Raw genomic sequence first — 57,671 nt, forward strand, 5'->3', positions numbered from 1 at the left:
TGGCGATAGACATTATACCAGAAAAGGGAGGTCAATGCTCTTTTTATTGAAGATTTCCCTAAAAATCAAGGTTTCTATAGAATTTAGATACAAAAAAACAGGTAGTATTTGACACTACCCAGCATGCGGAGGAGATAAAGGAATGATTTGTGAGAATGTACTTGAGGCTACCGGCAACACGCCTCTGATCCGGCTGAACCACATGACCGGACCGGAGGATGCCCAGATACTCGTGAAATTTGAGGCTATGAACGCGGGAGGATCCATCAAGACAAGGACCGCCCTTAACATGATAGAGGCGGCGGAGAAGAAGGGGATGATTCGGCCGGGGAAGACTACCATCGTGGAACCCACCAGCGGCAACCAGGGCATCGGTCTCGCCCTCATCGGTGCGGTCAAGGGGTACAGGACTGTCATCATCATGCCCGACTCGGTGAGCGAGGAGCGGCGAAAGCTGGTAAGGCACTACGGTGCGGAGGTGAAGCTGATCCACGATGCGGGAAATATCGGGAAATGTATCGACGAGTGTCTGGAGACCGCCATGAGGATGGCGGCGGAGGACCCGGACGTGTATGTGCCCCAGCAGTTTGAAAACGAGGCCAACAGCCAGGCCCAGAAGGAGAAGACAGGCCGTGAGATCCTGGAGCAGGCGGACGTACCCATCGACGGGTTCTGCTCCGGCATCGGCACGGGAGGCACTATCACAGGCGTGGGGGAGGCCCTGAAGGAGGCCAATCCGGACGTGGAGATTTGGGCGGCAGAGCCGGAGCATGCCGCCATCCTCTCGGGAAAAGAGGTGGGAACTCATATCCAGATGGGGATCGGGGGCGGCGTCATCCCGGCCATCCTGAACCAGGAGATATACAGCCATATTGAAATAGTGACAGACGAGGAGGCGCTGGAGACAGCCAGGGAGCTGGCCTCAAAGGAGGGCCTTATGTGCGGTATTTCCAGCGGCACCAATGTGGCTGTGGCGAAGCGCATGGCCAGAAAGCTGGGAAAGGGAAAGACCGTGGTGACGATCCTGGCGGACACGGCCGAGAGGTATTTCTCCACGCCTCTTTTTGAGGGGCAGTAGAGATGCTGCGGACACTGCTTTCGTATTTCAGGCCCCACATAGGCATCTTCCTGCTGGATATGTCCTGCGCCGTCCTGGTGGCGGCGGTGGACCTTGCCTTTCCCCTGGTGTCCAGGCATGCCATGTACGAGATGCTGCCGGATAAGCTGTACGGCACCTTTTTTACAGTCATGGCCATCGTGGCGGTCAGCTATGTGCTGCGGTCAGTCTGCAACTACATCATGACCTACTGGGGGCACACTTTCGGCGTCCGGGTGGAGGCGGACATCCGGAGGGACCTGTTCCGCCATCTCCAGGACCTGGATTTTGAATTTTATGACACCAACCGGACGGGAAAGCTGATGAACCGGCTGACGGGAGACCTCTTTGAGATCACGGAGCTGGCTCACCACGGGCCGGAGGACCTGCTGATATCGGTCCTCACCATTGCGGGAGCCCTGGGAGTCATGTTCTCCATCGAGTGGCGGCTGGCCCTTGTGGTGGCGGTGATCATCCCGGTCTTTCTTGTGGTGGTCATGCTCTGCAGGCGGAGCATGTCGGATGCCTCCCTGCAGGTGAAGCAGAAGATGGCCTCCATCAATGCGGACATCGAGTCCTGCATCTCAGGCATCCGCACCTCAAAGGCCTTTGCCAACGAGGAGGTGGACCAGGCCCGGTTCGACCACTCCAACGATATGTTTAAATCTTCCAAGAGCGGCTACTATAAGGCGATGGGGAGGTTTAACGCCTCCCTGGAGTTTTTCATGTGCATCATGCCCGTGGCGGTGATCACCTTCGGAGGATGGCTCATCATGCAGGGGCGTATGAACTACGTGGACCTCATTACCTTTAATCTGTATATCAGTACCTTCATCACTCCTGTCCGAAAGCTCTCCAACTTTGCCGAGATATTCACCAACGGAACGGCGGGGCTTAGGCGCTTCCGGGAGCTGATGGCCATTGAGCCCGCGGTGAAGGAAAGGGAGGGGGCTGCGGATCTCTCTGTGCGGGAGGGGCGGATCGATATGGACCATGTCAGCTTTTCCTACAACGATAACGGGGAAGTCCTGACTGACGTGGACCTTCACATAGAGCCCGGCCAGACAGTGGCCGTTGTGGGCCATTCCGGCGGGGGGAAGACGACTCTCTGCCAGCTTATCCCCCGGTTTTATGATGTGACAGGCGGCTCCATCCGGATCGACGGGACGGACATCCGGGATGTGAGAAAGAGGTCCCTTAGGGACAATATCGGCATGGTGCAGCAGGACGTGTTCATGTTTGCGGACACGGTGTACGAGAATATCCGCTACGGAAAACCGGATGCCTCCTACGAGGAGGTGGTCCGGGCCGCAAAGAAGGCGGAGATTTTTGATGATATCATGGAGATGCCGAAGGGCTTTGACACCTACATCGGAGAGCGGGGCACCATGCTCTCGGGCGGACAGAAGCAGAGGATCGCCATCGCCCGCATTTTCCTGAAGGACCCGAAGATCCTGATACTGGACGAGGCTACCTCCGCCCTGGACACGGTGACGGAGAGCTATATACAGAAGAGTTTTGATGGGCTCAGGGCTGGCAGGACGACTCTTATCATCGCCCACAGGCTCGCCACTGTGCGGGACGCAGACCGCATCATCCTGATCGATGAAGGAAGGATCCAGGAGAGCGGCACCCACGGGGAGCTCATAAAAAAAGACGGGCAGTACGCCCGTCTGTATCACACGCAGGAACTGAAATAAAGGCCCTGCGGTTTACAGGAGATTTTGCATGATGAGTGCGTAAATCTCCTGATTTTTTTTGCTCCAGTTGTTGGAGATGGTCTCCGCCTCGGCCTCCGAGGGGACGGTGAGGGTCAGGTCGATGAGAGGCTGGTTGTTTTCGATGACCTGGCAGCGGACCGTGAACTCCATGCCTGAGGCCGGGAAATAGTCGGATTTCACGGACACCTCATTTTTCAGCTCGTAGTGCTTTTCCTTCAGGAATCCGTCGATGTCCTTCTGGATGGCGTCGGAAATCTTGTTCCGGAAGAAGTGGATCGTCTCCTCGCCCTCCTCTGTCAGGTGGTAAAAGGTCCTGCTGTGGGTCGCCTCCTCCCGGATGAAGCCGGACTCGGCCAGCTCGGAAAGAGCCTGCTGGAGCTTGAAGTAGGTAGTGTAGCCCTTGTCCAGGATAAAGCCGGAGATCTGGGCATTTGTCAGCGGGAAATCCACCTTGTCCAGCATGTACAGTATGATCAGCTTGTAGAGTGTAAATGGTTCAGACATGTATATAACTCCTTCCCTGCCAGATTTCCTGGCGTTTCAGATAGGCGTGGAACTGGTTCAGCACATACCGCTTGCTCCCGGTCCACAGGGGAGCGATAAGAAGCTCCTTCGGCCCGTCACCTGTGAGCCTGTGGATGACGATATCGGGGCGCAGCAGGCTCACACAGTTTCCGAGCACCCGGAAATAATCCTCCATCCGGGGGATGTAAAAGGGGTGCGCCGCATAGTAGTCAGCCAGGTCTGTCCCTTTTAAAATATGCAAAAGCTGCAGCTTTATGCCCTGGATGTCCATCCGGTCCAGCCGGGAGATGGTCCGGTACATATCCTCCTCCGTCTCTCCCGGGAGAAAGAGGATCACATGGACGATCACGTCCAGACCCATGGCCCGCAGATTCCGGACGGCCTGCCCGAACACGGGGAATGGGTATCCCCTGCGGATGAGAGCAGCGGTCCTCTCGTGGACCGTCTGAAGACCCAGCTCCACCCAGACCGGTCTGATACGGTTTACCTCCCCGAGGAGCTCCAGGACTTCCGGGCCCAGGCAGTCGGGCCTGGTGGCGATGGAGAGGGCCCGGATATCCGGGTGTGAGGCTGCCTCCAGGAAGAGCCGGCGCAGCCTGGGCAGGGGACCGTAGGTGTTTGTGTAGGCCTGGAAGTAGGCGATGTAGCCGTTTCCCTTAAATTTTGCGGCGGACTGCCGCTTTCCGGCCTCGATCTGCTCTGTGATGGACAGGCGCCTGTCCGAGGCGAAATCCCCGGAGCCGCCCTGGCTGCAGAAGATGCAGCCCCGCTCCCCCAGAGTGCCGTCCCGGTTGGGACAGGTGAGGCCTGCGTCCAGGGAAATCCTGTAGAGCTTTTCGCCGAAGGTGTGCCGGAGGTGGTAGTCCAGGCTGTGGTAGGGCCGTCCGTTCCAGTATACGGGCTTTTCTGCCGGAGACTCTGTCAGGCCTTCCACTAGATCAGTTCCTTTACAGCCCTGCTCACCACGTCCGCCACGCGGGGATCAAAGGCCTCGGGGAGGATGTTCTCCTCGTTCAGCTCCTCCTCAGGCACCAGGCCTGCGATGGCGTGGGCGGCGGCAAGCTTCATCTCCTCCGTGATCTGTGTGGCCCGCCCCTCCAGGGCCCCCCTGAAGATGCCGGGGAAGGCGACCACGTTGTTGACCTGGTTGGGAAAGTCGGAGCGGCCTGTGCCCACGACCCTTGCGCCGGCCTCCCTTGCAAGGTCCGGCATGATCTCCGGGACCGGGTTTGCCATGGCAAAGAGGATGGAATCCCTGTTCATGGAGGACACCATCTCCTTTGTCACAATGCCGGGTGCGGACACGCCCACAAAGATGTCAGCTCCTTTCAGAGCGTCTGCCAGCGTGCCGGTCTTCTTCTCCAGGTTGGTGACCTTTGCCATCTCCCGCTGCATCCAGTTGAGATTTTCCGAGTGTTCCCCGATGATGCCGTTAATATCGCACATGGTCACATGGGGGAACCCGTAGGTGAGGAGCAGCTTTGTGATGGCCACGCCGGCGCTTCCGGCCCCGTTCACGACCACCTGCACGTCCTCCTTTTTCTTTCCCGTCACCTTCATGGCGTTGATGATGCCCGCCAGCACCACGATGGCCGTGCCGTGCTGGTCATCGTGGAACACCGGGATGTCCAGGAGCTCCTTTAGGCGGGACTCAATCTCAAAGCAGCGGGGGGCGCTGATGTCCTCTAGGTTGATGCCGCCGAAGGCGGGGGCGATGTTGACCACGGTCCGGATGATCTCCTCCGTGTCCTGGGTGTCCAGACAGATGGGCACCGCGTTGACGCCTCCGAACTCCTTGAAGAGGACCGCTTTCCCCTCCATGACGGGCATGGCGGCCAGGGCGCCGATGTTACCAAGGCCAAGGACCGCGCTGCCGTCGGACACCACGGCCACAGTGTTGGCCTTCATGGTGTAGGCGTAGGCGGCCTCCTTGTCTTTCGCGATCACCTTGCATGGCTCCGCCACGCCGGGGGTGTAGGCGATAGACAGATCCTCCCGGGAGCTTACGTGTGACTTGGCTGTCGTCTCCAGCTTTCCGTTCCATTTTCTGTGCATTTCAAGGGCTTTTTCCTGTAATGTCATATGATCTCCACCTTCTTCTGTTCGTCTTTTATACCGCTTATAATCATAACATCCATTCAATTGCGGTGCAATAAAAATCATTTCGTGAAATTGGGGGTTTAAAAATCAGGAAAGGTATTGTATAATAAGCCTATATTTCCGTTCGGTCATGTCAGACTAACAATCCCGAAAACATAAAGATAAGCAGACAGTGAAAGAAAGGATTAGTTTATATGCGAGAAAAATATGAGTCTCTTTCCCTTGCCACGCTGAAGGACCTTGCCAAGGCAAGAGGATTGAAGGGTGTCTCCGGTCTCAAAAAGGCGGAGCTTATTGAGCGTATGCTTGAGGAAGATGAAAAGGATAAGCAGAAAGAGGAAAAGGCGGAGAAGGCGGCGGAAAAGCCTGCGGAGAGCAGGAGCGCCTCCCGGGGGGACAGGCATGAGAGGTCTGACCAGCACCGGCAGGAGAATCACCGCAAAGCTGTGAACAATAACAATATAAATACAAACCATTCCAATATGAGCCAGGTGAAGCTGACGGAGGATAATGTAAAAGAGCTGTCGGCCAACACAGGGGACAGGGAGCTCCATGACATAGACCGCCTGGACAGTGGCATTACGGCCCACGGTATCCTGGAGGTCATGCCTGACGGATACGGATTTATCCGGTGCGAGAATTATCTGCCCGGAGACAACGACGTGTACGTCTCACCCTCCCAGATCCGGAGGTTTAATCTGAAGACAGGAGATATCCTGGAGGGCAACACAAGGATAAAAACCCAGCAGGAGAAGTTCAGCGCCCTTTTGTACCTGTCGAAGATCAATGATATCCATCCCGCCGTGGCTGCAAGAAGACCCAATTTCGAGGACCTGACTCCAATTTTCCCCAATGAGAGGCTGTCGCTGGAGAGCGGCAGGAGCAGCACGGCCATGCGCATCATGGACCTGCTCTCGCCCATCGGAAAAGGACAGAGGGGCATGATCGTGTCTCCGCCCAAGGCAGGAAAGACCACGCTCCTTAAGGAGGTGGCTCTCTCAGTGAAGAGGAACAATCCGGAGATCCATCTCCTCATCCTCCTCATCGACGAGCGCCCCGAGGAGGTGACGGACATCAAGGAGACCATTGAGGGAAAAAATGTAGAGGTCATCTACTCCACCTTTGACGAGCTGCCGGACCATCACAAGCGGGTGTCCGAGATGGTCATAGAGAGGGCCAAGAGGCTTGTGGAGCACGGCAAGGATGTGATGATCCTTCTGGACAGCATCACCAGGCTGGCCAGAGCCTACAACCTCATCGTTCCGCCGTCAGGACGCACTCTCTCCGGCGGTCTGGACCCGGCGGCCCTCCACATGCCCAAGCGGTTCTTCGGCGCGGCCAGGAATATACGGGAGGGCGGCAGCCTGACCATTCTGGCCACAGCCCTGGTGGACACGGGGAGCAAGATGGACGACGTCATCTATGAGGAGTTCAAGGGGACAGGAAATATGGAGCTTGTGCTGGACAGAAAGCTTTCCGAGAGGAGAATGTTCCCGGCCATCGATATTCCCCAGTCTGGTACAAGGCGGGAGGATCTTCTCCTTTCCAGGGAAGAGCAGGAGGCCGTCAATTCCATGCGCCGGGCGCTCAACGGCATGAGAGCCGAGGAGGCTGTGGACAACATCCTCAATATGTTCGCCCGTACCAGGTCCAACAGGGAGCTTGTGCAGGTTGTAAAAAAGACAAAATTAATCTAGACAAGAGTGGAGTTTTGTGATACAATTACAGAGCTGTTTAGAAAACGAATAAGATTATCGCGCTCTGGCGCGAGAGAATAAAGAAGAGGTGAAAGGCAATGAAAGAAGGAATACATCCAGCTTACTATCAGGCAACTGTAACATGCAACTGTGGAAACACATTTGTGACTGGTTCTACAAAAGAAGATATCCACGTAGAAATCTGCTCCAAGTGCCATCCGTTCTACACAGGACAGCAGAAAGCCGCTCAGGCTCGCGGACGTGTAGATAAGTTCAACAAGAAATACGGCCTGGACAAATAAGATGACAGTGAATGGGTTGAGATTTTACGATCTCAACCCTTTTTCATAGCGGGAATTAAGGAGGACATCGATGAAATCTTCGAATATAGGCGGTCAGGCAGTCCTGGAAGGGATCATGATGAAGCACAAAGAGGAGTATGCTGTGGCGGTGAGAAGGCCGGACGGCCAGATAGAGGTGAGCCGGGACCGCTACACGGGGATTGCCGGGAGAGTGGGCGCTCTGTCAAGGATCCCCTTAGTCAGGGGCATCTTCAACTTTATCGATTCCCTCGTGCTCGGCATGAAGACCCTTACCTGGTCGGCCAGCTTTTACGAGGACGAGGAGGAGAAAAAGGAGCTGTCAAGGGAGGAGGAAGAGGACAGGGAGAGGAAGGAGAAGTGGCTGATGCGGGGCGTGATGGCCTTTTCCGTCGTGCTGGCAGTGGGCATCTTCATGATACTGCCCTACTTCCTGTCCGGGCTTCTGGAGCCTCTGGTCGCCTCCTATCACGTGCGGACCGTGATCGAGGGCTTTGTGCGCATTGGCATCTTTATCGTGTATATCCTGCTCATCTCGAGGACGGAGGATATCCAGCGCACCTTCATGTATCACGGGGCGGAGCACAAGTGTATCAACTGCATTGAGCACGGCCTTCCCCTGACTGTGGAGAACGTGCGGGCCAGCTCCAGACAGCACAAGCGGTGCGGCACCAGCTTTCTCTTCTTTGTCCTGCTGATCAGCATCGTGCTGCTGCTCCTCGTCCAGGTGGAGTCCCCGGTTATGCGGGTAGTGGTGCGTATCGCCCTTCTGCCGGTCATCGCGGGGATATCCTACGAGGTGCTCAAAGCTGCGGGAAATTCAGACAATCCGGTCATCAATCTGCTCAGTATGCCGGGACTTGGCATACAGAGGCTGACAACGAAGGAGCCGGATGACAGCATGATCGAGGTGGCCATCCAGGCAGTGGAGGCTGTCTTTGACTGGAGGAAATATGAGAGAGAAAACTTTGGCACAGAGAGGGCAGCTTAGTGCCCTGGTAAGAGAGGCGGCGGAAAGACTGTCCCGGTGCGGGATAGAGGAGGCGGCCCTGGACGCCAGACTCCTCCTGGAATATGCCGCCGGGATCACGGCTCAGGACTATATGCTGGACCCCTTCCGGGAGCTTACGGAGGAGAAGGTCCTGGCTTACAGGGAGGCTGTGGAGAAACGGGCCGCCAGGATCCCCCTTCAGCACATCACGGGAGTGCAGGAGTTTATGGGATACCCTTTTAAGGTCAATGAGCATGTGCTGATCCCCAGACAGGATACAGAGACAGTGGTGGAGTGCGCTCTGGAGAAGCTGGAGCGGGGAATGGAGGTGCTGGACCTCTGCACCGGCTCCGGGTGCATCGCCGCCAGTCTCTATTTAATAGGAAGGAAACAGGGGAAGATCTCTCCGGAGAGCCGCTTCGACGCGGCGGACATATCGGAGGAGGCCCTTGAGACGGCGAGGGAGAACTGTCAGGCTCTGGGGGCGCAGGTCCGCCTGATACACAGCGACCTTTTTGAGAGCGCCGGAGGGCCCTACGACATGATCGTGTCCAACCCGCCCTATATCCGGAGGGACGTCATAGAGGAACTGCAGGAGGAAGTGCGGTTCCACGACCCCTACATCGCCCTGGACGGCCACGAGGACGGCCTTTACTTTTACCGCAGGATCGCTGCCGGGGCGGGAAGCCATCTGAAAAGGGGCGGATGGCTCATCCTGGAGACCGGTCATGACCAGAGGGAAGACGTTTCCCGTCTCCTTGAGGCGGCCGGCTTTGCCTGTGTCCAGGGGAAAAAGGACCTTGCCGGACTTGACCGTGTTGTCATGGGCATGTACAATAAATAGAGTGTAAATGAATGCAGGAGGAAAGAACATGTTTGATAAATTGGACGATCTGCTCGTGCGCTATGAGGAAATCATGAACGAGCTCTCGGAGCCGGGCGTGGCGGACAACCAGGACCGCTTCCGGAAGCTGATGAAGGAGCAGAATGACCTGGCCCCCATCGTGGAGGCATATAAAGAGTACAAGGCAAACAACCAGGCCATCGAGGACAGTCTGGTGATGCTGGAGGAGGAGACGGACGAGGAGATGAAGGAGCTGGCCAAGGAGGAGCTGAATGAGTCCAAGGCCAGGGTGGAGGAGCTGGAGCAGAAGCTGAAGATACTCCTTCTCCCCAAAGACCCCAACGATGACAAGAACGTGATCGTGGAGATACGCGCGGGAGCCGGCGGCGATGAAGCCGCCCTCTTCGCGGCGGAGGTCTACCGCATGTACGTCCACTATGCGGAGGGACGCAGGTGGAGGACAGAGCTGATATCTGTCAATGAGAACGGTATCGGCGGCTTCAAGGAGGTGGTCTTCATGATCACCGGGCAGGGGGCTTACTCCCGGCTGAAGTACGAGAGCGGTGTCCACCGGGTGCAGAGGGTGCCGGAGACAGAGAGCGGCGGGCGCATCCACACGTCTACCATCACAGTGGCCATCATGCCCGAGGCAGAGGAGGTGGACGTGGTCATCGATGAGAAGGATATCCGCATCGATGTCATGAGAGCCTCCGGAAACGGCGGACAGTGCGTCAATACTACAGACTCGGCCGTTCGTCTGACCCACTACCCCACAGGTATCGTGATCTACAGCCAGACAGAGAAGTCCCAGCTCCAGAACAAGGAGAAGGCCTTTCGGCTCCTGCGCTCCAAGCTCTATGACCTGGAGATGGAGAAGCAGCAGGCGTCCCAGGCGGAGGCCCGCCGCAGCCAGATCGGCACGGGGGACCGGTCTGAGAAGATACGGACCTACAACTTCCCCCAGGGCCGTGTGACAGACCACCGGATCAAGCTCACGCTCCACAAGCTGGACAGCGTCATGAACGGAGACCTGGACGAGATAATCGACAGCCTGATCGCGGCGGACCAGGCGGCCAAGCTTGCGAATATGAATGAAGAATAGGCGGATTTGAGGAGGATAAGGACTGATATTGTATGTTGGAATATGATTTTAAGAGACCGCAGCTGGAGGACAAGGAAGTGATCTCACACTATTTTAAGCACCACACCAGTCGCAGCTGTGAGAGGACCTTTGTGAATGTTTTTCTCTGGGCGAGATTCTACAATGTGACCTTTGCCATTATAGAAGACACCCTCGTCTTCAAGAGCGAGGATGAGGACAGCTTTGCCTTCGCCTACCCGGCGGGAGAGGCGGGCAACGTAAGGAAAGCTCTGGACAGGCTGTATGAGTACAGCCAGGATAGGGGCGTGCCCTTCCGGCTGTACAATGTGACGCCGGACCACTTTGACCAGATAGAGGGCTGGTATCCGGGACGCTTCCAGATTGAGTACAACGAGGACATTGCGGACTATGTGTATGAGTCGGAGAAGCTGTGCACTCTGGCGGGCAAGAAGCTTCACGGCAAGAGGAACCACATCAACAAGTTCAAGTCCCTCTACGAGGGGCGGTGGAGCTATGAGACCATGTCAGACGACAATCTGGAGGAGTGCTTCCAGATGGCGCTGAAGTGGAGGAACCAGAACGGCTGTGACGACGACCCGGAGAAGAACTCTGAGATGTGCGTCACTTTGAATTCCCTGCGGCTTTTCAGGGAGCTGGAGCTGACAGGGGGTATCCTCAGGGTGGATGGCCGGATCGTGGCATTCACCATCGGGGAGCCGGTCTGTTCGGACACCTTTGTGGTGCACATCGAGAAGGCCTTCCCGGATGTGCAGGGCGCATACACCATGATCAATCAGCAGTTTGTGGAGCACGAGTGCATGGATTACAGGTATGTCAACCGTGAAGAAGACACGGGGGACGAGGGGCTTCGCAAGGCAAAGCGCTCCTATCGGCCTGTGTTCATGGTGGAAAAGGGCGTTGTGACAGAAAAAAAATAGGGACGGCGCCGCCGGGGAGGCGGACGCTGCCTGTGCAGGATAAGGAGGAAAAAGAAATGATCGCAGATAAGATGAAGGGAATGGTGGCCAACAGCTCGGCTATCCGCGCCATGTTCGAGGAGGGCACAAGGATGGCAGAGCTGTATGGTGCGGAGAACGTGTATGATTTCAGCCTGGGCAACCCCAATGTGCCGGCTCCCGCCTCTGTGAAGAGGGCGATTATCGAGCTCCTGGACGAGGAGGACCCGGTGGTGCTCCACGGCTACACCAACAGCAACAGCGGATACGCTGATGTGAGGCAGACAGTGGCAGACTCTCTGAACCGGCGCTTCGGCACCTCCTTTGAGGGCAAAAACATCATCATGACCGTGGGTGCAGCGGGCGGACTCAACGTGATATTAAAGACCCTTCTGAACCCGGGGGATGAGGTCATCACCTTTGCCCCCTACTTCGGGGAGTACCGTTCCTACGTAAACAATTATGACGGCGTTCTCGTGGAGGTGTCCCCTGACACGGCCACCTTCCAGCCCAGGCTCACAGAGTTCGAGGCAAAGATCACTCCGAGGACCAGGGCGGTCATTGTCAACACGCCCAACAATCCCACCGGCGTTGTGTACTCCGAGGACACCATTAAAAGACTGGCGGCCATCATGGATGCTAAGCAGAGGGAGTACGGTACGGACATATACCTCATTTCCGACGAGCCCTACCGGGAGCTGGTGTACGATGGAGTGGAGGTTCCCTATCTGACGAAATACTACGACAACACCATTGTCGGCTACTCCTACAGCAAGTCCCTGTCCCTGCCGGGAGAGCGGATCGGTTACCTGGTCATCCCGGATGAGGCGGCGGACAGTGAGACTGTGCTCTTGGCGGCCAATGTGGCCACCCGCATCCTCGGCTTTGTGAACGCGCCCACTCTTCAGCAGAAGGTGGTGGCAAAGTGCATTGACGAGGAGACGGACATCTCCTTCTACGACCGGAACCGGGAGACTCTCTACAATGGCCTGAAGGAGTGCGGCTTTACGTGCATCAAGCCGGAGGGAGCCTTCTATCTCTTTGTGAAGTCTCCGGTGGAGGACGAGAAGGCTTTCTGCGCGGCAGCCAAAAAGTACCACATCCTCATGGTGCCGGGAAGCTCCTTTGCCTGCCCGGGCTATGTGCGGCTTGCCTACTGCGTGGCACATGAGACTATCGTGAATTCGCTTCCCAAATTCAGGGAGCTGGCTAAGGAGTATTTCTAGAGAGGGACTATAGAACATATGGAAGCATTTGAGAAAAATATACGGAAGGTGGAACCCTATGTGCCGGGAGAGCAGCCCCGGCAGAGGGTGGTCAAGTTAAATACAAATGAAAATCCCTATCCCCCGGCACCGGGAGTGGAGCGGGCTCTGCGGGAGCTTGACACGGCGGATTTCCGCCTGTATCCGGACCCGGCCTGCAGTGTGCTGGTGGATGCCATTGCGGATCACTACAAGGTGGGAAGAGACCAGGTGTTCGTGGGAGTGGGCTCCGACGATGTCCTCTCTCTGTGCTTCCTCACCTTTTTTAACTCAGATAAACCGATCCTCTTCCCGGATATCACCTACTCCTTCTACAAGGTGTGGGCCCGGCTGTACCGCATCCCCTACGAGTGCAAAAAGGTGGATGAGGACTTCCGGATCGTCAGGGAGGACTACTACGGAGAGAACGGCGGCGTCATCTTCCCCAATCCCAACGCACCCACAGCCCTCTACGAGAGCCTGGAGCTTGTGGAGGATATCCTCCGCCACAACCGGGACGTGATCGTCATTGTAGACGAGGCCTACATCGACTATGCAGGGCCGTCGGCTATAGAGCTTATAGACAGATACGACAACCTGGTAGTGACACAGACCTTTTCCAAATCCCGGTCCATGGCGGGCATGCGCATCGGATACGCCATCGCCAGCCCGAAGCTGATCCGGTATCTGAACGATGTAAAGTACTCCTTCAATTCCTACACCCTGAACCGGGCCTCCCTTGTGTGCGGCGCCGAGGCGGTGAAGGACCGGGCGTATTTTGAGGAGACAGTGGAGAAGATAAAGGCAACACGGGAGCGGGCCGGGGAGAGGCTTGCCCGGCTTGGCTTTTCTTTCCCGGAGTCCAGCGCCAATTTCCTCTTTGCCACCCATCCGGACTATGACGCCAGGGAGATATTTGAGGCGCTTAAGGAGAAGGGGATCTACGTGCGCTGGTGGGACAGCGCCAGGATCCGCCAGTACGTGCGCATCACAGTGGGGACGGATGAGGAGATGGAGAAGCTCTTCGCCGCCCTGGAGGCTTTTATGGCAGGAAGAAAGGCAGTGTAGGGACAGCGCATCCGGAGGCATCTGACCATGGAATACTCTCACGAGATCATAAGACCCAACGAGGACATACCTTTCAAGCTGTTTGTCTTCGAGGGGAAGGATGGAAATTATATAAGGCAGAAGCACTGGCATCGGTCCATAGAGATATTCGCCCTCTTTGAAGGAGAGCTGACCTTCTTCATCAACGAGGAGGAATATCCCTTAAGGCCCGGTGAGTTTATGCTGGTCAATTCCAATGAGGTACATTCTGTATTCTCGCCAAGGGCAAACCAGACCATCGTGCTGCAGATACCGCTCTCTACGTTTGAAAATTACTATACTGACGAGCGGTTTATTTATTTTTCGCGCAGCTCCCGGCTCCAGGATGACGAGGTGATGAAGCTCATCAAAGACATGTACCGGACCTATCAGTCGAGGCAATGCGGGTATGAGCTGAAGGTCCAGAGCCAGTTTTATATGCTGACCTATATACTGGTGACAAAATACAGGGAGACAGAGGTGAGCCAGGAGGTGGTGCGCCTGGGGAAAAAGCTGAACCGCCTGTCTGCCATCACGGATTACATGAAGAAAAATTATAACAAGGAACTCTCCCTGGAGACGCTGGCAAAGACCTTCGGGTACTCGCCCACCTACCTGTCCAGGATGTTCCGCAAGTACGCGCAGACGAACTACAAGGCCTACCTGGACGGTATCCGTCTGGAGCACGGCCTGGAGCAGCTGGAGCGGACAGAGCGCTCTATAGGGGATATCGCGGTACAGTGCGGCTTCCCTAACAGCAAGGCCTTTGCCAGGGCTTTCAGGGAGAAGTACGGCATGCTGCCGAGCAGGTTCCGAAAAGGGGATTGATGAGGCATGAAGCGTTTTATAGACAACAACCGGTTTATGTATGTGGTCATGGCGGCCACGGTCCTTCTTGTCCTGAGCATTATGCTCGGGTTCAGTATGTTGCTGGACCAGGACAGGGACGGAGAGACCGACGGCGGGGAGGAAGGCAGCTATTCCTACCATGTGGCGATGGTCAGCGGGGACCCGTCAGACGTGTTCTGGGAGTCTCTGTACGGGGAGGCCAGGACCGCCGGAGCCGGGGCGGGCATCTATGTGGAAGATTTCGGCGCCCTGCTGAACGGGGACTATACGTCGGAGGAGCTGATGCGCATGGCCATTGACTCCAGGGTGGATGGGATCGTCATCGAGGCGGACGACTCGGAGGATATAGAAGAAATGATCGCTCAGGCTGAGAAGGAGGGCATCCCCGTTGTCACGCTGATGGAGGACATGCCGGAGAGTGGGCGGGTCAGCTATGTGGGGGCAAACGACTACACGCTTGGGGAGATGTACGGCAGGGAAGTGCTCAAAGCGGTGGAGGGTGACAGCGCAAGAGCGGCTGTGCTGGTCCCGGTGAACGAGGAGGAGAGATCCCCCAGTTTTATCTACACGGGGGTCAGTGAGGCCATCGCCCGGGCCTCTGCGGATATCTCTGTGTCCACGGTGCGGACTGGTGAAGACAGGGAATTTGTATCAGAGGAGAGGGTGCGGGGACTCCTCCTGGACGAGGAGGACCGCCCGGACGTCCTGGTCTGTCTGAGTGTGGTGGACACGATCAGCGCCTACCAGTGTGTCAGAGACTATAATCTGGTGGGAAAGGTGAAGATCATCGGCTATTATTCCTCGCCGGAGATACTGGAGGGCATACAGAAGGGGATCATCCAGTCCACCGTCATGGTGGATGCGAAGGAGGCGGGCCGGCTTTCCATGGAGGCCATGGAGGAATATCTGTCCCAGCGGTATACAAGCGAGTATTTTCCGGTGTCCGTGGAGCTGATCAATGAAGAAAACGTGCAGGATTTTATCCAGGAAGAAAGCGGGGAGTAAGAGATGGAAGAGACCCAGTCAAAATCCATACGGGTGAAGCTTGTTGAGATATTTGTCATTGTGTCGGTCACCGTCTTTGTCATTGTTATCTTTATCTACTACAATCTGAACAGGACCATACGGGAGATGGATACGGTCTACAACAGCAATATCCAGTTCAACGACCTGTCAGCCAACGTCAGCGATGTCCAGGATTCCCTCTACCAGTATCTGAACACGAAGAGCTCGGATTCCCTGGAGGACTACTACCGCTACAGCCAGGACTATCAGGAGCTCCTGGACGGCCTGAACCAGGAGATCAGCAGTGACCCGGTGAAGCTGGCGGAGAAGAACATTTACTCCCTCTCCCAGACCTATCTGGAGAAGGCGGACGAGGCGGTGGAGAGAAAGCGGGGAAGAGACGCCGCGGGCGTCCGGGAGGCCTACCAGGAGACAGAAGAGATCTACGGCTTTATCCAGGCCAACATCAACAGCATCAACATCTCCACCTTTGCGAGCAATGCCAAGAGCTACTCCACGCTCCGGGTGATACTGAGCTACACAACGGGGTTCAGCATCTGTGTCCTCTTCGCCGTCATGGCCATCGCGGTGGGCTGGATCATCATGATGACCAGGAGCATCACCAGGCCCCTCATCGAGCTGGCGGGTGTGGCCACAGAGATTGCTCAGGGAAATATGGCGGTGGATTTTCCCATCGTGGAGACGGGGGATGAGGTGAGCGCTGTGGCAAAGGCCTGCAACAAGATGATCGGCAGCATCCGCAATTATATAGAAGAGACAAAGAAAAATTATGAGAGGGAGAATGAACTTGTGGCCAATGAGCTGCGCATGAAAAACGACCTGAAGGAGGCCCAGCTCAAATATCTGCAGGCCCAGATCAACCCCCATTTTCTTTTCAACAGCCTGAATGCCGGCGCCCAGCTTGCCATGATGGAGGGGGCGGAGAAGGCCTGCATGTTTATCCAGAATATGGCGGACTTCTTCCGCTACAATGTCCGGAAGATGGAGAGGGATGTGTCCCTGCGGGAGGAGCTGCAGCTGGTGGACAGCTATATCTATATCCTGAACGTGAGGTTTGCGGGAGACATCCATTATATCAGACAGGTCGATGAGAGACTGCTGGACATTTCCACGCCCAGCATGATCCTGCAGCCTATCATTGAGAATGCTGTCAACCATGGCATCCGCGAGATGGAGGGGGAGGGGGTCATCCACCTGTCTGTCCATGGCGATGAGGATGTAGTCTGCATAGATATCACGGACAATGGAGTGGGGATCGACCCGGAGACGGCGGAGAAGGTCATGCGGGGTGAGAACGCTCACAGTATGAGCGGACGGGACTCGGAGGGGATCGGTCTGGACAATGTGATCAGCCGGCTGCGCAGCTATTACGGGCGGCAGCGTGTGCTGGAGATAAAGAGGAGAGAAGAGGGAGGCACGGCGGTGACGCTGTATATCCCAAGAGGCGGGAAGGAGAGAGAGGATGACGAGAATACTGATCTGTGACGATGAGGGAATTGTCAGGCAGTCCCTTCAGTATATGATAGAGAAGGCCTTCGGCGGGGAGTGCGAGCTGGAAGCCGCGCGAAACGGGAGGACTGCCATAGAGCTTGCGGAGAGCTTCCACCCGGACATCATTTTGATGGACATCCAGATGCCCGGCATAAACGGGATCGAGGCCATGCAGGAGATACGCAAGGAAGACAAGCATGTGGTCTTTATCGTGCTGACGGCCTACGACAAGTTTGAATATACTCAGAAATCCATAGATGTGGGTGTCCTCTCCTATCTGACGAAGCCTGTCAACCGGGACACGCTGACGGATACCATCAGGAAGGCCATGAAGCAGGTGCGGGAGCGCAGGGAGAAAGCGCGGAATGACCTGCGTGTCAAGGAGAAGCTGGAGGCCGTCGTGCCCATGATAGAGAGCGGCTTTGTGTACAGCGTCCTCATGGAGGGCGGCGGAAAGGAGGAGTACGCCGGATACAGAGACCTTCTCAACATAGAGGAGGACTACGGCTATGTCATGGTGATCGAGTGCGGGGATGAGCTCCGCAGGGGTGAGCTGACCAATACGGTTGGGGCCGGCATCAAGCTGCAGAAGCACTACATGGTCTTCAGGGAGACGGTGAAGGAGGCCACCGGCGGGATCGTGGGCGCTCTCATGGCCAACAAGGTCATTGTGCTCGTCCCCTGTCAGGGCGAGGAGGAGGAGTACAGCCAGCGGGTCATGAAGATAGAGAACGCCCGGGCTCTCCTGCGGAAGCTGGAGCAGCAGACAGAGCTGAAGTTCAAGGCAGGTATCGGCACAGTGAAGACCTGGAGTGAGATGGAGGGATCCTACCGTGAGGCCCTGGAGAGCGTGCACCAGACAGTGGGAAAAGTGACCCACGCCAATGACATCACCACAAGCTGCGGCTATGCGGACGATTATCCCGTGGAGCTGGAGAAGGAGCTTTTCGCAGCCGTGAAAAGCGGCGATATCGAAAACACCAGGATTTATGGGGAAAGGTACATGGACTGGATGCAGAGCTATGAGCCGGAGCTGAAGAGCGTGGTCCGGCTGAAGGCCATGGAGTTTGTCCTTTTTGCAGAGCATCTGGCCTATGTGCAGGGAGGACTGTCCGAGTACCGGTTCGAGGACAGGGAAGGCTACATGGAGCTCCTCCTCTCCTTTGGCTCCTACCAGGAGCTGCGGTACTGGTTCCTGAAAAAGCTGGACGAGAGTGTCTGCCACATTGCCAGGAAGCAGCAGACGAAGACGGACAGTGTCGTGGAGCAGGCAAAGCAGTATATCGCGGAGCATTTTAACAAGGAGCTGTCCCTGGAGGAGATGGCCAGAGAGGTGGGCATCAGTCCCTACTATCTGAGCAAGCTCTTTAAGGAGTCCGAGGGGACCGGCTACATAGAGTACACCACAAAGCTGCGGATGGATTACGCCAAGGAGCAGCTTGGGGCCACGGACAGGAGCATCAAGGAAATCTGTCACGATGCGGGCTACCAGGACCCCAACTACTTCAGCCGCATTTTTAAGAAGTGGACAGGAATGACACCGACAGAATACAGAGGAGGGGGATCGATATGATGAAAATAAAGAGATTTGCAGCCTCCGCTGCAGCACTTGCAGTCACGGCGGCGCTCCTTTTGACAGCCTGCGCGGACACCTCCCAGGAGACATCCCAGGAGCCGGATGGGGAGGCGGGGACAGAGGAGGATACGGGCATACGTATCGGCATCACCTTTGACACCTTTGTGCTGGAGAGGTGGACAAGAGACAGGGATGTGTTCGTGGACACGGCCCAGAAGCTGGGAGCCACGGTGGACGTGCAGACGGCCAACGGGGACGTGGAGAAGCAGAAGGAGCAGATACGCAAATTTACCGAGGAGAATATGGACGCCATCGTCATCGTGGCCACCGACTGCTACTCCCTGACGGAGGAGGTGGAGGACGCCCGCAACAAGGGGATCCAGGTCATCTCCTACGACAGGCTCATCCAGGGGGAGCAGACAGACCTGTACATCACAGTGGACAATGAGATGGTGGGGACCCTGATGGCCAGGAGCATCAAGGAAAATCTGCCGGAAGGCGGCAACGTGGTCATGATCTGCGGCCCGGAGGCTGATTCCAACAGCATGGATGTGATGAACGGCTTCGAGGCGGAGCTGGGAGAAGGGCCCTGGAAGATCGTCTACAAGAGCCATGTGAAATCCTGGACCCCGGAGAACGGCACCCAGGCCGTGGCGGACGCCTTCGCGGGTACGGAGGAGGAGATTGACGCGGTCATGTGCGGAAATGACGGGCTGGCGGGCTATGTGATACGGTCTCTGAGCGAGAGACAGCTCGCCGGCGAGGTCGTGGTGGTAGGACAGGATGCAGACCTGGAGGCCTGCCAGAGGATCGTGGAGGGCACGCAGAGCATGACTGTGTATAAGCCCATCAATGACCTGGCCAAGGAGGCTGCGGAGTGTACGGTAAAGCTGGCCAGAGGGGAACAGATCGTGGGCGACGTGCTGGAGGCCTCTGACGTGAAAGAGAATGAGGACGGGCAGGAGGTGCCCTACTACGGCCTGGAGCCGGTGGCTGTGACAGCCGCAAATATGGATGATGTCATCATCGCATCCGGGTTTCATTCCAGGGAAGAGGTCTACCTGAATGTGGAAAACTGACAAAAAAATATAGAAAATCCATGTGTCAATAGGATATTTTTGATAGGGGCGAGCGCAAAAAAGTGCTAGCCCCTTTTTCTGCGCCGCCATCTTCATAAATTTGTACAGACCTTTGCAAACATGTCCAGATGCCATCCTGTTATAGTATAACCATCAAATAATTCTTATATGAATGGAGGAACGAGATTATGAAAAACAGAACAAAGAGACTTCTGGCAATCGGCCTGATCGCTGCTATGACAGCATCTCTGGCTGCATGCACCAGCGAGGGAAGCGGCGGAGCTACCTCCGGTGAGGAGAAAGAGACAGAGGCTGGAACAGGTAAGATCGGTGTTGCCATGCCGACAAAGGATCTGCAGAGATGGAACCAGGACGGCGAGAACATGAAGAAACAGCTGGAGGAAGCTGGATATGAAGTTGACCTTCAGTTCGCAAACAACGATATCGCCACACAGGTTTCCCAGGTCGAGAACATGATCTCCGGCGGATGCGACCTGCTGGTCATCGGATCTATCGACGGTGAGTCTCTTGGAACACCTCTGGCAACAGCAGAGGAGCAGAACATTCCGGTCATTTCCTACGACCGTCTGATCATGAACACAACAGCTGTTCAGTACTACGCTACATTTGACAACTACTTAGTTGGACAGAAACAGGGCGAGTACCTGGTAGAGGCTCTTGACCTTGAGAACCAGGCAGGACCTTTCAACATCGAGATCTTCACAGGTGACCCGGGTGACAACAACGTAAACTTCTTCTTTGGCGGCGCTATGGATGTCCTTCAGCCGTACATTGACGAAGGAAAACTGGTTGTTCAGTCCGGACAGACGACAAAAGAGCAGTGTGCTACAGCAGACTGGTCCACAGAGAAGGCTCAGTCCAGAATGGATGCTATCTTAAGCTCCAACTACGCTGACAAACAGCTTGACGCTGTACTTTGCTCCAACGACTCCACAGCACTTGGTGTTGAGAACTCTCTGGAAGCAAACTACACAGGCGAGTGGCCGATCATCACAGGTCAGGACTGCGATATGCCGAACGTAAAGAACATTGTAGCCGGCAAGCAGGCAATGTCCGTATTCAAAGACACACGTCTCCTGGCAGAGCAGACAGTTAAGATGGTAGACGCTATCATGGGCGGCGAGGAAGCTGAAGTAAATGATACAGAGTCCTACGACAACGGAACAGGTGTCATTCCTACATACCTCTGCGAGCCTACAGTTGTAACAATCGACAACTACGAAGAGATGCTGATCGACTCCGGATACTATGAGGCATCTGATATCCAGTAATCAGTGAAAATGTAACTTGTGAAAATGCAGGCGGGAAGTGAAAAGCCCGCCTGTTTTATGAAGGAAAGGGAGGGAGAAAATTGGCAAAAATCCTGCTGGAGATGAAAAATATTACCAAGACTTTCCCGGGCGTCAAGGCACTTGACAATGTAAATCTGCAGGTGGAGGAAGGCGAGGTCCACGCCCTCGTGGGGGAGAACGGAGCCGGAAAATCCACACTGATGAATGTTTTGAGCGGTATCTACCCGTACGGGAGCTACGAGGGGGATATCATATACAACGGTGAAGTTTGTAAGTTTAACAAGATCAAAGACAGCGAAGAAAAAGGGATCGTTATCATCCACCAGGAGCTGGCTCTTGTGCCGGAGATGACGATCGGCGAGAATATGTATCTGGGCAATGAGCAGGGGAAATCTTTTGCTATTGACTGGAGCAGGACATACGGGGAGGCGGACAAATACCTGGCGCAGGTAGGACTGAAAGAGTCATCCCGTACACTTATAAAAGACATTGGAACCGGTAAACAGCAGCTTGTGGAGATTGCAAAGGCCCTGGCCAAGAACGCAAAGCTGCTCATTCTCGATGAACCTACATCTTCTTTGAACGAAGAGGATTCCCAGGCGCTTCTGGATCTGATGCTGGAGTTCAAGAAGCAGGGCATGACTTCGATCATTATTTCTCATAAACTGAATGAGATTGCCTATGTGGCAGATAAAATCACAGTAATCCGTGACGGCTCTACCATTGAGACGCTGGATAAAAAGAAAGACACCTTCACAGAGGACAGGATCATCAAGGGTATGGTGGGACGTGAGCTGACGGACCGCTTCCCCAAGAGGGAAAAGAAAAATATCGGGGATGTGGCGCTGGAAGTGAAGAACTGGACTGTGCATCATCCTCTGTATTCCGAGCGAAAAGTCGTGGACAATGTGTCCATGTACGTAAAAAAAGGCGAGGTGCTGGGCATCTCCGGACTGATGGGAGCCGGCCGTACCGAGCTGGCCATGAGCATCTTTGGAAAGAGCTACGGCAAGAATATCTCCGGCCAGCTCTTTATCAACGGAAACGAGGTAAATCTCCACTCTGTCAAGGATGCCATCAAGCATAAGCTGGCTTACGTGACAGAGGATCGAAAAGGAAACGGACTGATCCTGAGCAATCCTATCCGTGTCAACACTACTCTGGCTAACCTTGAGGGAGTCAGCAGCCACGGTGTCATCGACAATGATAAGGAGATCGCCGTTGCGGAGGAGTACCGCCAGAAGCTGCGTACAAAGTGTCCCACGGTAGAGCAGAATGTAGGAAACCTAAGCGGCGGTAACCAGCAGAAGGTGCTCCTTGCCAAGTGGATGTTTGCAGGACCGGATGTCCTCATCCTGGACGAGCCTACCAGGGGTATCGACGTAGGAGCCAAGTACGAGATCTACTGCATCATCAATGATCTTGTGGCACAGGGTAAATCCGTGATCATGATATCCTCCGAGCTTCCGGAGGTCCTTGGAATGTCAGACCGTATCTACATCATGAATGAAGGAAAGATCGTAGGAGAGCTGGATGCAGCAGAGGCAACCCAGGAGATCATCATGTCACGTATTCTGAAATCGAGCAAAGGAGAATAGCTATGGAAAAGGGTAAAGTATCAGAATTTTTAAAGAAGTATACAATGGTCATCGTACTGGTCATTGTGGTATTGTTTTTCACATGGCAGACAGGGGGAAGGATGATACTGCCGCAGAATGTCAACAACCTGATCGCACAGAACGCTTACGTGTTCATCCTTGCAACCGGTATGCTTCTGTGTATCCTGACAGGCGGTAATATCGACCTGAGCGTAGGATCTGTAGTCTGCTTCGTAGGTGCCGTGGGCGCTACAGTCATGGTCAATATGAAGATGAATGTATTCATCGGCATTATCGTTATGCTGGCAGTAGGTCTGGCCATCGGCGTATGGCAGGGCTTCTGGATCGCCTACAGGCGTATTCCCCCATTCGTTGTAACACTGGCAGGAATGCTCATGTTCAGAGGCCTTTCCAATATCGTGCTGGACGGCTTCACCATCGCACCCATGCCGCAGGGGTACCTGAATCTGTTCAACAGCTACATCATCGACTTCTTCGGAGGACAGGGACTGAACATCACATGCGTGCTCATCGGTGTGATCGCGGCAGCCATCTTTATCCTCATCACTTTCAAGGGCAGGATGTCCAAGATAAAGAAGGGCTATGCAGTAAATAAGGCCAGCAACGACATCATCCGCTGCGCCATCATCAGTATTGTCATCATCGGCTTTATGTGGAGACTGGCACAGTACAAAGGTCTTCCCAATATGCTTCTCTGGATTGCGGTGATCGTCCTCATCTACGGCTACATCACATCCAAGACAACCATCGGACGTCATCTGTACGCTATCGGTGGAAATGAGAAGGCTGCACAGCTTTCCGGTATCAATACAAACAAGGTATACTTCTTCGCTTACGCAAACATGGGTCTTCTGGCAGCAGTTGCAGGTATGGTAACTATCGCCCGTCTGAACTCTGCTAACCCGACAGCCGGCGACAGCTACGAGATGGATGCTATCGGTTCCTGTTTCATCGGCGGCGCGTCCGCATACGGCGGAAGCGGAACGATCCCGGGCGTTATCATCGGTGCCACGCTGATGGGTGTCATCAACCTCGGTATGTCCATCATGGGTATCGATATGAACTGGCAGAAGGTTGTAAAGGGTCTTGTTGTACTTGCGGCCGTTATCTTCGACGTAGAGTCCAAGAAGAATTCCAGATAAGATGATAAAGAAAGAGACAGGAAAGATTTCCTGCTCTGAAAAGCGCTGCATCACAAATGGTTCTGCATTGTGATGCGGCGCTTTTATTTGTAAAATGTATATTGAAAAAATGGTATTGAAAATGATTATGTAAATGTGGACTTTTCCTTTTGCGTGTGCTATAATCCATTTACTTATAAAATTTACGTCAGGCAGGAGGTGAACAGAATATGACAAGCCAGGAATTGTTGATCTCGATAGGGGAAATGCTGGAAGCAAAAATCAGTCCGCTTCGGGAAGATATCCGCGAACTCAAGCAGGATATGAGCGATGTAAAGCAGGATATCTGCGTCATGAAGCAGGAGATGGGCTCCATGCGTCAGGAAATTGACGTTATGAAGGAGGACATCAGTGACCTGAAGCAGGAAATGAGCTCCATGCGTCAGGAGATTGACGTCATGAAGCAGGACATCAGTGACCTGAAGCAGGAAATGAGCTCCATGCGCCAGGAAATGGACTCCATGCGCCAGGAGATTGACGTTATGAAGGAGGACATCAGTGACCTAAAACAGGAGATGGGCTCCATGCGTCAGGAGATTGACGTCATGAAGCTGGACATCAATTCTATGAAGGAAGAGATGAGCTCCATGCGGTCAGAGATTGGTTCCATGAGAGAAGAAATGGGTGGAGTAAAGCAGAGATTGACCCGGATCGAGACCACGCTGGAGAACGAGACAAACCGCGGGATCAGGATCATTGCGGAGGGACATCTGGATTTATCAAGAAAGCTGGATGATGCGCTGAAAGTGGACAATGAAAAGGAACTGTTGCTCCTTCGGGTTACACATCTTGAAAATGAGGTACACACGATCAAAGAGCGGATGGCTCTTTAGCTTTATCCTGCCCGAAAACAGGTATCTGTCAAATATCTTTATCTTTCCATGTAAACGGCCTGTGCCGTTGTCAGATGACATGAGTTGTTCTTCTTCCTTTTTTTCAAAAACACTATTTCAAAAGCAACAGGAGACAAAAACAGTAGAGAGGAGAGTGCAAAAAGACAAGAATTTGCCATAAAGAACACAAAAAATTGGTAGTATTCAATAAAAAATGTTGATATACTGACCTTAGTGAATGAAAAAGGAGGAGATGGACATGCAGATCCAGAAAGTGACGGATGCATCGTTCAGGGCATATGGCAAAGTGCTGGAAGGCTATGACTTCAGCCGTCTGCTGAAAGAGATGGAGCACACTCCCCTGCCCGCTGACGATGTCATCTATGTGCCCTCTGTGGAGGAGCTGGAGGCTCTCCCGGTAGCGGAGGAGCTGAAAAACCGTGCATTCGGCGGTCTGCCGATCGAGATCGGATACTGCAATGGAAATAACAAAAAACTGAATGCGCTGGAGTATCACCGCTCATCGGAGATCAACGTGGCTGTATCAGACGCGATCCTGCTGATCGGAAAGCAGCAGGATGTGGAGCCGGATCACACGTACGACACATCAAAAGTGGAGGCATTTCTTGTTCCGGCAGGGACAGCCATCGAAGTGTACGCGACTACGCTGCATTATGCCCCCTGTACTGTAGACGACAACGAGGGATTCCGTGTGGTCGTTGTGCTGCCGAAAGATACCAACACAGAGCTTACCTTCCCTGTGGGAAAAGAGGGCGAGGACCGTCTGATCACAGCGAAGAACAAATGGCTCATTGCCCACGAGGATGCAAAGATCGAGGGCGCCTTCAATGGACTTAAAGGAGAAAACATTACACTGTAATCTATTTTTAAAGGAGGAATGAAACACTATGAACAACATGCCAGAAGTAAAGATCGGAGTTGTAGCTGTAAGCCGTGACTGTTTCCCGGAGAGCTTATCCGTGACAAGAAGACAGAACCTCATGAAAGCCTACACAGAGAAATATGGCTCAGAGGGAATCTATGAATGTCCTATCTGTATCGTAGAGAGCGAGATCCATATGGTGCAGGCTCTTGAGGATATCAAGAAGGCAGGATGCAACGCTCTGTGCGTTTACCTTGGAAACTTCGGACCGGAGATTTCCGAGACACTGCTTGCAAAACATTTTGATGGACCGAAGATGTTCATCGCTGCCGCAGAGGAGTCAGGAAATGACCTTCTGGACGGAAGAGGAGACGCATACTGCGGTATGCTCAATGCAAGCTACAACCTGAAACTGCGCAACATTAACGCTTATATCCCGGAATATCCGGTAGGCGACGCAGAGGACTGCGCAGACATGATCCACGAGTTTATCCCGATCGCAAAGGCTATCGAGGGACTGAACAATCTGAAGATCATTTCTTTCGGCCCCCGTCCACTGAACTTCCTTGCATGTAATGCACCGATCAAACAGCTCTACAACATCGGTGTGGAGATTGAGGAGAACTCAGAGCTTGACCTGTTTGAGGCATTCAACAAACATGCGGGAGATGAGAGGATTCCGGCCCTCGTAAAAGAGATGGAAGAGGAGCTGGGAGCAGGCAACAAGAAGCCTGAGATCCTGTCCAAACTGGCACAGTATGAGCTGACCTTAAAAGACTGGGTAGAGGAGCACAGAGGATACAGAAAATATGTGGCTATCGCAGGAAAATGCTGGCCTGCATTCCAGACACAGTTCGGCTTTGTTCCCTGCTATGTGAACAGCCGTCTGACAGCTCAGGGTATCCCGGTATCCTGCGAGGTGGATATCTACGGCGCACTCAGCGAGTTTATCGGAACTGTTGTGAGCAACGATACAGTTACACTGCTTGACATCAACAACAGCGTACCCAAGGATATGTACAACGAGGACATCAAGGGTAAATATGACTACACACTCCAGGATGTCTTCATGGGCTTCCACTGCGGAAACACAGCTTCCTCCAAGCTGTCCTTCTGCGAGATGAAGTACCAGAAGATCATGGCAAGGACACTGCCGGAGGAAGTGACACAGGGAACACTGGAAGGAGACATCGTTCCAGGCGACATCACCTTCTTCCGCCTGCAGAGCACATCAGACAACATCCTCCGCGCTTACATTGCTCACGGGGAGGTGCTTCCGGTGGCATCCAGATCCTTCGGAGCGATCGGTGTGTTCGCCATCCCGGAGATGGGACGCTTCTACCGTCACGTGCTGATCGAGGGAGGCTATCCGCATCACGGAGCTGTTGCTTTCGGACATTATGGAAAAGCACTGTTTGAAGTGTTCAAGTATATCGGAGTTCCGGTAGAGGAGATCGGATACAACCAGCCGGCAGGCGTGAGATATCCGACAGAAAATCCCTGGAGATAACCGGACAGCAGTAAAACAACAGGGCGGGGAGACAGGATGGGATCCCCGCCTTTCTTTCTGAGGAGGTACATATGTTATATATCGGTGTGGATCTCGGCACATCAGCGGTGAAACTCCTTCTGATGGACGAGACAGGAGATATCAAGAATATTGTGTCAAAGGAATACCCTTTGTTTTTCCCACATCCGGGCTGGTCTGAGCAGAACCCGGAGGACTGGTTTGAAAAGTCCATGGAAGGGATCAAGGAGCTGACAGAAGGCTTCGACAGATCAAAGGTGGCGGGCATCAGCTTTGGCGGCCAGATGCACGGTCTGGTAGCCCTTGACAAAGACGATCAGGTCATCCGCCCTGCCATTCTCTGGAACGACGGGCGCACAGGCGAGGAGACAGACTACCTCAACAATGTGATCGGCAAGGACAAACTTTCACAGTACACGGCAAACATCGCTTTCGCCGGATTTACGGCTCCCAAGATCCTCTGGATGAAAAAACATGAGCCGGAGAATTTTGCAAAGATCGTAAAGATCATGCTGCCAAAAGACTATCTGGCATACAAGCTGTCAGGATCCTTCTGCACAGATGTGTCAGACGCCTCTGGTATGCTGCTGATGGATGTAAAGAACCGCTGCTGGTCCAAAGAGATGCTGGATATATGCGGCATTACAGAAGAGATGCTTCCAAAGCTTTATGAAAGCTACGAAGTAGTCGGCACATTAAAGGAAGATGTGGCAGGAGCGCTGGGACTTTCAGACGATGTAAAGGTGATCGCAGGAGCTGGCGACAACGCTGCTGCCGCTGTGGGAACCGGGACAGTGGGAGACGGCATGTGCAACATTTCCCTTGGCACATCAGGCACGATCTTTATCTCCAGTGAGAAGTTCGGCGTGGACGAGAACAATGCGCTCCACTCTTTTGCTCACGCAGACGGCAACTACCATCTGATGGGATGTATGCTCAGCGCTGCTTCCTGCAACAAGTGGTGGATGGAAGCTATCTTAAAGACAAAGGAATTTGCAAAAGAGCAGGAAGGCATTACGAAACTTGGGGAAAACAATGTTTTCTATCTTCCGTATCTGATGGGAGAGCGCTCCCCTCACAATGATCCGGATGCGAGAGCCATGTTCATCGGCATGTCCATGGATACCACAAGAGAGGATATGACCCAGGCTGTTCTGGAAGGAGTTGCTTTTGGGCTTCGTGACTCTTTGGAAGTGGCAAGAAGTCTGGGCATTCAGATCGAGAGGACAAAAATCTGCGGCGGAGGCGCCAAGAGCCCTCTGTGGAAGAAGATCATCGCCAATGTCATGAACCTTAAGGTGGATGTCATTGAGAGCGAGGAAGGCCCGGCTCTTGGCGGCGCCATGCTGGCGGCGGTAGGCTGCGGGGAGTACCCGGATGTAAAGACCATCGCGGAAAAGATCGTAAAGGTTGTAGATACCGTGGAGCCGGAGGAGGAGCTGGTGAAAAAGTATGAGGAAAAATACCGGAAATTCCGGACCATCTATCCAACAGTGAAGTGTCTGTACTAAAAAAAGCAATTAAATACGGATAAAGCCGGACTCCGGGGCCTTTGTCGGCTCCGGAGTTTTTCCCTACTTGTTATCTGAAAAAAAACAGATTATAATGAGAGCATGCAGCCATAAAGAATGAAACAAAGGAACAAAAAGCTGCAAATATTAGCTAACAAGGATAGGAGGCATCATTATGCCTGCATTTTACGCGCATGACCGCTTTGGAAGGAAGGTTTATTCCAGACTGGAAGGAGAGATAAAACAGACGATCAAAAACCACAGCCGTCAGTTCCGGATCGGACTGCAGGGACCGGATCTCTTTTTCTTTTACCGGCCCTGGCATTCCAACAAAATTTCGAAATATGGAAACCATCTCCATGAGATATCCGCCTATCCATTCTTCAGGCACGGGGCGGCCGTAGTACGGGAGAAGGGAAGGTCAAGCAAAGAGTATGCCTATCTTCTGGGATTTGCATGTCACTTTATCCTGGACAGCGAGTGCCATCCCTTTGTGGAAGAATACATAAAGAAGAGCGGTGTACAGCACCTGGAGATCGAGGAGGAGTTTGAGAAGCTGCTCCTGCGGATGGACGGGAAGGACCCCTTTGCCTATCCCCTGGCAGAGCTGATCCCGGCGGATGGGACCACAGCGGAAGCCATCTGCCCTTTCTATGATGACATCACGGAGAAGACGGCCCTCAGAGCTCTTAGGGATATGCGTCTGGTGAAAAAGCTTTTCACTGCGCCGGGGCGTCTGAAGCACGATGCCATCAACACAGTGATGAAGCTGACCGGGAAATATCCCTACATGAAGGGCCTGATGAACCAGCACAGGGATAATCTGCGGTGCAGAAGGAGCAGCCAGGAGCTGCTGAGTCGTTTTGACGAGGCGGCAAAGCTTGCCGTGGATATGCTCTACAGCCTGGACGAGACGATACAGACCGGAAAGGAGCTGAACAGACGTTTTGACAGAACATTCGAATAAAAGGGAGAGACAGGATCGCGAAATATGGAAGCATATGAGAAGAACGGCCGGCGCCTATGTACTTGCGCTGGCGGTTCTTCTCCTTTCTTCCTGTCAGGGGCTGCCGGAATCAGCCTCCTCATCTGCCGGCCCGGTCTCTGTCTCAGAGGAGGAGCTTGCGCTCGGTGATATACCGGAGTACAGCGGAGACCCTTATGTCGAGGTTGAGGGCGGTGAGCCGGATTTTACAGAGGAGGAGCTGACGGAAGAGCCCTACGAGTCATACAGCGACCTGGACGAGCTTGGAAGGTGCCAGGAGGCTCAGGCCTGCGTGGGACAGGAGACCATGCCGGAGGGAGAAAGGGAGAGCATCAGCGAGGTGAAGCCCACCGGATGGCAGTCCGTGGAGTACGAGGATGTGGACGGGGGGTACCTTTACAATCGCTGCCATCTCATCGGCTACCAGCTCACCGCTGAGAATGCCAACGAAAAGAACCTGATCACGGGGACGAGATATATGAATACGGAGGGCATGCTCCCATTTGAGGACGAGGTGGCCGACTATGTGGAAGAGACCGGTAACCACGTCATGTACCGGGTGACCCCTGTGTTTGAGGGGGAAAATCTGGTGGCCTCCGGTGTGTGGATGGAGGCTGAGTCCGTGGAGGATAAAGGGCAGGGTGTCTCCTTTAATGTGTATGTCTACAATGTGCAGCCCGGCATAGAGATTGATTATACGCAGGGTGACAGCCGGGAAGTGCAGGAGGACGAGCAGGCACAGACCGGACAGACCGGCACCAGCCGGTCGCAGGATGCTGAAGACGGACAGGAGCACACCTATGTCCTCAACAAGAATACCCGAAGATTCCACGACCCGGACTGTGCCAGCGTGGACGATATCAAAGAGAAGAACAGAGGAGAATTTACAGGGGACAGGCAGCAGCTCCTGGACGAGGGATATGAGCCCTGCGGCAGATGCAGACCGTAAAAAATGAAAAAAAGCACTTGTGTTATCCATAACAGGTGTTATAATATACATGTAACAAGAAAATATACTTAACTGACCTCTTTGTTTTGCAAAGTCGAAGGCTGCTAAGCATCATCAGATTTTGGAGGAAAAGATAAATGAATACTTTAAAAGCTGAAAAGAGAAACATGCAGACAAAAGCAAAGAAATTAAGGAGAGAAGGATTTGTTACCGGCAATGTATTTGGCAGGGAAATGAAAGAGTCCATGCCGATCCAGATTTTGAAGGCCGATGCAGAGCGTCTTGTAAAGACCCATGGCAAAGGCAGCCAGGTCATGCTGGAGGTGGACGGACAGATTATGGATGTCCTTGTAAAAGAGATTGACTTGAGTCCTCTCAAGACTGAAATTTATGAGATTGATTTCCAGGCTCTGGTAAGCGGCGAGAAGGTCCACTCTGTTGCGGAGGTTGTGCTGCTGAACCATGAGAAGGTCAACACAGGCCTTGTAAACCAGATGCTCCATGAGATCGCCTTCAAGGCTGTTCCTGCCGCTCTTGTAGAGAAAGTTGAGATTGATGTGGGAGATATGAAGCTGGGCGATTCTATCCAGGTAAAAGATCTGGATATTGCCAAGAATAAAGATATCGATCTGATCACCAATCCGGAGACAACGGTTGTGGCTGTTACAGAGATCCATAACCAGTCTGTGGAGGAAGAGGAGACAGAGGCTGAGGAGGAAGCCTGAAAGGCGTTCTCCTGACAAAATAAACGCGGGAAAGAGGCTGTGCTTCAAAGCATGGCCTTTTTTATGGTTACAAAATCCATTTTCTGTGATAATATCAAAGGAGGAACGGAGAAGAAAAGGAGAAAAGGCAGATGGATCTGAAAAGAAAGATCATGGAGGCGGCCTGGGAGCTGTTCCAGGAGAAGGGGTACACGGCGACCACGGTCAATGAGATCATTGAGAAGGCAGAGACATCCAAGGGCGGATTTTATTATTATTTTCATGCCAAAGACGAGCTTCTGAACTCGCTGTACCATTTTTTTGACCGGGAATATAAAAAATACTATAAAAGTATGGACAAGTCGCTGAATCATATCATGCAGATCAAGCTCCTGAATCAGTATGTATTCTATTTTATGGAGGGAAACGTGAAGGTGGATCTCCTGGCGTCTCTGTACAGATCCCAGCTCGCTGAAAAAAAGCAGACCAACTTTCTTGATCCGGAAAGGTATTATCTCAAGCTGATCAAAAAGCTGATTTCGGATGGACAGAAAAAAGGTGAGATACGTACAGATCTGACCGTGGATGAGCTGGTGAAGCATATCCTGCTGGTAGAGCGCGGGATCATCATGGATTGGTGCGTGGAGAACGGAGGATACTCCCTGGGCTATTTTGGGGCTCACAGCTTTAATCTGTATATGGAGTTTCTGGAACCATCTGAAAAGGCGGCGGAAGAGTAGTGGAAATCTTCTCTTCCGCTATTTTTTACCTGATAACAAACCACAGTCTTTTTTTAAGTGGAAATATACACAAAATATTATCTGAAAAAATAGCTAATATTCACAATTAAAGTAGAAAATATTTCACAAAAATATATATTATTAGAACAATATCTTGCTTAATTTACGATATTGTGATATGATTAACAAAAATCAACAGACCACGGTTTCTAGAGGAAGGAGTGATACTATGAGTTATAGTGATATATGCAATGCACCGTGGATGTACATCTGGGTAGGAGTTTTATTGATCGCAGTGATCGTCCAGTGTCTGATCTTCATGAAAAAGGCGTGGACAAGGGCGAGAGGGCTGGGGCTTTCCAATCAGCAGATAAGAAAAGGCCTGACTACGGGAGTGACTATCAGCATCGTGCCTACCCTGCCAGTCCTGGTTGTTTTCCTGTCCCTCATGCCTCTTCTGGGGGCTCCGCTTCCCTGGCTCCGGCTCTCGGTGATCGGCTCGGCCTACTACGAGACGTATGCGGCCACCACCGCGCTGGAGTGTGTGGGCGAGTCTCTCACGGTAAACGGGTACTCGGCTGTGGGCTGGATCGCGGCGGCCTGGGTCATGACTGTAGGGGGAAGCGCCTGCATCCTCTGGTCCACCATCATGATCAAGCCTATCTCCTCCCTATACAATAAAGCGGAGAAGATTGATATGGGTCTTGTGCTCGCCATTGGAAGCGGCTGTCTGGCCGGTGTAATGGCATATGTCTCTGTTGCTTATGGCTTCGGCCAGATGTCCACTCAGGGCGTGGTCTTCCTGATCAGCTTTGCAGCAGGTGCGGTCCTTGTGATCCTGCATAAGAAATTTCCAAAGCTGAAGTGGATCTCTGATTATATCATGGCTATCAGCATGCTGGTCGGGATGGCGGCAGCGTGTATCATTTTTTAAGGAGGGAACGGTATGAAGCTACAGTCTAGAGAAGATTTCAACAAATGGACACACAGATTTGGCATACTGTCCAGCCTTGTACTTTTTGTGGGAATGACCGCATTTCCGGTGGTGGCAAGCGCGGTGTACGGCCTGTGGCCGGACTTCAGAGCGCTGTGGCCCGGCTTTATCGCTGTGATCCTGTTCATGGCTCCCTACTGGCCGGCCGAGACCATCGGGTACATGCCCGTCATGGGACCAGGGGCGCTGTATATGTCCTACATCACGGGAAATGTTACAAACCTGCGGATGCCTGCCACGGTGGGCACCATCAATTCCCTGGGTATCAAGCCTAACACGGATGCCTGTCACACCATGGCCATCATCGCCTGTGGTGCGTCGGTCATCACCACAGTGGCCATCGTGGCGATTGGCGTTGTAGTCGCGGCGCCTCTCTCACCGGTGCTCAACTCGCCAACCCTGCAGCCTGCCTTTGACTATGTAGTGCCCGCCCTCTTTGGAGGACTGGTGGCCCAGACCATACTGAAGGGTAAGAAGCAGTTCGGGTTTTATCTCGTTCCCCTGGCGGTCTGCCTTGTATGCTGCTATTTCACACCCATAAGCGGGGCGTATTATATGCTGATCGCCATTGCTGTCTCTGCGGCAATTTATATTGTGGATTATAAAAAAGGAAAAGCAAAGGAGGAGTAACTATGGGAAAACTGACGTATATCATCTGCGGGAAGCTCTATGACGGCTTAGACCGGGAGCTGAAGGAAGATCAGAAGATCCTGATCGAAGACGACAGGATCGTGGATGTAGGACCGGAGGTAGAGCAGCCTGAGTCGGCCCAGGTCATCGACCTGTCAGACGCCACAGTCACACCGGGCATGATCGATGCCCACATGCACATGGACAATATTGACTGGCATACGATCCGCCAGGAGGTGTACTACACCTCCGAGGAGCACAAGGCGCTGGGCGTTCTCCGGACGGCGCAGAAGGCTCTCTCCCGCGGATTTACGACGGTCCGCCATCCCGGCGGGATCACCTCCAACGGGTTTGGTGTGCTGGACGTGAGAGATATGATCAACCAGGGATATTTCTCCGGCTCCAGGATCGTGGCGGCTGCAAGGCTCATCTGCACGGCGGGAAGCCATGGGGATCTCTCCCAGACCTTTGCCAGGAGGCCGGAGTTCTCCTTCGCCGTACAGAATATGATCAGCTCTCTTGGGTCGGGAAAGGATTTCTTTGCAAATGCGGTCCGGGAGGAGATAAAGGCTGGATCGGACTTTATCAAGATCATGGCCACAGGAGGCTTTTTTACTCCCTATGACAATCCACGGCAGCAGCAGATGAATGACGAGGAGATGGAGGCGGTCATCCGCACCGCCCACGAGTGGGGCAAGACAGTCACCGCCCACGTGTACAGCCCGGATCATATCCGCAAGCTGGTGGGCTTTGGCATCGATGGACTGGAGCACTGCTCTCTCCTGGACGAGGAGACGGCCCAGATCGTGGAGGAGGCAGGAGCCTACATTGTTCCCACCTTCTGTCCTTACGAGGAGGCAGTCCACTATGACCCGGTGAAGATCCAGACCAAGCAGCCGGAGTTCCGGGCCAAGCTGGAGTACTACAAGGACGCGCTCCAGGCGGGGCGTGAGGTCATCAAGAACTGCAAGTGCAAGCTGGGCTACGGCACGGACCAGGTGGCTACCCACCAGAACTATGAGAGTGGCTACGAGTACAAGGCCTGGCTGGAGAGCGGTATGGATCCCTTCAGGGCTCTGGAGGCGGCTACCAGGATCAATGCGGAGATCCTGATGCTGGACGACAAGATCGGAACCATTGAAAAGGGAAAGCTGGCAGATATCTCTGCCTGGAAACGGGATCTTATGACAGATCCGAAAGCTCTCCTCGACTGCGCCTTTGTCATGAAGGAGGGAGTCGTATATCCTACAGAGAAATGCGAGGATATGGACGAGGAGTCATAAGCATTATATGAGAGGAGAAAGGGTGTGCGGAAATACCTCTGCACACCCTTTCTCCTTGTGTGGCAGGGAGAAAAAGGCTATAATGCAGATGAGAGAAATCAGGAGGTGTCAGTATGTTCCCGCATATGGTGCTCATCCACAATCAGGAGTACAACAGCCAGAGACTTGAAGATGTGGAGAAAGAATTTGAAAAAGGTTTTGAAAGCCTTAGGCTTTCTGCGGAAGAGATCAGAGGAAAGAAAATAGGAATTGCCGTGGGGAGCCGGGGAATTGACAGGATACAGAAAATTGTCCGAATGACAGTGCAGGCAGTGAGAGAGGCAGGGGGAGACCCTTATATCTTTGCGGCCATGGGCTCCCACGGAAATGGAACGGCCCAGGGACAGAGGGAGATCCTGGCCTCCCTGGGAGTGACAGAGGAGGAGACGGGCGCTCCGGTGCTCTGCAGCGCCCAGACAGCTCTGTGGGGTGCGACCGGACAGCACGGATATAAGGTGTACGGCAATGAGCTTTGTGACCGGTTTGACGCCATTATCCTTGTCAACCGGGTGAAGATGCACACGGATTTTGAGGATGTGACCGAGAGCGGCGTTCTCAAGCTGATGGCCATCGGCATCGGCGGCCCGGCGGGATGCCAGAATGTACACGCCCTGGCCCTGAAGGACGGCTACGGGACTGTCATCCGGGAGACAGCGGCCTTTATGATAGAGAAGCTGCCGGTGCTCTTTGGAGTTCTCCTGACAGAAAACGCAGTCCATGAGCTGGATGGCATTTACATGGAAAGGCCGGAGAAGTTTCTGGAGACAGAGAAGCGGCTGCTGGAAAAGGTGAAGAGGGGCCGCATGAAGCTGCCCTCTGACAGCATTGACGTGCTGATCGTGGATGAGATGGGGAAAAATATCTCCGGCTCCGGCATGGACACAAAGGTCATCGGTCGGGTGTATGTGACCGGGCAGAGGGAGCCAAAGAGCCCCAGAGTGAAGAGACTGGCAGTCCTGGGCCTTACAGAGGAGTCCCACGGCAATGCCATCGGGATTGGGCTGGCGGACTTTTCCACCAGAGCTGTACTGGAGAAGACCGACTTTGCCGCCACGGCGAAGAACGCGGTGGCCTCCATGGCTCCGGCCCAGGGGAAGATCCCCTGCATCCTGGAAAATGACAGGGAGGCCATCCGGGCTGCGTTGGAGACGGCTGGACTGGAGGACATAGAAAGGGCCAGGGTGGTCCGCATACAGAATACCAATCAGATCGCCAGGCTGTACGTGTCGGAGGCACTGTATGAGGAGCTGAAGGAGGACCCGGAGATCCGTCTCCTGGGGGGCCCGCTGCCTATGGAATTTGATGGGCAGGGCAATCTGAAGCCCGGACATTATGGGAAAGGAGACAGGTGAGGATGGAATATACATGCGGATACAGCTCCCCTATCGGAGAAATGACTATGGCTTCGGACGGTACATATCTGACAGGCCTATGGTTTAACGGGCAGAAATATTTTGGCAGCACACTGGAAAGAGAGCACAGGTATCTGCCGGGAGAGGGCGGAGAAGGGGAAATTCCTGTGTTTGCCCGGACAAAAAGGTGGCTGGACGCCTATTTTGCAGGGATGCGTCCGGAGCCTCTGCCGCCCCTTGCACCGAAAGGTTCTCCGTTCCGGCAGAAGGTGTGGAGGGCCCTGCTGCAGATACCCTACGGTGAGACGGTGACCTACGGTGAGATAGCGGAGCAGATTTCCGGCGGAAAGGCGGGGATGTCCGCCCAGGCCGTGGGAGGCGCTGTGGGACACAATCCCATTTCCATCATCATTCCCTGCCACCGTGTCCTGGGAAGCGGCGGGAAGCTGACCGGCTACGCGGGAGGACTGGAGAAAAAAGAGTATCTGCTGAAGCTGGAGGGAAAGGAGAGACGCTGAACCTATGACTATCAAAGAGATCGCACAGCTGGCCGGCGTGTCCAGCGCCGCTGTGTCCAGGTATCTGAACGGGGGCTATGTCAGCGGGGAGAAGAAGGATAAGATAAGGAAGGTCATCGAGGAGACGGGCTATCAGCCCTCCGCCCAGGCCAGGATACTGCGGACAAAGCGAGCCTGCCTTGTGGGGGTGGTAGTGCCCAAGATAAACTCTGAGTCCATCAGCCGTATCACGGCGGGGATCGAGAGCGTGCTCTCCACCAGGGGCTACCAGATGCTCCTGGCGAGTACGGACAATGACCCGGCAAAGGAGCTCACCTATCTGAAGCTCTTTGAGAGCTATCCGGTGGACGGCATCATCCTCATCGGTACCGTGATCACGCCGAAGCACCGGGAGTTCCTGAAAAGCGCCAGGGTGCCCGTGGTCGTGGTGGGACAGCACACAAGGTATGCCAACTGCATCTACCATGACGACTACGGCGCCGGGAAAGCCATGGGAAGGCTGGCGGCGCAGGAGGCGGCGGGGCGCGGAAAGGTGGCCTACATCGGTGTGACGAGGGAGGACCGGGCCGTGGGCGTGTCCCGGGAGGACGGCTTTCGGGCCGGGCTAGAGGCAGCGGGTGCGGGCCTTGAAGAGGCGTATTTCAGAAGGGCCCGGTTTACCATGGACTCCGGCTATGAGGCGGCCATGGACCTGCTGGAGAAGAAAGGGGACATAGGCGTTCTGTCCTGCGCCACGGACACCATCGCGGCTGGCGCTATTGAGGCACTGCTGGCTTGCCGTCAGAAGGAGGTCCCGAGGTCTGCCGCAGAGTCCGGCGCCAGGATGGGATATATACTGGACCGGTCCGGGATCCGGGTCACCGGCTTTGGCGACAACCAGCTCCTGAAGGCTGTCACGGAGGGGATCCCCACCGTGCATTTTGGATATAAGACAAGCGGTATCCGTGGGGCGGAGCTGCTCCTGGATGTGATCGAGAGGGGCGGGCAGGTTCCTGTGGAGATAAAGCTGGGCTTCCGGCTGGTCAGCAGCCGGGAGGACAAAAATAATATCGATTTCACAAAATAGTGCAAAATGCACAAAACAGAGGAACTAAAATCGGCAAAAATTCCGTCTTTACAACCGGGAGTTTTGCCGATATTATTTTATGTGGAAGATATGAAATCGATTACATATAAAGGGAGGAGAGAACTTATGGATCACAGAAAGACCGCACCCTGGGCGCCACCGTGGCCGTGGTCCCCTCGGACGGAAGGATACTGGCCCCTTGCGACGCCACTGTGTCCAGCATCTACGACACAGGCCACGCCGTGTGCCTGACTACGGAGACCGGCGGGGAGCTGCTGATCCACATCGGCATCGACACAGTGAGGATGGAGGGAAAAGGCTTCACAAAGAAGGTGTCAGACGGAGACCAGGTGAAGGCGGGTGATGTGCTGGTGGAGGCAGACCTTGACGCCATCCGGGAGGCAGGCTACGACACAGCTACCATGATGATCCTGACCAACGCGGACGACTATGACTCCGCTAAGAAGGCCGGGCCGGGTCAGGTGGATGCGTCCAGCGTTGTCATGAAGATCAAGAAAGCATAAAGAGCAGGTGAGTATATGAACGCATTGACGAGAGATTTAAAGCAGTTGGTGGAGCTGGCGGAGAAGGCGGCGCCGGCGGAAGGCCGGTTCCGGCAGAGGCTCCATCTGATGCCACCCACGGGCTGGCTCAACGATCCCAACGGGCTGTGCCAGTTCAAGGGACTCTTCCACGCCTTCTTCCAGTATTCCCCCTTCAACCCGGAGGGCGGCGTGAAGATGTGGGGACACTGTACGAGCAGGGATATGGCGCACTGGGAGTACCAGGGCACAGCCCTTTACCCGGACCAGCCCTTTGACTGCCACGGCGTCTACTCAGGATGTGCCCTTGTGGAGGACGGGAGGATGTACCTCTACTACACCGGCAACGTAAAGCTGGAGGACCAGGAGTACGACTATGTGCTGGCGGGACGGGAGGGCAACACCGTGCTGGTGGAGAGCGAAGACGGGTTCCGCTTTGGGAGAAAGCAGCTCCTCATGAGGAATGAGGACTACCCTGCCGACCTGAGCTGTCACGTCCGGGACCCGAAGGTGTGGAAGCAGGACGGCCGGTACTATATGGTCCAGGGAGTAAGGACAAAGGAGGATGTGGGGGAAGCCCAGATCTTCGTCTCCGATGACAGGATATCCTGGAGCCCTCTGAGACGCATCCGCACAGAGGAGCCCTTCGGCTATATGTGGGAGTGCCCGGATTACATGGATGTGGATGGACAGAAAATCCTCTCAGCCTCTGTCCAGGGGCTGGAGGGAGAGGAGTGGAGAGACAGAAATGTGTACCAATCCGGTTATTTCTATATAGAAGGTGATATCCTGGGAGAGTACAGCCTCTCACAGTACCGGCTCTGGGACTGCGGGTTTGACTACTATGCCCCGCAGAGCTTTGTGACAGAGGACGGCCGGGTGGTCATGATGGCCTGGATGGGCATGCCGGACTGTCCGGAATACGGCAACAGCCCGGCTCTCGCGGAGGGGTGGCAGCACTGCTTCACCTTCCCCAGGGAAATCTATACAGAGGACGGCGCTGTGCGCCAGCGGCCCGTCCGGGAGCTGGAGATGCTCAAGAGAAAGGTGAAGGGAGCAGAGGGCCATCTTAAGGCGGAGTGCCCGGCGGCCTGGGAGACGGACATCACAGGCATCCAGGCCGGCAGGTTCCGGGCAGTGGTGGGAGGCGGCCTGGTGCTGACATACACCGGCAGCCGCTTTGAGATGCGCTTTGAGGGGCCGGCGGGAGAAGAAATCTCCGGCGGCAGGAGACTCAGGTATCAGGAGATGGAAAGCCCGGACAGCGTGAAGATACTGGGGGATGCCTCCTCTGTGGAGGTGTTTGTGAACGAGGGAGAATATGTCTTTACCACGAGATATTATCCCGGGGCGTACACCCTGGAGGTGGAGGCCGACGGGGCGGCGGTTTCCCTGTACGCTGTTGAGTGACAAAAAAAGAGTGACCAAAAAAGAAAAACGGATGAGAGAGGCGCTGCGCCTTCTCACATCCGCTTTTTCTGCATTTCTTTTTACACCCTTAAAGCCCTATCCCGCATTCCTGGACCTTGCCGGCTCCGGCGCGCGCCGCACCGCATTGTCCTGGAAGCGGAAGTAGTCCGGCCGGTGGCGGGACTGGGTGAACTCAAACATGACGCCGTCGCTGTTGTAGGTGTGGCTGCTCACCACGGCCACACAGTTGTAGTCGTTGACGTCCATCTCCAGATATTTCTCGTCGATCTGGGTGATCTTCTCCACAGTCATGACCCGCTGGCTGTTGACGATAGTCATGTGGAGCTCCTTCTCCAGATACTCGTAGATGGAGTCGGAGGCAATCGCTGCCGTCAGTCCCGGGACCGCGCTCTTCAGGAAATAGTTGTGATTGATGATAAGGGGCTTTCCGTCCAGATAGTGGAGGCGCTGTATGTAGTACAGCCGGGTGCCCGCGGGGAAGCCGGTGCGCCGTTCGATCTTTTCGTCCGCCGTCAGCTCCATGAAATGAAGGACCCTGGTAATCCCCCACTTGTGGTTCCTGGCGGAGGACTCCTTGAAGGATTCGATCCCGCCTATAGTGAAGGCGGCCTGGTCCACCGGGCGGTAGATGTTCCGCACACCCTTTCCCTGGATCGTCTGCACGTACCCATCTGACACAAGCTGGGCTATGGCCCTTCGGACCGTGTTCCTGGAGCAGTCGTACTCACGCACGAGAACATGCTCCGAGGGGAGCAGGGCCTGGCTGGCGAATTCGTTAGTCTCTATTTTCTGTTTTAAGTCTCTGTAGATTGCTTCATATTTACTTCTCGGCAATTTGCTTCACTTCCAGTCTCATGTATAATCCTGTTTAAACAACTTAATACTATTATAGAATACGCAAAAGAGGGAAGTCAAGGATATTTGCGCAGTTGTTTAAACAAGTATGGCTTGACATGTTTAAACAAGTGTGCTATTTTATACTTGTTCAAACAAGTTGGAACGGATTACTGTGGAAAAAGGAGAGGAAACAATGGCAAAGTATGAGAATGATGTCAAGCAGCTTCTGACCCTCATAGGGGGGAAGGAGAACATCCAGGCTGTCTCACACTGCATGACAAGGATGCGGTTTGTCCTGATCGATCCGAAGAAGGCAGATGAGAAAGCCATCGAGAGGATCCCCAGCGTAAAGGGAACCTTTACACAGGCGGGACAGTACCAGGTCATCATCGGGAACGATGTGGCTGTATTTTACAATGAATTTACCGCGTACGCCGGCATCGAGGGCGTCAGCAAGGACGCTGTGAAAGCGGCGGCCAAGACGAACCAGAACCCGGCGCAGAAGGTCATGAGCGCTCTGGGTGAGATCTTCGCGCCCCTGATCCCGGCCCTCATCTGCGGAGGTCTTGTGCTCGGCTTCAGGAACGTGATTGGCGAGATCAACTTCTTCAACGACGGCACACAGAGCCTGGCGGATATCTCCCAGTTCTGGGCAGGTACATACAACTTCCTGTGGCTCATCGGCGAGGCGGTCTTCCACCTGCTCCCCGTCGGCATTGTCTGGTCCATCACAAAGAAGATGGGGACTACCCAGATCCTGGGCATCGTGCTCGGACTGACACTGGTGTCCTCCCAGCTCCTAAACGGCTTCAGCGTGGCGGATACCCCCGCAGCAGACATTCCGGTGTGGGATTTCGGCTTCGCCAAGGTGGAGATGATCGGCTACCAGGGACAGGTCATCGCGGCCATGATGGCGGGCTTTGTCCTCGTCTACCTGGAGAAATTCTTTAAGAAGCACTGTCCGGAAGTGATCAGCATGATCGTTGTTCCCTTCTGCTCCCTTGTGCCCGCGGTCATCATCGCCCACACGATTGTAGGCCCCATCGGCTGGAAGATCGGCGATGCCATCGCAAACGTGGTCTACAACGGACTGATGTCACCCTTCGGCGTGGCCTTCGCAGGACTCTTCGGCCTCCTGTACGCGCCCATCGTCATGACCGGTCTCCACCACATGACAAACGCCATCGACTCCCAGCTCACAAGCCTTTACGAGGGCACCATCCTGTGGCCCATGATCGCTCTTTCCAACATCGCCCAGGGCTCCGCTGTGCTGGCTATGTCCATCCTGCAGAAGAAAAATGAGAGAGCGCAGCAGGTCAACATCCCGGCGTGCATCTCCTGCTATCTGGGCGTTACAGAGCCTGCCCTCTTCGGTGTCAACCTGAAATACGGCTTCCCCCTTGTGTGCGGCATGATCGGCTCTGCCATCGCGGCCATGATCTCCGTGGGCAGCGGCGTGCAGGCATTCAGTATCGGTGTGGGCGGCCTTCCGGGCATCCTGTCCATCAAGCCGGAGTTCTATCTGTACTTCCTGCTTGCCATGGCAGTGGCTATCGCGGTCCCCTTCATCCTGACCATGATCGTCGGCAGCAGGAAGCTGTCAAAGGAGGCCCTCCTCGGCGAGGACGCAGTGGCGGCAGAAGCGGCAGCTGATACGCAGAGCGGGGCCGAGGGACAGGCCGCTGATGAGGACAAGGAGAGCGCAGCGGAGGCAGCAGAGCCTCTCACAGAGCTGAAGGCCGGCCTTACCGGAAAGGTCATTCCTCTTGACGATGTGCCGGACAATGTATTTTCCCAGCATGTGATGGGAGACGGCATTGCCATTGAGCCGGAGAGCGACACCGTAGTGGCGCCGGCTGACGCCACAGTGAACGCGGTCATGGCAGACACAGGCCACGCCTGCGGACTTACCTTCGCCAACGGCATGGAGCTGCTCATCCACATCGGTGTGGACACCGTGGATATGAACGGAGACGGATTTACCCTGCTGGTAAGTGAAGGCCAGAAGGTAAAGGCGGGCACTCCACTGATCCGCTTTGACAAGGAGAAGATCCGGGCGGCATGCCATCCGTCCGTGACAGTCTTCATCGTGACAGAGGAAGGAAACGCAAAGGACATCCAGTACCTGTCCGGCATGGAGGCCGTGGCAGGGGAGACACCAGTGGTACGTTTTCAGTAGACAGGAGGAAGAGCAAGATGGCAGATTTTAAGAAGAGCGTTGTATATCAGATCTATCCCAAGTCCTTTTACGACACAAACGGCGACGGGCTGGGCGACCTGAAGGGCGTGACAGCAAAGCTGGACTATATCAGGGAGCTGGGTGTGGACTACATCTGGATGACCCCCTTCTTCGTGTCCCCCCAGAACGACAACGGCTACGATGTGGAGGACTACTATAACATCGATCCGAGATACGGCACCATGGAGGACTTTGAGGAGCTCTCCAGGGAGGCCGCCAAGCGGGGCATCAAGCTGATGCTGGACATGGTCTTCAACCACACATCCAGCCATCACGAGTGGTTCCAGAAGGCGCTGGCAGGAGACCCCAAATATAAAGATTACTACATTTTTAAGAAGGGAAAGGCCAACGGAGAGCCCCCCACAAACTGGGAGAGCAAGTTCGGCGGAAACGCCTGGGAGTACGTGGAAAAGTTTGACGAGTACTACCTCCACCTCTTCGACGTGTCCCAGCCGGACCTGAACTGGGACAACGAGGAAGTGAGAAAAGAAATCCAGAAGGTGGTGAGATTCTGGATGTCCAAGGGCGTGAAGGGCTTCCGCTTTGACGTCATCAACCTGATCAGCAAAGACAGGTTTGAGGACGACTACGAGGGAGACGGCCGCCGCTTCTACACCGACGGGCCCAACATCCACAAGTATCTCCAGGAGCTCAATGAGGCCACCTTCGGCACAGACGCTGAGATCATCACCGTGGGAGAGATGTCCAGCACCACCATGGAGAACTGCTACCGCTACGCGGGTGAGGACGGAAAGGAGCTGTCCATGGTGTTCAGCTTCCACCACCTGAAGGTGGATTTCATGGGGAATGAGAAATGGGTCATCGTGCCCTTTGACTTCCTGAAGCTGAAGAACATCCTCTTTGACTGGCAGACCCACATGGCGGAGCACCACGCCTGGAACGCAGTGTTCTGGTGCAACCATGACCAGCCAAGAGTGGTATCCAGGTTCGGAAATGAGAAGAAATACTGGAAGGAGTCGGCCAAGATGCTGGCCGCTGCCATCCACTGCCTGCGGGGCACGCCTTACATCTACCAGGGCGAGGAGCTGGGCATGACAAATGCCGGATTTACGGACATTTCCCAGTACAAAGATGTGGAGAGCCTGAACCATTTCCGCATCCTCCAGGAGAAGGGGCTGAGTGAGGAGAACGCCTACCAGATCCTGCAGATCCACTCCCGGGACAACAGCCGCACGCCCATGCAGTGGACAGCCGGCGAAAACGGCGGCTTCACGGAAGGAAAGCCCTGGATAGAGGTCAACAAAAACTGCACCGCCATCAACGCTGAGGCGGAGCTGAGGGATGAGACCTCCGTGTTTGCCTTCTACAAAAAGCTGGTACAGCTGAGAAAAGACTATGACATAATCGCATACGGAGATTTTGAGCCGAAAGCAGAAAAAAATCTTTCCATTTTTGCCTATAAGCGGTATTATAGAGGAAAGGAGCTTCTGGTGATCAACAATTTCTACGGCACACCGGTCCGCTGGGACGCGGGTGAGGATCTGGAGACCTATGAATGCCTGCTGGGCAACTACAGCGAGCAGGACCTGAAGGGAACAGAAGCAGCTTTAAAACCATACGAAACAATGATTTTGTATAAGTAAGAGAGGAGAAAGCAAAATGAAAACATTTAACTACACCATCAAGGACGAACTGGGGATCCACGCAAGACCGGCAGGACTTCTCGTAAAAGAGGCAAAGAAGTTTGAGTCCAAGATCACTCTGTCCGGAAATGGAAAATCTGCTGAGGCAGGAAAACTCCTTGCTATCATGGGCATGGGATTAAAGCAGGGCGCAGAGCTTACAGTGACAGCTGAGGGTGCTGACGAGGACGCAGCTATCGCGGCTATGCAGGAATTCCTGGAGAAGAATTTATAAACTCCAGGGGCAGGGCACGTAAGTAAGAAGAAAGGAGTGCGCCATGAAAACTTATCAGGGTAAATCCATACTGAAAGGAACTGCCATTGGAAGGATCCTTTACTATTCCAAGGAAGAGCAGATGGTGCAGAGAAAGAGCATAGACGATCCGGAGGCGGAGTGGAAGCGCTTTGAGGATGCCAAGGAGCAGGCCTCAGAGCAGCTGAACGCCCTCTATGAGAAGGCGCTGAAGGAGGTGGGCGAGCAGGGAGCCGCCATCTTCGAGGTGCACGGCATGATGCTGGAGGACGATGACTTCAACGACTCCATTAAAAACATGATCAAGAACCAGAAGGTCAACGCGGAGTACGCGGTGGCCACCACAGGGGACAATTTCTCCATGATGTTCGCCCAGATGGAGGACGAGTACTTCAAGGCCAGGTCCGCTGATATCAAGGATATAGCGGAGAGGGTAGTGGGTATCCTCCAGGGCAGGCACGCGGCGGGAGACCTGGGCGACGAGCCTGTTATCCTGGCGGCCAAAGACCTGGCTCCCAGCGAGACCGTGCAGATGGACAAATCCAAGCTCCTTGGATTTGTGACAGAGCTGGGGTCCGCCAACTCCCACACAGCCATCCTGGCCCGTACCATGAACATCCCGGCCCTCATCGGCATTCCGGTGGACGCGGAGCTGGACGGAAAGATGGCGATCATCGACGGGGTGAAGGGTGAGCTGATCGTGGAACCGGACGAGGAGACACTGGCTCATTATCAGAGCAGGAAGCAGGAAGAACAGAAGCAGAGAGAGCTTCTCCAGCAGTTAAAGGGGAAAGAGGACATCACTCTTGACGGAAAGAAGATACGCCTCTACGCCAACATCGGAAGCGTGGGCGATGTGGCCAGAGTCCTGGCCAACGACGCGGGCGGTATCGGACTTTTCAGAAGTGAGTTCCTCTACCTGGAGAAGGACACCTTCCCGACAGAGGAGGAGCAGTTCCAGGCTTACCGCACAGTGGCGGAGACCATGGCCGGAAAGAAGGTCATCATCCGGACCCTGGACATCGGCGCGGACAAGCAGGCGGACTACTTCAACCTGGCCCACGAGGACAATCCGGCCATGGGCTACCGGGCCATCCGCATCTGCCTGGACCAGCCGGAAATCTTCAAGACCCAGCTGCGGGCGCTCCTCCGGGCCAGCGCATACGGAAGCATCGGCATCATGTTCCCCATGATCATCTCCGTGAAGGAGGTGCAGCAGGCCAAGCAGTATGTGGCTGATATCAAGGCGGAGCTGGATGAAAACGGCATCCCCTACGGGGATGTGGAGCTGGGCGTCATGATCGAGACGCCGGCCGCGGTCATCATCAGCGAGCAGCTTGCAAAGGAAGTGGATTTCTTCAGCATCGGGACCAACGACCTGACCCAGTACACGCTGGCTATTGACCGTCAGAACGCCAAGCTGGACAACATCTACGACTCCCATCACCCGGCCGTGCTGGAGATGATCCGCATGACAGTGGAGAACGGCCACAAGGGCGGCTGCTGGGTAGGCATCTGCGGAGAGCTTGGAGCGGACACCACACTGACGGAGGACTTCCTGAAGATGGGCGTGGACGAACTGTCCGTGACACCGGGAAGCGTGCTCCCCATCCGCGAGATCATCCGGAATACATCCGTGAAATAAAAAAGTGAAAGCCGCTGCCAGATTGCCAAAGGGCAGGGCTTTAAGAGAAGGGCAGGAGAGCGTCTCCTGCTCTTTTTACGTGCAAAAAAGCCGTCCGGCGAGGTGCGCAAAGAGTCTTTGCGTGACTTTTCGGGCAAAATCAGATATGCTGAAAGCAGATAAGCCAGTGGTCACTTGCGGGGAGGAGGAAGGAAGATGGCAAAGATCGGAAGGTCTGATCCGGACGTGGAGATGCTCACCAGACTGGCGGAAGCATTGGACACAGATATTCAGCTGCTCATATACGGAGAGCCGAAAAAGCGTGACATGAAACAGATCCGCAGAGCGGCGGCCAGGCTGGCTGTCATCCTGCTGCTGTATGTGATCTTCCAGATCATTGCCGGGTACGAGGAGGATGCGGCCCGGACCAGGTTTGCGATGCCTGGCATCAGTCTCTTTATGAGACTTACAGGGTATCCTGTCCTGTTCCTGTGGGCCGGCAGCGTGGTGACGTCTCTGATTATGGCCGTGACAGGGGGAACATCGCCCTTTTTGGCGCGAAAAGGCATGATCTACAGGGCCGTTTTTGTACCCTTTGCCGGCTGCTTGCTTTTTACGGCGCCTTATTCTCTCTCATTTTTAGCGATGAAGATCTGGGCCTGGGCAGATGTGCTGCTGTACCCGGAAAAGACGATGCGCAGCTATGGATTTAACTTTGGCCCGGTGCTGGGACACATCTATTTTCATATGATGGATTTTATATTTACCTATTCTTTCGGCATATATATGATATGCTTTGCGGCCGGCTGTGTGCTGTGGCTGACAAAAACGGAGAAGAAAAAATGAGGATGCGACCCGGGTTCCACACGGATTTACAAGTGATTTTTGGCATGTTAAAATGTAGACAGGATGCGGAGAAGCTGAGAGAGTACGTGGAGCAGCACAGAGAGTACTTCGAGAGCGTGGATCTGGAGACATACCAGGCCGTGCGGGAGCTGCTGCGCTCAGAGAAAATTCTGAGAGATGCAAGAAAGGACAGAAAGGAGACAGGGGTCAATATGTGCAAGGCGTTGGAGGACCTGTATCAGAACGGTGTGGATACGGGCATGGGACAGAAAATAGAGCAGGGTGTGGAGCGGGCCGAAGAATACACGGCGGCCTGCCGGAGAAAGGATGAAAGAGAGGGGAGGAACAACACATGCATGAACTGACAAAACTGATCCGGGAGGACATGAAGCCGGCTCTCGGAGTGACGGAGCCGGGAGCCATCGCCTTTGCGGCGGCGAAGGCAAGGAGCTGTGTGCCGGGAGAGGTGGAGAGCGTCGCTGTCTCCATGAACAGCGGCATGTACAAAAATGCTTTCACCTGCGGCATCCCCGGCACTGACCAGGTGGGGAGCGTCTACGCGGCGGCCCTTGGGACAGTGGCCGGGGATCCGGAGAAAGGGCTGGAGTGCCTGGCCTGCGTGTCGGAGGAGGACAATGCGAAGGCCAGGGAGCTGATACGGGAAGGGAAGGTAAAGACGGCTCTTGACAGCATCTCCAGCCGCATTTTTATCGAGGCCGGTGTGACGACGGAGGCGGGAACCGCTGTCGTCACCATACAGGACACACACACCAATATCGTGAAGATCACTGTGAACGGGAAAACGGTCTTTGAGAAGGCGCAGGAGATGACAGGGGATACGGCCGGAGAGAAGGCAGGAGAAGCCCACGCTATCCACAGCTATACGCTGGCGGAGCTGGTAGACTATATAGAGGATGTGGACGCAGCGGAGCTGGACTTCATCCGTGAGGCCTATGAGGTCAATCTGAAGCTCTTCCAACTGGGACTTGAGAGCCCCAAGACCACCTTTGCCCGCCACCTTCTGAAGCTCAACGGAGGGCAGGTGATCTCGGACAACGAGCAGGCCACAGCGTCCCTCCTGTGCAACGGCGCCATCGAGGCCAGGGTCATCGGGCTGGACGCTCCTGCCATGAGCATCACGGGCTCCGGGGCCCACGGCATCATCGCTACCATGCCGCTTTACGCGGCGTACCGGGTGAACGGCTATCCGGAGGAGCAGCTCCTTCGGGCTACAGCCCTTTCCTATCTTGTGTGCATGTACATCAAAGAGTACTCGGGCAGGCTGTCCGCCTTCTGCGGGTGCGCCATAGCGGCGGGATCGGGCATGGCCTGCGGCCTTGTGTGGCTGCGGGGCGGCACTGTGAAGGAGATGGCCCACACTCTGAACAACATGGCCAGCAGCATCACGGGCATGATCTGTGACGGGGGGAACCAGGGCTGTACCATGAAGGGCATCGCGGCAGTTGACGCGGCATACAAGTCCGTGGAGTTTGCCATGAACGGCATCTATATAGCGGACGTCCACGGCATCAACGGGAAGACGCCGGAGGAGACCATGCGGAACATGGGCCGGATTGCCTCCCCTGGCATGACGGGGACGGAGAAGACCATCGTGGAGATCTTTGACGCCAAGCAAAAGAAAAGAGGGGGACATGCCTAACTGCTGGCCTGTTCCCCTGCCTGGGAACGGCTAAGAGCGATGATGGCTCCGGTCGTGAGGAACAGGCCGGCCACAGAGAGCACAGAGGGCGTCTCGTGGAAAAATAAAAAGCCAAACAGCATGGCGGCGGCCGGCTCGCTTGCCGCCAGGATGGAGGCGATGCCCGCGTCGATGCGGGAGATGGATGTGGTGTAGAAGATATAGGGCAGAGCAGAAGTCACAAGGGAGTGGAGCAGCATGAAAAAGGGCATGCCAATGCCTCCCTCCCTGAGTATCCGTCCGATGCAGCCGGGGTCCGTGCCTGGGATCAGAAGGAGGAGGGACGAGACCAGGCAGTAGAAGGTGATGGTGAGAGCGTGGTATCCCTTTCCCGCCGCAGCTTTGCTGAAAATGCTGTACAGGGCGTAGAAGAAGGCGGAGCCAATGCCGCAGAGGACGGCAAGGGGAGAGACCGAGGGGGCGGCTCCGCTCTCCAGCACCTCGCTTACCAGGACACAGCCAAAGAGAGCAGCGGCCATGCAGAGAGTCTTTTGCATGGTCATTTTTTCGTGGAAGAGCAGGGCGGACAGAGAAACCACGAAAACGGGTGACATGGAGAGGAGCACGGAGGCCAGGGCCAGCGTGCCGTGCTTGATGGCTTCATTGTAAGTGAGATTGATGCCGAACATTCCCAGAATGCCCCCGCCCAGGAAAATCCACAGATCAGCCGGGCGTATCCTGAGAAGACGCCTGTCGTACACAAAAAGGAGAAGGCCGAGGATAGCCACAGAGACGATGATCCTGGAAAAGAGCATAGTGAAGTTATCCATGCCAAGGGCGTCAAAGCTGCGGACAAATATACCGCCGGACCCCCACATAATGCCTGAGAGGACCGGCATGAGAAGAATCAGTTTTTCTTTTGCAGAAGCCTTTGTGTCCATATTCCGATCCGCCATCCTTTGTATCCTGCTGCCCCTTCCGGGCGCTGATATTATCATAGCACCTGAGAGGAGGGGACACAAGATGCCATACACTTTTTCACGCGGCTGGAAATAAGAGATTCTCAGTGTTCATATTCCCTGTTTTCTGTTATAATAAAGACAAATCTCTGCCGGGAGGGACGGAACATGGGCGGACAGAAAAAGCCACCTCTTTACAAAAGCTTCGGCTATGCCTTTGAGGGCATTTTTGCCGTGATCAGAAAAGAGAGGAACATGAAGATACACTGCTGCATGATGGTCCTGGTCATTGCTGCGGGACTGTTTTTTCAGATATCGGCAGCAGAGTGGTGTGTCTGTTTTGTGCTCTTTGGCCTGATCATGTCCCTGGAGCTTGTGAACACGGCGGTGGAGTCCGTGGTGGACCTGGTGACGGAGGAGAGGCATCCCCTTGCCAAGCTGGCAAAGGACGCGGCGGCGGGTGCTGTGCTGATCGCCTCCATCATGGCTGCGGCCGCCGGGCTCATCATCTTCATACCCAGGGGCTGGCAGTTCCTCCTGGGCCTTATGGGATAGGCGAAGCGCCCGCCGGGCCGGGCGGCAGAGAACAACAGGATAGGAAAGACAGACATAGTGAAGGGAGAGATTTCTATGGAAAACTTTGGAGACGGCATCAAAAAACTTCTGCTGGCAGGCATCGGAGCTGTGGCGGTGACGACAGAAAAGTCAAAGGAAGTGCTGGACGAGATGGTGAAAAAGGGTGAGCTGACCGTGGAGCAGGGGAAAGCCCTGAACGAGGAGCTCAAGCACAATATCAAGAAGACTATGAAGGAGAAGGTCAATGTGTCCGTAAAGACATCCACGCCGGAGGAGCTGGACGCGCTCCTGGACCGCATGACGCCGGAGCAGATCGAGGCTCTGAAGGCCCGCATCCAGGCTATGGAGTCTGAGGCGGACGGAGCAGAGGAGGCCGCGGAGTCCGCAGACCTGGAGGAAGAAGAGGCCCATGAGTAGGCTGGACGTGGCGGACGACCGGGAGACGGGGCAGTACAAGAGCCGGCTCCGGGAGATGACGGCTGTCCTCCATAAATATGAGATAACCAAGGGGCTGACGCCGGAGAAGCTCCGGATGATACTGGAGGACCTGGGACCTACCTTCATAAAAATAGGGCAGGTCATGTCCATGCACTCGGATATCCTTCCAAAGAGATACTGCGATGAGCTGATGAAGCTCCGCTCGGACGTAAAGCCCATGCCGTTCTCAGAGGTGTCGGAGGTGCTGGACGAATCCTACGGCTGTCCCTGGGGTGCTGTTTTCCGGGAGATCAGTGAGAAGCCGCTGGGGTCGGCCTCCATTGCCCAGGTGCACAGAGCGGTCTTAAAGGACGGCTCCCCTGTGGTCATCAAGGTGCAGAGGAAGGGGATCTACGGCGTCATGGCCAGGGATATCTCCCTCCTGAGAAAGGCGGTGAGGCTTCTTCCGCCGGTGAGCATCAAGGGCATGGTGGATCTGGATATGGTCCTGGGAGAGCTGTGGGATGTGACCCGGGAGGAGATGAACTTTCTCACGGAGGCTGCCAACATGGAGGAGTTTGCCAGGAAAAACGATGGCATCGCCTACGTTGGCTTTCCTGTGCTGTACCAGGAATACACGACGGTCCACGTGCTTGTCATGGAGTACATCGACGGTTTTGGGATAGACGAGAAGGAGAAGCTGCTGGAAAACGGCTATGACCTGAAGGAAGTGGGAAGCCGGCTGGCGGACAACTATATGAAGCAGGTGATAGAGGACGGGTTTTTCCACGCGGACCCGCACCCCGGCAATCTGCGCATCAGGGACGGCAAGATCATCTGGATCGACATGGGCATGATGGGGCGCCTCACAGAGCGGGACAGGGAGCTCATCGCCAAGGCTGTCCGGGGTGTGGCCCTGAACGATGTGGGGCTGATACAGGAGGCGGTCATGGCCCTGGGAGAATTCAAGGAAAATCCGGACCCGAGCCGGCTCTACGAGGACATCAGCAGTCTCCTGTCCAAATACGGCACCGTGGATATGGGAGATATCGATGTGGCGGAGGTCATGATGGACCTGATGGAGGTCATGAAGGAGAACCGGATCATCATGCCCCACGGCCTGACTATGCTGGCCAGAGGCCTGACCCATATGGAGGGGGTGCTGGCTGATATAGCCCCGGAGATCAACATGGTGGAGATCGCGGCGGGGCGCATCAAGGCGAACATCGTTAAGAATTTTGACTGGAAGAAGGAGTTGAAAGGCGGAGGAAAGACGCTGTACCGGGCCGTGCAGAGGGCCCTGGACATCCCGGTGCTGGTCTCGGACGCCGTGCAGGGGTATCTGAAGGGACAGACAAAGGTGAACCTGGACCTGCACGCCTCGCCGGAGCTTGCCAGGCTCCTCCGGAGGATGGTGCAGAATATTGTCATGGGACTGTGGGTCATGGCGCTCCTCATCAGCTCCAGCATCATCTGTACCACGGACATGAGGCCAAAGATATGGGGCATCCCGGCGCTGGGTGCCTTCGGCTATCTCATTGCCTTTGTCATTGTCATGTATGTATTTCTGAAGCATCTGTTTTCAAAAAAATAGAGATACGGCAGAGCTCGTCTTTCTGCCGTATCTTTATTTTTTGGAGTCTAACCGAGGATCCTATGCATGAGCGGGGAAATCCGCCGCGCTGTCAGAGATGCCAGGACGCAGAGAAGGAAATCACCGGAGGCTGTCAGGATAAAGCAGTTGAATATCACCACGCTCCATGGCACCGGCGTGTCAAGCACATAGTTGCTGACAAAATAGTAGTACAGATTGCCGGACAGATACATGACGGTAAACCCTGCCATGGAGATGCCCAGATAGGCAAAAATATGCCTGGGATGAAAGCGCTCTGTCAGCCAGCCAACGACCGCTGCCGTGAACAGAAAGCCGAGCAGAAAGCCGAAGGTGGGCCGCAGCAGATAGGAGGGGCCTCCGCCCGAGGCGAAGATGGGCACGCCGCACAGCCCGATGAGAAGGTAGATCCCCACGCTGAGGCTCCCGTGCTTCCCGCCAAGGATAAATCCTGCCAGCAGGGCAAAGTAGAACTGGAGCGTGAAGTGCATGGGAAGGGGCTGCACCGGGATGGTGATCTGGATAAAGGCCCCGATAGCTACCAGAGCTGTAAACAGGCCGCACAGAGTCAGAGTCTGTACTTTTCTGTCCGCCCTTGGGACGGAGCTTCCGTTATTGTAATTTGTCAACGATATACACCTCCTGCATGTTTTTTTATTATAGGAGAGCTTCCTTTCGTTGTCAAGAAAAGCAGCGCTGCCAGAAGGCGGCGCTGCTTCGGTCTTATGACTTTTTCTTTTCCCGGAGATTGGCCAGAGACGTGATGAGGAAAGCCAGGCCCGCGGCGGCCAGCATACAGATCAGAAACTGGAGCCCGTGGCCCTCATTTGCCATGGCAGGCGCCACAACAGAGGGGACGTAGGCGGTCCCGCGGACATTGAAAAGGCCTACCAGGGCGCCGGAAGCGCAGGCGCTTATGAGGGCGCCGCCAAAGACGATGCGGCTGGAGAACATGAAGGGGTAAGCGGCCTCCACAAAGGTGCCGAAGCATACATTTACGAGGAAGCCCGGGAGAGCCGCCGCAGCCTGCCCTTTATCCTTGGGGAAGAGCACGTTTGCCAGGGTGATGCCGGCTGACACCATGACGAGGCCTGTCATGTCGATGGCTCCCAGGAAGCTGAAGCCGGCCTCCTCCATCTCCAGGAGGACGATGGGCAGGATAGCCGCATGGTACACACCTCCGATGATGGCCGGCCAGATCAGAACGCCAGCCAGGGCTCCCGCCAGCACCGGATTGATGTCAATGGCGGCATTGATGGCGTCGCAGATGAGATTGCCAAGCCAGAGGGCCGCGGGCGATATGAGGTACATGCCGATGAGTCCGGCGGCCAGCCCGCCCAGTCCGCCGGCAGCGATATTAGCCGTTGTCCCCGGAATGTTGTGGCGGAAACAGAAGATACTTATGTAGTAGGAGAAGACACCGGCCACGATACCTGCGATCAGTCCGCCGATGATGCCGCCGTCCACAGCCAGCACGCCGGAGACGATACCGGCCACCACGCCCACTTCCTCCAGGCCCGACACCTGTCTGGCGGCTATGGCGCAGATGACCACCGGGATGGAGGCCACCAGCGTGTCAAACACACCGGACAGGTCCGAAAGGACAGGGATGCGGCTGATGGCAAGGCAGAGAGCCATGGCAATGAAAGCCGGGAGGCTTGTCATCATGATGCCCCGGAAATTGATGCGCTTCCATATGTTGGTCTGGAGATTTTCAGCGGCCTGGGCTCCTGTCTTTCCGATGACGGGGCGGTAGCGGACGCCCCACTCCCTGGCAAAGGCGGTGGTGAAGGCCACGGCCCTTGTGCGGCTGGTGGTCCCTGTGGTGCCGGAGGCGGAGAGGACTCTTCCGCCCATGCTCTGCACCTTTGCCACGGAGCTGCCGCCGGTGCCGGCCAGGGGGAGCTCCGCTTCTATGGCGGCCTGGAATGTGAGGTGGTTGACCTTTTCAGGCTCCGCGCTGACGAACATGACGCCGTCAATCTGCCCTTCACGGACCATCTGTGCGATCCGGGCATCCACCTCCAGAGCCGCCTCGTTGATCTGGGAGAGGGTGCCCTCCTTTTCCAGATGCAGCTCTCCATCCTTCCAGGTGAACAGCCTTGCAGGGCTGTCCGGCCCTGCCGTGTCCAGACTGGAGGATGCCAGTATATACTGCACGGCGGCCACCTGCATCTGGGCGGCCCCTGTCTGCAGAAGGATCTCCTTCATCATGCCATGGATGTCACTTCCGCCCTGCTTAAAGAGATTGCCTCCGCTGCTTCCTATAAATGCGATTTTTTTCATGCACTTTCCTCCTCTACTACTTTATCAAGGTAAACTACTAACAACTTAAACAGTATACCATACAGAAGTGCGGAGCGCAAGATTTTATGTGTCTTGTCACATGTAAAGAATAGTGTTATACTATGTAAAGCTCATGCAAAAAAGGAGAAAGCAATATGGATATCAGAGATGAGATCAACCAATTAAAAAAGGAAAAGGACGCAGTGATCCTGGCGCACTATTACGTGCGTCCGGAGGTGCAAGAGATTGCCGACTATACGGGGGACTCGTTTTATCTGAGCCGGACAGCGGAAAAGCTGACCAGCAAGGTGCTTGTCTTTGCCGGCGTGTCCTTTATGGGAGAGAGCGCCAAGCTCCTGAACCCGGAAAAGGTGGTGCTCATGCCGGATCTGTCAGCGGACTGCGCCATGGCCCATATGGCAGATGCGGGGACTATCCGCAAAATGCGGGATACATACGAAGACCTGGCGGTGGTGTGCTACATCAACTCCACGGCTGAGCTGAAAAGGCATTCTGATGTGTGCGTCACCTCCGCCAATGCGGTGAAGATCGTAAGAGAGCTCCCGAACAAGAATATCTTCTTTATACCGGACAGGAACCTGGCCCGGTTCGTGGCCGCCAAGGTGCCGGAAAAGCATTTTGTGTTCAATGCCGGGTATTGCCCGGTCCATGAGGAGATGAAGCGGGAGGAGATAGAGCGGCTGAAGCTGCGGCATCCGGAGGCACCGGTGCTGGTACACCCGGAATGTCCCGCCGCCATCTGCGATATGGCGGATTATGTGGGGAGCACCTCGGGGATCATCAGGTATGCCGGTGAGAGCTCCGCCAGGGAATTCATTATCTGCACGGAGAGCGGGGTGCGCTGCGAGTTGCAGAAACAGGACCCGGACAAAGTATTTTATTTCCCGGATACAGAGCCGGTCTGTAAAGATATGAAGCTGATCACACTCGAGAAGATAAGAGATGTGCTGAGAACAGGGGAAAATGCGCTGCAGGCAGAGGAAGGCTCTGCCAGCCGGGCCAGGGAGCCTCTGGAGAGAATGCTGGCCCTGGCGGCAAAACAGGAAAAAGGGGTGGAATAAAATGAAGATAAATGCAGACGCAGTCATCGTGGGGACCGGCGTGGCGGGCCTTTTTGCCGCCCTGAGCCTTCCCCGGGAGCTGGAGGTTGTCATGATCACAAAGGCGGACCTGGAGAGCAGTGATTCCTTTCTGGCACAGGGCGGGATCTGTGTGCTCCGTGACGAGGAGGACTATGACAGCTATTTTGAGGATACGATGCGTGCCGGTCACTACGAGAACCGCAGGGAGTCTGTGGACATCATGATACGCGGCTCCCGCCAGGTCATCAGGAGGCTGGTAGGGTACGGAGTGGAATTCGAGAGAGATGGGAAGGTGCGCGGGTGTCCTGGCAAGGCGGGGAGAGGAAAGGATCGCCATACGGGCGCCATTTACCATCCTGGCAAGCGGAGGCATCGGCGGGAGATACCGGCACTCCACCAATTTTCCCCACCTGACAGGAGACGCCATTGACATTGCAAAAAAGCATGGCATCCGGCTGGAGCATCTGGATTACGTGCAGATCCATCCCACCACGCTCTACTCCAGGAAACCGGGGCGACGGTTCCTCATCTCCGAGTCCGTGAGGGGAGAGGGAGCCCTGCTGCTGGACCGGCACGGAGAGAGATTTGTGGATGAGCTGCTTCCCAGGGATGTGGTGACAAAGGCGATCCTGGAGCAGATGGAAAAGGACGGGACGGACCACGTATGGCTGTCGATGGAGCCCATTCCGAGAGAGAAGATACTCAGCCATTTCCCCCATATCTGCCAGCGCTGCCTGGAGGGAGGGTATGATGTGACAAGGGAGTGGATCCCCGTGGTGCCGGCGCAGCACTATTTTATGGGCGGCATCTGGGTGGACAGCGAGAGCAGGACCTCCATGCCGGGACTCTACGCGGCGGAGGATATTGCCCGCAGAACAGTCCAGGATACTCTGGACATGGCAGCGGAAAAAATAGTATAATAAAAAACAGCAAGGAGAAAATGAGATGAACAGGATTACAATGACTCTGCAGGTGGACCACCTGCTCCTGGAGGCGCTGAGAGAGGATATCTCCAGCGAGGATGTGACCACCAACGCGGTGATGAAGGAAGCCGTGCCCGGTGAGGTGGAGCTGATCGCCAAGCAGGACGGCGTGGTCGCGGGACTGGATGTGTTTGAGAGAGTATTCAAGCTTCTGGATGAGGATACAGAGGCAGTTTTTTTCTGCCAGGACGGCGGGAAGGTGACAAAGGGACAGCTCATGGGCAAGGTGACGGGAGATATCCGCGTGCTCCTGTCAGGGGAGAGAGTGGCCCTGAACTATTTGCAGAGGATGAGCGGCATTGCCACCTACACCCGCTCCGTGGCGGAGCTTCTTGAGGGGACCGGTATCCGGCTCCTGGATACGAGAAAGACCACGCCCAATATGAGGATATTTGAGAAGTACGCGGTCCGCGTGGGGGGCGGGTACAACCACCGTTACAATCTGTCTGACGGAGTACTCCTAAAGGACAATCATATCGGTGCCGCCGGCGGCGTCAGGGAGGCGGTCCGCATGGCCAGGGAGTACGCTCCCTTTGTCCGCAGGATCGAGGTGGAGACAGAAAATCTGGAGATGGTGAAGGAGGCTGTGGAGGCAGGCGCCGATATCATCATGCTGGATAATATGTCACCGGAGGAGATGAGGGAGGCGGTCCGGCTCATAGACGGCAGAGCTGAGACCGAGTGCTCGGGGAATGTGACAAAGGAGAACATTGCCAGCCTTGTGTCTGCGGGAGTGGATTATATTTCCAGCGGGGCCCTCACCCACTCGGCTCCGATACTGGACATTTCCATGAAAAATCTCCACGCCTTGTAGGAGGCGGGAGAAAACGAGAAGCAAAGGAGGCCAGAG

53 protein-coding genes and 1 pseudogene are annotated in these 57,671 nt (G+C 55.0%); 47 read left to right on the plus strand and 7 right to left on the minus strand.

Translation table 11 applies throughout. From position 1 onward, the window contains the following. Positions 1 to 142: 142 nt before the first annotated feature. Together cysK and B5E62_RS11350 are read left to right on the plus strand one after the other, a co-directional pair. Entirely contained in the window at positions 143 to 1,078 is a 936-nt protein-coding gene (cysK, locus tag B5E62_RS11345) for a cysteine synthase A (protein ID WP_087174688.1), read from the plus strand. Positions 1,079 to 1,080: 2 nt separating this feature from the next. Further along, positions 1,081 to 2,796, plus strand: coding sequence for an ABC transporter ATP-binding protein (locus B5E62_RS11350; RefSeq protein WP_087174689.1), 1,716 nt, complete (start codon positions 1,081 to 1,083; stop codon positions 2,794 to 2,796). A 12-nt stretch (positions 2,797 to 2,808) separates the two neighbouring features. On the opposite strand, the gene B5E62_RS11355 is transcribed toward B5E62_RS11350, so the two are convergent. Genes B5E62_RS11355 through B5E62_RS11365 form a run of 3 tightly spaced genes read right to left on the minus strand, consistent with a single transcriptional unit; the run spans position 2,809 to position 5,424 of the window. After that, the gene (locus B5E62_RS11355; protein WP_087174690.1) at positions 2,809 to 3,321 is read right to left on the minus strand and encodes a DUF4364 family protein; all 513 of its coding nucleotides are present in this window, start codon (positions 3,319 to 3,321) and stop codon (positions 2,809 to 2,811) included. Beyond that, the gene (locus B5E62_RS11360) at positions 3,314 to 4,276 is read right to left on the minus strand and encodes a TIGR01212 family radical SAM protein (RefSeq protein WP_330398111.1); all 963 of its coding nucleotides are present in this window, start codon (positions 4,274 to 4,276) and stop codon (positions 3,314 to 3,316) included. Before B5E62_RS11360 ends, B5E62_RS11355 begins: the two co-directional genes overlap by 8 nt. Next, positions 4,276 to 5,424 (minus strand): NAD(P)-dependent malic enzyme, encoded by a 1,149-nt coding sequence (locus B5E62_RS11365; protein ID WP_087174691.1) that lies wholly within the window; start codon positions 5,422 to 5,424, stop codon positions 4,276 to 4,278. Before B5E62_RS11365 ends, B5E62_RS11360 begins: the two co-directional genes overlap by 1 nt. 212 nt (positions 5,425 to 5,636) lie before the next feature. On the opposite strand from B5E62_RS11365, the gene rho reads away from it, so the two are divergent. The 32 genes from rho to B5E62_RS11525 all read left to right on the plus strand — a co-directional run bounded on the left by rho (position 5,637) and on the right by B5E62_RS11525 (position 39,783). Further along, positions 5,637 to 7,139, plus strand: coding sequence for a transcription termination factor Rho (gene rho, locus B5E62_RS11370; protein WP_087174692.1), 1,503 nt, complete (start codon positions 5,637 to 5,639; stop codon positions 7,137 to 7,139). Positions 7,140 to 7,237: 98 nt separating this feature from the next. Next, on the plus strand, positions 7,238 to 7,441 hold the full coding sequence (rpmE, locus tag B5E62_RS11375; RefSeq protein ID WP_033124288.1) for a 50S ribosomal protein L31: 204 nt from the start codon (positions 7,238 to 7,240) through the stop codon (positions 7,439 to 7,441). Between the two features lie 70 nt (positions 7,442 to 7,511). Then, entirely contained in the window at positions 7,512 to 8,450 is a 939-nt protein-coding gene (locus B5E62_RS11380; RefSeq protein ID WP_087174693.1) for a DUF1385 domain-containing protein, read from the plus strand. Continuing rightward, on the plus strand, positions 8,413 to 9,294 hold the full coding sequence (gene prmC / locus B5E62_RS11385; RefSeq protein WP_087174694.1) for a peptide chain release factor N(5)-glutamine methyltransferase: 882 nt from the start codon (positions 8,413 to 8,415) through the stop codon (positions 9,292 to 9,294). Before B5E62_RS11380 ends, prmC begins: the two co-directional genes overlap by 38 nt. A 28-nt stretch (positions 9,295 to 9,322) precedes the next feature. After that, complete coding sequence (prfA, locus tag B5E62_RS11390) at positions 9,323 to 10,396, plus strand: peptide chain release factor 1 (RefSeq protein ID WP_087174695.1); 1,074 nt, start codon at positions 9,323 to 9,325, stop codon at positions 10,394 to 10,396. 32 nt (positions 10,397 to 10,428) lie between these two features. Further along, positions 10,429 to 11,334 (plus strand): DUF2156 domain-containing protein, encoded by a 906-nt coding sequence (locus B5E62_RS11395; protein WP_087174696.1) that lies wholly within the window; start codon positions 10,429 to 10,431, stop codon positions 11,332 to 11,334. Positions 11,335 to 11,390: 56 nt separating this feature from the next. Continuing rightward, positions 11,391 to 12,578 carry a pyridoxal phosphate-dependent aminotransferase gene (locus tag B5E62_RS11400; protein ID WP_087174697.1) on the plus strand — a complete coding sequence of 396 codons (1,188 nt, stop codon included), beginning with the start codon at positions 11,391 to 11,393 and terminating at the stop codon, positions 12,576 to 12,578. A gap of 18 nt (positions 12,579 to 12,596) precedes the next feature. Next, on the plus strand, positions 12,597 to 13,664 hold the full coding sequence (gene hisC / locus B5E62_RS11405) for a histidinol-phosphate transaminase (RefSeq protein WP_087174698.1): 1,068 nt from the start codon (positions 12,597 to 12,599) through the stop codon (positions 13,662 to 13,664). A gap of 27 nt (positions 13,665 to 13,691) precedes the next feature. After that, positions 13,692 to 14,510 (plus strand): AraC family transcriptional regulator, encoded by an 819-nt coding sequence (locus B5E62_RS11410; protein WP_087174699.1) that lies wholly within the window; start codon positions 13,692 to 13,694, stop codon positions 14,508 to 14,510. A 6-nt stretch (positions 14,511 to 14,516) separates the two neighbouring features. Further along, on the plus strand, positions 14,517 to 15,536 hold the full coding sequence (locus B5E62_RS11415) for a sugar ABC transporter substrate-binding protein (protein WP_087174700.1): 1,020 nt from the start codon (positions 14,517 to 14,519) through the stop codon (positions 15,534 to 15,536). A gap of 3 nt (positions 15,537 to 15,539) precedes the next feature. Next, positions 15,540 to 17,042 (plus strand): sensor histidine kinase, encoded by a 1,503-nt coding sequence (locus B5E62_RS11420; RefSeq protein WP_087174701.1) that lies wholly within the window; start codon positions 15,540 to 15,542, stop codon positions 17,040 to 17,042. Next, positions 17,020 to 18,621 (plus strand): response regulator, encoded by a 1,602-nt coding sequence (locus B5E62_RS11425; protein ID WP_087174702.1) that lies wholly within the window; start codon positions 17,020 to 17,022, stop codon positions 18,619 to 18,621. The genes B5E62_RS11420 and B5E62_RS11425 overlap by 23 nt, the downstream gene beginning before the upstream one ends. Then, a complete protein-coding gene (locus B5E62_RS11430) occupies positions 18,618 to 19,703 on the plus strand; it encodes a sugar ABC transporter substrate-binding protein (RefSeq protein WP_087174703.1) in 1,086 nt (361 codons plus the stop codon). The genes B5E62_RS11425 and B5E62_RS11430 overlap by 4 nt, the downstream gene beginning before the upstream one ends. A gap of 188 nt (positions 19,704 to 19,891) precedes the next feature. Further along, positions 19,892 to 20,995 (plus strand): multiple monosaccharide ABC transporter substrate-binding protein, encoded by a 1,104-nt coding sequence (gene chvE, locus B5E62_RS11435; protein WP_087174704.1) that lies wholly within the window; start codon positions 19,892 to 19,894, stop codon positions 20,993 to 20,995. Between the two features lie 80 nt (positions 20,996 to 21,075). After that, a complete protein-coding gene (mmsA, locus tag B5E62_RS11440; RefSeq protein ID WP_087174705.1) occupies positions 21,076 to 22,614 on the plus strand; it encodes a multiple monosaccharide ABC transporter ATP-binding protein in 1,539 nt (512 codons plus the stop codon). A 2-nt stretch (positions 22,615 to 22,616) separates the two neighbouring features. Next, positions 22,617 to 23,777, plus strand: coding sequence for a multiple monosaccharide ABC transporter permease (gene mmsB, locus B5E62_RS11445; RefSeq protein WP_076778277.1), 1,161 nt, complete (start codon positions 22,617 to 22,619; stop codon positions 23,775 to 23,777). Positions 23,778 to 23,986: 209 nt separating this feature from the next. Then, entirely contained in the window at positions 23,987 to 24,649 is a 663-nt protein-coding gene (locus B5E62_RS11450) for a hypothetical protein (protein ID WP_087174706.1), read from the plus strand. 259 nt (positions 24,650 to 24,908) lie between these two features. Then, a complete protein-coding gene (locus B5E62_RS11455) occupies positions 24,909 to 25,529 on the plus strand; it encodes a DUF4867 family protein (protein ID WP_087174707.1) in 621 nt (206 codons plus the stop codon). 28 nt (positions 25,530 to 25,557) lie between these two features. Further along, positions 25,558 to 27,042, plus strand: coding sequence for an L-fucose/L-arabinose isomerase family protein (locus B5E62_RS11460; protein ID WP_076778273.1), 1,485 nt, complete (start codon positions 25,558 to 25,560; stop codon positions 27,040 to 27,042). A gap of 71 nt (positions 27,043 to 27,113) precedes the next feature. Further along, on the plus strand, positions 27,114 to 28,571 hold the full coding sequence (xylB, locus tag B5E62_RS11465) for a xylulokinase (RefSeq protein ID WP_087174708.1): 1,458 nt from the start codon (positions 27,114 to 27,116) through the stop codon (positions 28,569 to 28,571). Positions 28,572 to 28,746: 175 nt separating this feature from the next. Then, positions 28,747 to 29,538, plus strand: a complete 792-nt coding sequence (locus B5E62_RS11470; RefSeq protein WP_087174709.1) for a zinc dependent phospholipase C family protein — start codon at positions 28,747 to 28,749, stop codon at positions 29,536 to 29,538. 34 nt (positions 29,539 to 29,572) lie between these two features. Beyond that, on the plus strand, positions 29,573 to 30,505 hold the full coding sequence (locus tag B5E62_RS11475; RefSeq protein WP_087174710.1) for a DNA/RNA non-specific endonuclease: 933 nt from the start codon (positions 29,573 to 29,575) through the stop codon (positions 30,503 to 30,505). Between the two features lie 137 nt (positions 30,506 to 30,642). Continuing rightward, complete coding sequence (locus B5E62_RS11480; protein ID WP_087174711.1) at positions 30,643 to 31,230, plus strand: 50S ribosomal protein L25; 588 nt, start codon at positions 30,643 to 30,645, stop codon at positions 31,228 to 31,230. Between the two features lie 131 nt (positions 31,231 to 31,361). Continuing rightward, positions 31,362 to 31,949 carry a TetR/AcrR family transcriptional regulator gene (locus tag B5E62_RS11485; RefSeq protein WP_087174712.1) on the plus strand — a complete coding sequence of 196 codons (588 nt, stop codon included), beginning with the start codon at positions 31,362 to 31,364 and terminating at the stop codon, positions 31,947 to 31,949. 229 nt (positions 31,950 to 32,178) lie between these two features. Next, positions 32,179 to 32,883: a DUF5058 family protein gene (locus B5E62_RS11490; RefSeq protein ID WP_087174713.1), complete on the plus strand. Its 705-nt coding sequence runs from the start codon at positions 32,179 to 32,181 to the stop codon at positions 32,881 to 32,883. Between the two features lie 12 nt (positions 32,884 to 32,895). Beyond that, positions 32,896 to 33,573 carry a hypothetical protein gene (locus B5E62_RS11495; protein ID WP_087174714.1) on the plus strand — a complete coding sequence of 226 codons (678 nt, stop codon included), beginning with the start codon at positions 32,896 to 32,898 and terminating at the stop codon, positions 33,571 to 33,573. A gap of 2 nt (positions 33,574 to 33,575) precedes the next feature. Beyond that, positions 33,576 to 34,856 carry an amidohydrolase family protein gene (locus B5E62_RS11500; protein ID WP_087174715.1) on the plus strand — a complete coding sequence of 427 codons (1,281 nt, stop codon included), beginning with the start codon at positions 33,576 to 33,578 and terminating at the stop codon, positions 34,854 to 34,856. Between the two features lie 113 nt (positions 34,857 to 34,969). After that, positions 34,970 to 36,247, plus strand: a complete 1,278-nt coding sequence (locus B5E62_RS11505; RefSeq protein ID WP_087174716.1) for a hypothetical protein — start codon at positions 34,970 to 34,972, stop codon at positions 36,245 to 36,247. Between the two features lie 2 nt (positions 36,248 to 36,249). Beyond that, on the plus strand, positions 36,250 to 36,765 hold the full coding sequence (locus tag B5E62_RS11510) for a methylated-DNA--[protein]-cysteine S-methyltransferase (protein ID WP_087174717.1): 516 nt from the start codon (positions 36,250 to 36,252) through the stop codon (positions 36,763 to 36,765). A 4-nt stretch (positions 36,766 to 36,769) separates the two neighbouring features. Beyond that, on the plus strand, positions 36,770 to 37,831 hold the full coding sequence (locus B5E62_RS11515) for a LacI family DNA-binding transcriptional regulator (RefSeq protein ID WP_087174718.1): 1,062 nt from the start codon (positions 36,770 to 36,772) through the stop codon (positions 37,829 to 37,831). 149 nt (positions 37,832 to 37,980) lie between these two features. Then, the gene (locus tag B5E62_RS11520) at positions 37,981 to 38,355 is read left to right on the plus strand and encodes a PTS sugar transporter subunit IIA (RefSeq protein WP_087174719.1); all 375 of its coding nucleotides are present in this window, start codon (positions 37,981 to 37,983) and stop codon (positions 38,353 to 38,355) included. A gap of 15 nt (positions 38,356 to 38,370) precedes the next feature. Then, complete coding sequence (locus tag B5E62_RS11525; RefSeq protein WP_087174720.1) at positions 38,371 to 39,783, plus strand: glycoside hydrolase family 32 protein; 1,413 nt, start codon at positions 38,371 to 38,373, stop codon at positions 39,781 to 39,783. A gap of 96 nt (positions 39,784 to 39,879) precedes the next feature. On the opposite strand, the gene treR is transcribed toward B5E62_RS11525, so the two are convergent. Then, positions 39,880 to 40,638, minus strand: a complete 759-nt coding sequence (gene treR, locus B5E62_RS11530) for a trehalose operon repressor (RefSeq protein ID WP_087174721.1) — start codon at positions 40,636 to 40,638, stop codon at positions 39,880 to 39,882. 196 nt (positions 40,639 to 40,834) lie between these two features. Here treR and treP point away from each other — a divergent pair, with 196 nt between their 5' ends. The 7 genes from treP (at position 40,835) to B5E62_RS11565 (ending at position 48,906) form a co-directional block, all read left to right on the plus strand. Continuing rightward, the gene (gene treP, locus B5E62_RS11535) at positions 40,835 to 42,820 is read left to right on the plus strand and encodes a PTS system trehalose-specific EIIBC component (protein ID WP_087174722.1); all 1,986 of its coding nucleotides are present in this window, start codon (positions 40,835 to 40,837) and stop codon (positions 42,818 to 42,820) included. Positions 42,821 to 42,837: 17 nt separating this feature from the next. Beyond that, on the plus strand, positions 42,838 to 44,484 hold the full coding sequence (treC, locus tag B5E62_RS11540; protein WP_087174723.1) for an alpha,alpha-phosphotrehalase: 1,647 nt from the start codon (positions 42,838 to 42,840) through the stop codon (positions 44,482 to 44,484). Between the two features lie 16 nt (positions 44,485 to 44,500). Further along, on the plus strand, positions 44,501 to 44,758 hold the full coding sequence (locus B5E62_RS11545) for an HPr family phosphocarrier protein (RefSeq protein ID WP_033124236.1): 258 nt from the start codon (positions 44,501 to 44,503) through the stop codon (positions 44,756 to 44,758). A 43-nt stretch (positions 44,759 to 44,801) separates the two neighbouring features. After that, complete coding sequence (gene ptsP / locus B5E62_RS11550) at positions 44,802 to 46,421, plus strand: phosphoenolpyruvate--protein phosphotransferase (protein WP_087174724.1); 1,620 nt, start codon at positions 44,802 to 44,804, stop codon at positions 46,419 to 46,421. 195 nt (positions 46,422 to 46,616) lie between these two features. Beyond that, positions 46,617 to 47,246, plus strand: coding sequence for a hypothetical protein (locus tag B5E62_RS11555; protein ID WP_087174725.1), 630 nt, complete (start codon positions 46,617 to 46,619; stop codon positions 47,244 to 47,246). A gap of 44 nt (positions 47,247 to 47,290) precedes the next feature. Further along, entirely contained in the window at positions 47,291 to 47,611 is a 321-nt protein-coding gene (locus B5E62_RS11560; RefSeq protein WP_143468863.1) for a hypothetical protein, read from the plus strand. Beyond that, a complete protein-coding gene (locus tag B5E62_RS11565) occupies positions 47,599 to 48,906 on the plus strand; it encodes an L-cysteine desulfidase family protein (RefSeq protein WP_087174727.1) in 1,308 nt (435 codons plus the stop codon). Before B5E62_RS11560 ends, B5E62_RS11565 begins: the two co-directional genes overlap by 13 nt. Here the strand turns inward: B5E62_RS11565 and B5E62_RS11570 are convergent. Then, on the minus strand, positions 48,903 to 49,841 hold the full coding sequence (locus B5E62_RS11570; protein WP_162610303.1) for a DMT family transporter: 939 nt from the start codon (positions 49,839 to 49,841) through the stop codon (positions 48,903 to 48,905). The two genes, B5E62_RS11565 and B5E62_RS11570, sit on opposite strands and share 4 nt — an antisense overlap. Before the next feature lie 171 nt (positions 49,842 to 50,012). Here B5E62_RS11570 and B5E62_RS11575 point away from each other — a divergent pair, with 171 nt between their 5' ends. The 3 genes from B5E62_RS11575 (at position 50,013) to B5E62_RS11585 (ending at position 52,431) form a co-directional block, all read left to right on the plus strand. Beyond that, positions 50,013 to 50,399 (plus strand): diacylglycerol kinase family protein, encoded by a 387-nt coding sequence (locus tag B5E62_RS11575; protein WP_087174729.1) that lies wholly within the window; start codon positions 50,013 to 50,015, stop codon positions 50,397 to 50,399. A 75-nt stretch (positions 50,400 to 50,474) separates the two neighbouring features. Continuing rightward, on the plus strand, positions 50,475 to 50,837 hold the full coding sequence (locus tag B5E62_RS11580) for a phasin family protein (protein ID WP_087174730.1): 363 nt from the start codon (positions 50,475 to 50,477) through the stop codon (positions 50,835 to 50,837). After that, the gene (locus B5E62_RS11585; RefSeq protein ID WP_087174731.1) at positions 50,830 to 52,431 is read left to right on the plus strand and encodes an ABC1 kinase family protein; all 1,602 of its coding nucleotides are present in this window, start codon (positions 50,830 to 50,832) and stop codon (positions 52,429 to 52,431) included. Before B5E62_RS11580 ends, B5E62_RS11585 begins: the two co-directional genes overlap by 8 nt. A 47-nt stretch (positions 52,432 to 52,478) precedes the next feature. Here B5E62_RS11585 and B5E62_RS11590 read toward each other — a convergent pair whose 3' ends face one another. Both B5E62_RS11590 and B5E62_RS11595 read right to left on the minus strand, forming a co-directional pair. After that, positions 52,479 to 53,078 (minus strand): biotin transporter BioY, encoded by a 600-nt coding sequence (locus B5E62_RS11590; protein WP_087174732.1) that lies wholly within the window; start codon positions 53,076 to 53,078, stop codon positions 52,479 to 52,481. A 94-nt stretch (positions 53,079 to 53,172) separates the two neighbouring features. Beyond that, the gene (locus B5E62_RS11595) at positions 53,173 to 54,735 is read right to left on the minus strand and encodes a PTS sugar transporter (RefSeq protein ID WP_087174733.1); all 1,563 of its coding nucleotides are present in this window, start codon (positions 54,733 to 54,735) and stop codon (positions 53,173 to 53,175) included. Positions 54,736 to 54,890: 155 nt separating this feature from the next. Between B5E62_RS11595 and nadA the strand changes: the two genes are divergently transcribed. From nadA to nadC, 3 genes and pseudogenes are all read left to right on the plus strand, one after another. Further along, a complete protein-coding gene (gene nadA / locus B5E62_RS11600; RefSeq protein ID WP_087174734.1) occupies positions 54,891 to 55,817 on the plus strand; it encodes a quinolinate synthase NadA in 927 nt (308 codons plus the stop codon). 1 nt (position 55,818) lies between these two features. Further along, positions 55,819 to 56,758 (plus strand): annotated as a pseudogene (locus B5E62_RS17670) (FAD-binding protein). 25 nt (positions 56,759 to 56,783) lie between these two features. After that, positions 56,784 to 57,635 carry a carboxylating nicotinate-nucleotide diphosphorylase gene (gene nadC / locus B5E62_RS11610; RefSeq protein ID WP_087174735.1) on the plus strand — a complete coding sequence of 284 codons (852 nt, stop codon included), beginning with the start codon at positions 56,784 to 56,786 and terminating at the stop codon, positions 57,633 to 57,635. Positions 57,636 to 57,671 lie beyond the last annotated feature (36 nt).

This window comes from Lachnoclostridium sp. An118 (genome assembly GCF_002160985.1).
GTDB classification, from domain to species: domain Bacteria; phylum Bacillota; class Clostridia; order Lachnospirales; family Lachnospiraceae; genus Claveliimonas; species Claveliimonas stercoravium.

Coding starts and splice junctions, on each gene's coding strand:
- prmC (WP_087174694.1), top strand. CDS start 8,413: ATGAGAGAGAAAACTTTGGCACAGAGAGGGCAGCTTAGTGCCCTGGTA.
- B5E62_RS11480 (WP_087174711.1), top strand. CDS start 30,643: ATGAATACTTTAAAAGCTGAAAAGAGAAACATGCAGACAAAAGCAAAG.
- B5E62_RS11365 (WP_087174691.1), bottom strand. CDS start 5,424: ATGACATTACAGGAAAAAGCCCTTGAAATGCACAGAAAATGGAACGGA.
- B5E62_RS11350 (WP_087174689.1), top strand. CDS start 1,081: ATGCTGCGGACACTGCTTTCGTATTTCAGGCCCCACATAGGCATCTTC.
- B5E62_RS11425 (WP_087174702.1), top strand. CDS start 17,020: ATGACGAGAATACTGATCTGTGACGATGAGGGAATTGTCAGGCAGTCC.
- B5E62_RS11560 (WP_143468863.1), top strand. CDS start 47,291: ATGTTAAAATGTAGACAGGATGCGGAGAAGCTGAGAGAGTACGTGGAG.
- rpmE (WP_033124288.1), top strand. CDS start 7,238: ATGAAAGAAGGAATACATCCAGCTTACTATCAGGCAACTGTAACATGC.
- B5E62_RS11460 (WP_076778273.1), top strand. CDS start 25,558: ATGAACAACATGCCAGAAGTAAAGATCGGAGTTGTAGCTGTAAGCCGT.
- B5E62_RS11355 (WP_087174690.1), bottom strand. CDS start 3,321: ATGTCTGAACCATTTACACTCTACAAGCTGATCATACTGTACATGCTG.
- nadC (WP_087174735.1), top strand. CDS start 56,784: ATGAACAGGATTACAATGACTCTGCAGGTGGACCACCTGCTCCTGGAG.
- B5E62_RS11475 (WP_087174710.1), top strand. CDS start 29,573: ATGAGAAGAACGGCCGGCGCCTATGTACTTGCGCTGGCGGTTCTTCTC.
- ptsP (WP_087174724.1), top strand. CDS start 44,802: ATGAAAACTTATCAGGGTAAATCCATACTGAAAGGAACTGCCATTGGA.
- B5E62_RS11505 (WP_087174716.1), top strand. CDS start 34,970: ATGTTCCCGCATATGGTGCTCATCCACAATCAGGAGTACAACAGCCAG.
- B5E62_RS11555 (WP_087174725.1), top strand. CDS start 46,617: ATGGCAAAGATCGGAAGGTCTGATCCGGACGTGGAGATGCTCACCAGA.
- B5E62_RS11455 (WP_087174707.1), top strand. CDS start 24,909: ATGCAGATCCAGAAAGTGACGGATGCATCGTTCAGGGCATATGGCAAA.
- cysK (WP_087174688.1), top strand. CDS start 143: ATGATTTGTGAGAATGTACTTGAGGCTACCGGCAACACGCCTCTGATC.
- B5E62_RS11450 (WP_087174706.1), top strand. CDS start 23,987: ATGACAAGCCAGGAATTGTTGATCTCGATAGGGGAAATGCTGGAAGCA.
- rho (WP_087174692.1), top strand. CDS start 5,637: ATGCGAGAAAAATATGAGTCTCTTTCCCTTGCCACGCTGAAGGACCTT.
- B5E62_RS11490 (WP_087174713.1), top strand. CDS start 32,179: ATGAGTTATAGTGATATATGCAATGCACCGTGGATGTACATCTGGGTA.
- treC (WP_087174723.1), top strand. CDS start 42,838: ATGGCAGATTTTAAGAAGAGCGTTGTATATCAGATCTATCCCAAGTCC.
- B5E62_RS11400 (WP_087174697.1), top strand. CDS start 11,391: ATGATCGCAGATAAGATGAAGGGAATGGTGGCCAACAGCTCGGCTATC.
- treP (WP_087174722.1), top strand. CDS start 40,835: ATGGCAAAGTATGAGAATGATGTCAAGCAGCTTCTGACCCTCATAGGG.
- B5E62_RS11415 (WP_087174700.1), top strand. CDS start 14,517: ATGAAGCGTTTTATAGACAACAACCGGTTTATGTATGTGGTCATGGCG.
- B5E62_RS11580 (WP_087174730.1), top strand. CDS start 50,475: ATGGAAAACTTTGGAGACGGCATCAAAAAACTTCTGCTGGCAGGCATC.
- B5E62_RS11525 (WP_087174720.1), top strand. CDS start 38,371: ATGAACGCATTGACGAGAGATTTAAAGCAGTTGGTGGAGCTGGCGGAG.
- B5E62_RS11585 (WP_087174731.1), top strand. CDS start 50,830: ATGAGTAGGCTGGACGTGGCGGACGACCGGGAGACGGGGCAGTACAAG.
- B5E62_RS11495 (WP_087174714.1), top strand. CDS start 32,896: ATGAAGCTACAGTCTAGAGAAGATTTCAACAAATGGACACACAGATTT.
- B5E62_RS11570 (WP_162610303.1), bottom strand. CDS start 49,841: ATGGCGGATCGGAATATGGACACAAAGGCTTCTGCAAAAGAAAAACTG.
- prfA (WP_087174695.1), top strand. CDS start 9,323: ATGTTTGATAAATTGGACGATCTGCTCGTGCGCTATGAGGAAATCATG.
- B5E62_RS11430 (WP_087174703.1), top strand. CDS start 18,618: ATGATGAAAATAAAGAGATTTGCAGCCTCCGCTGCAGCACTTGCAGTC.
- B5E62_RS11485 (WP_087174712.1), top strand. CDS start 31,362: ATGGATCTGAAAAGAAAGATCATGGAGGCGGCCTGGGAGCTGTTCCAG.
- chvE (WP_087174704.1), top strand. CDS start 19,892: ATGAAAAACAGAACAAAGAGACTTCTGGCAATCGGCCTGATCGCTGCT.
- B5E62_RS11420 (WP_087174701.1), top strand. CDS start 15,540: ATGGAAGAGACCCAGTCAAAATCCATACGGGTGAAGCTTGTTGAGATA.
- B5E62_RS11470 (WP_087174709.1), top strand. CDS start 28,747: ATGCCTGCATTTTACGCGCATGACCGCTTTGGAAGGAAGGTTTATTCC.
- hisC (WP_087174698.1), top strand. CDS start 12,597: ATGGAAGCATTTGAGAAAAATATACGGAAGGTGGAACCCTATGTGCCG.
- B5E62_RS11595 (WP_087174733.1), bottom strand. CDS start 54,735: ATGAAAAAAATCGCATTTATAGGAAGCAGCGGAGGCAATCTCTTTAAG.
- B5E62_RS11380 (WP_087174693.1), top strand. CDS start 7,512: ATGAAATCTTCGAATATAGGCGGTCAGGCAGTCCTGGAAGGGATCATG.
- B5E62_RS11500 (WP_087174715.1), top strand. CDS start 33,576: ATGGGAAAACTGACGTATATCATCTGCGGGAAGCTCTATGACGGCTTA.
- mmsB (WP_076778277.1), top strand. CDS start 22,617: ATGGAAAAGGGTAAAGTATCAGAATTTTTAAAGAAGTATACAATGGTC.
- B5E62_RS11575 (WP_087174729.1), top strand. CDS start 50,013: ATGGGCGGACAGAAAAAGCCACCTCTTTACAAAAGCTTCGGCTATGCC.
- B5E62_RS11515 (WP_087174718.1), top strand. CDS start 36,770: ATGACTATCAAAGAGATCGCACAGCTGGCCGGCGTGTCCAGCGCCGCT.
- xylB (WP_087174708.1), top strand. CDS start 27,114: ATGTTATATATCGGTGTGGATCTCGGCACATCAGCGGTGAAACTCCTT.
- B5E62_RS11510 (WP_087174717.1), top strand. CDS start 36,250: ATGGAATATACATGCGGATACAGCTCCCCTATCGGAGAAATGACTATG.
- B5E62_RS11395 (WP_087174696.1), top strand. CDS start 10,429: ATGTTGGAATATGATTTTAAGAGACCGCAGCTGGAGGACAAGGAAGTG.
- B5E62_RS11410 (WP_087174699.1), top strand. CDS start 13,692: ATGGAATACTCTCACGAGATCATAAGACCCAACGAGGACATACCTTTC.
- B5E62_RS11565 (WP_087174727.1), top strand. CDS start 47,599: ATGCATGAACTGACAAAACTGATCCGGGAGGACATGAAGCCGGCTCTC.
- nadA (WP_087174734.1), top strand. CDS start 54,891: ATGGATATCAGAGATGAGATCAACCAATTAAAAAAGGAAAAGGACGCA.
- B5E62_RS11545 (WP_033124236.1), top strand. CDS start 44,501: ATGAAAACATTTAACTACACCATCAAGGACGAACTGGGGATCCACGCA.